This is a genomic window from Thermaerobacillus caldiproteolyticus (genome assembly GCF_015326725.1).
Taxonomy (GTDB): domain Bacteria; phylum Bacillota; class Bacilli; order Bacillales; family Anoxybacillaceae; genus Thermaerobacillus; species Thermaerobacillus caldiproteolyticus.
The window spans coordinates 3,350,172-3,405,000 of sequence record NZ_CP064060.1 but is presented as its reverse complement, the minus strand read 5'-3'; the positions used below and the strand labels follow the sequence as shown (position 1 = coordinate 3,405,000).

The window sequence follows — 54,829 nt, the reverse complement described above, 5'->3', positions numbered from 1 at the left end:
TATCAGCGACGGCTTTTATAATTTAGCACATATACTCCATTGATGTCAACTGTTTTTTAAAAAAATTTATGTAGCTTAATCTTATAATGATAATTTGCGGGCAAAGCAATACATTAATTAAAGAGATTTCTCCTAGGGGGGATATGAATCCAAATGGGTTTATAAGAGCCCTACCTGTTTTAAATGACATTTCCTGTCTCAATTTGATCATCAATCATACTGCATTCATTTACTGCTAATAGGTGGTCAATCAATGTCTAACTCTAGCTCTTTTTTCATTTTCCGAATAGTAACTTCTCCCGCTAATTCTCCTCGCCCCTATTCCATTATCTCCTAAAAGTATACTTCCCTATTTTTACTCTTTTGATAAGAGTCTTCTTAGTTGCGTTCATCCATAATTATCTTCTTCCCTATATTATTATTAAAATAAAGCTTCTAATCGTCCCGTACATTTCCCACAAACATATTTACTTGTGTTCACTCGCCTTTTCCGTCTATACTCAAGGCCGCAATTTGAACAAATATACACGTAAAACTTGTTAGCTGTTTTTTTCATTTGATGAGGAAGCGGTCGGCAATATCGCGGTGCTTGCACTTGCTGTAATAAGATGCGGAAATCCTGATCGCGATGCCGATAACCTTTTCCCTCTAAGTGAAGATGATAATGGCACAATTCATGTTTAATAATTGAAACGAGTTCCTCTTCTCCAAATGCCTCGTAATATTTTGGATTGATTTCAATGTTGTGCGAACGTAATAAGTACCGTCCTCCTGTTGTTCGTAACCTAGAATTGAACAACGCTTGGTGTTGAAATGGTTTTCCGAAAAATTGTAAAGATATTTTTTCCACGAGCTGCTGCAAATCGTTTTGCTCCATTTTCTTCCCACCTTTTTTGACACAGGACGACCTGCCTATACATACATTATATACTAACCTTTTCATAACGGAGGTTATTGTCTATGCCTACATGGTTAAAAAATCAAATGAGACGGGCCTACTATGAGAAAAATCGTTATCAAATTAAATTATTAAATCAATGCTGGTTTTTTTATCAGAAAAAACACTGCTCATAAAGGCAGTGTTTTTTCTCATATCTCCGGCGGAAGCATGGATAAGGCGATTCTCCCCTTTGCCACATCGACATCCTCGACCCAAACTTTAACGACATCACCTACCGATACAACGTCAAGTGGATGCCGTACATATTGTTTACTTAGCTTCGAAATATGAACGAGACCGTCCTGCTTGACTCCGATATCGACAAACGCTCCAAAATCGACGACGTTACGCACTGTTCCTTCCAATTCCATTCCTTTTTTCAAGTCTTCCATTTTTAAAATATCTTTTCGCAATAGCGGCTTTGGTAATTCGTCACGCGGGTCGCGTTCCGGACGAATAAGTGCGTCAATAATGTCCCGTAACGTTAATTCTCCAATACCGAGCGCTTCAGCCGTTTCTTTAACCGCGAGCGTTTGCAGTGCTTGCCGAAGCGTTTCGCTTCCGATATCTGCAGTGGTGAAGCCGATTTGCTGTAACAGCTTTTTCACTTCATCATATCGTTCAGGATGAATGGGGGTTCGGTCTAATGGCTCGTCCCCATCCATAATACGCAAAAAGCCAATACATTGTTCGTATGTTTTCGCTCCAAGCCTTGGAATCGTTTTTAATTCGCTACGATTTCTAAATTTTCCTTGCTCTTCTCTTCGCTTAACAATATTTTCAGAAACGGTTTTGGATAAACCCGATACATATTGCAAAAGAGACACAGACGCAGTATTGACATTGACACCGACTTGGTTTACGACGGTTTCAACAACAAAGTGTAATGATTCAGCTAACTTTTTTTGTGAGACATCATGCTGATACTGTCCAACGCCTACCGATTTTGGGTCAATTTTCACTAGTTCCGCAAGCGGGTCTTGCACGCGCCGCGCGATGGAAACAGCGCTCCGTTCTTCTACTTGTAAATCCGGGAACTCTTGACGGGCAAGATCAGAAGCAGAATATACGCTCGCTCCTGCTTCGCTGACAATCAGATAAAAGATTTCTTGTTGTACCTGTTTTAACGTATCGGCAACAAACTGTTCCGTCTCACGTGACGCCGTGCCATTCCCAATTGCAATCATTTGCACAGAATGATCTTGAATGATGCGAATAAGTTTTTCTCTCGCCTCCTCCAACCGCTCATGAGGTGGATGGGGATATATCACATCGACTTTCAACAGCTTGCCCGTTTCGTCTACAACAGCCAGTTTACAGCCTGTCCGATACGCAGGGTCAATACCGAGAACAATTTTCCCTTTTAAAGGCGGTTGGAGTAACAGCTTGCGTAAATTCTCAGCAAAAATATGAATGGCCCGCTCTTCAGCTCTTTCCGTTAATTCATTGCGAATGTCCCGTTCAATTGACGGTTCAATTAAACGCTTGTACCCGTCCTCGATCGCCTCTAAAAGGAGAGGAGCAGCAGGCGATTGATCATTTGTAATCGTCTCGATTCGTAAATATGTAAGAATCTCCTCGACAGGTGCTTGAATCGAAAGGCGCAACACATTTTCTTTTTCTCCGCGGTTCAATGCTAAAATGCGGTGCGGAACGATTTTATGTATCGGTTCTTCGTATTCGTAGTACATTTCATATACTTTTTTCTCATCTTTCTCTATGTCTTTTCCTGTGGAAACGATAATCCCTTTTTTCCATGTCTGCTCGCGAATCCATTGTCGGAACTGTGCATTATCGGAAACTTTTTCTGCGATAATATCTTTGGCGCCTTGGAGCGCTTCTTCTACCGTCAACACTTCCTTTTCCGGATTGATAAACTCAGCTGCTTTTTCCTCTGGCGACGGACTTATCGGGCACGTGAACAACCATTCCGCTAGCGGTTCAAGCCCTTTTTCTTTGGCGATCGTTGCTTTTGTGCGCCGCTTCTGCTTGTATGGACGATATAAATCTTCGACTTGTTGCAGCTTGGTTGCCCCACAAATAGCATCCCTTAGCTCGTCCGTCAATTTTCCTTGCTCATCGATGAGACGTAATACTTCTTCTTTCCTTTGTTCAAGGTTTTGCAAGTAGTTCCATTTCTCGAGTATATTGCGAATTTGTACTTCATCTAGGGCACCTGTTAACTCTTTCCGATAACGAGCGATAAATGGAACAGTATTTCCTTCTTCAGAAAGCGAAATAACATTGTTTACTTGTTGGGCTGAAAGCTGCAATTCATTCGCAATCACATGAATGAGCGATTCTGCTTTTGACAAATTCATTAACCTCCAATTGTTTGATAATTTTTATTTTACCAAAAGTAAAAAAATAAAAATAGCTACAAACGATGCAGCTATTTCCATCCAATAGTATATTTGCATAGCCGGACAGATCGATTGCGTGCGACCTGCCCTGTTCTGAAACAAATTCGATGTATTAAAAGTCAATCAGACCTAGACTAATTTGTAATGCTTCGTCCACTTTATCCATCATTTCGTCATCTAGATGAGTAATTTTATCCGTTAGTCGCTGCTTATCAATTGTACGAATTTGTTCTAAAAGAATGACGGAATCTCGTTCAAATCCGTAGCGCTTTGCATCGATTTCAACATGTGTTGGTAGCTTCGCTTTTTGGATTTGCGCCGTAATCGCCGCCACGATGACCGTCGGACTAAAGCGATTTCCGATGTCATTTTGAATGACTAATACCGGACGAACGCCTCCTTGCTCTGAGCCAACTACCGGGGAAAGGTCCGCAAAATAAACGTCGCCACGTTTAACAATCAAAGCATTACCCCCCGCTAACTAAACGTTCAACGGTGTGGTCGGCCTCATATTCTGCAAGAAACGCTTCCGATGCAATGGATAAGTTAATTTTTGCCATTTCCATGTAACCGCGTCTCATCGCTTCGCGAATTTGCCGTTTTTTCCGCTCGCGAATATACATTTTAGTCGCTTGATAAATAAGTTCATTGCGATTGCCGTTCTCTTGTTTCACAAGCACATCCAATTCCGTTAATAATGCTTGAGGTAAACGAACGACGATCTCCGTTGTTGCGCTAGATTCAGACACGAACATACACCTCCACGAACTGCAGCCAATTAGTTGCTCCCACTTCATAATACCATTAAATAACGGCGATGCAAAGCCATTCCCGTTCTTCTACCTATTATCGTCTGAAAAAATTTTCAGTTTATACATACCCCTTGCCATCTAAAACAAGATTTCTCACTTCCATTATACTCTTCTTTTTTAAAAAAATACGGGGAACTCGATAACTTATTGTACAAGGAATTTCATAATTAATCGTGCCAAGGTATTGAGCAACCTCATCGATAGAAATATAGGCATCACCTTGTCGTCCGATGAGTGTCACTTGTGTTCCTACAGGAACTTTTTCGGGCAATCGAACCATCAATTGGTCCATACAAATTCTCCCGATAATCGGTACCCTTGTTCCATTAACGAGAACATGGAAATGTTGAAGGCGCCGAAGCCATCCGTCAGCGTACCCAATTGGAACCGTGCCTACCCACTCTTCCGTTTCCGCTGTATAAGTCGCTCCGTAACTTACTTTTTCCCCGGGCATCAACTGCTTCACATGGACAATGCGGCTATGCAATGAGAACGCTTCCTTTAGCTTGTATGGCAAATATGGTTTGATTTCAGGGGAAGGTGCTAAGCCGTACATCGAAATTCCAAAGCGGACCATGTTAAACACTTTTTCCGGAAACCGTAAGCTTGTTGCACTATTTCCGCAATGAATAAAACGCGGCCTGTAAGGAAGCCAATCCAACATTCGCAAAAAGTTTTGATATTGAAAAGAAAAATAATCTGTATTTACTTCATCGGCCGTTGCAAAATGAGTATAAACCCCTTCCAAAGAAAAATAAGGATGTTGGTCGATCATCTCAACAATTCGTTTTGTTTCTGCTTCGTCTTTTACCCCTATTCTCCCCATTCCCGTATCCATTTTTAAATGAAAAGAAATAGGAATGGTTTCTTGATAAAGGAGCGCTGCTTGCTCAAGCCACTCTGTTTGAAACACCGTAAGCGTAATTCGTTCGCGTGCGGCGATATTGATATATTCAGGCCGAACAGCACCTAATACGAGAATGGGAGCTTCCATTCCTTTTTTTCTTAATGCGAGCGCCTCGTCCAAAAACGCTACAGCTAAATATGAAGCGCCGGCCTCAAGAGCTGTCTTAGCCACTTGTACATCGCCGTGCCCGTACGCATTTGCTTTCACAACCGCCATAATATTTACATCATTCCCTAAAAATTCCCTCAATGAAGAAACATTATGACTAATCGCATCTAAGTCAATTTCTGCCCATGTATCACGGTAAAATGAGTCATTCATCTTGTTATGCACTTCCTTATTCGCAATCATTATATAAAAATTATTGTCTCTTATGGTGGTAATGTCAACAAAAGATAATTGTTTCTTTCACGATTTACATAAAAGAGCGGGCATTAGCCTTTGTCATGCACCGATCTTTCGCTGATTAGAAAACTGTATCTGTAAGAGGAGCAACGAAAAAACCGAATTTTTCGAGGTAAACTTATATTCAACAAAAAACAGGCTCTATTCATTTGAGCCTGTACGGAAATCCTTTATTTAGTAGCCTTTCCTTGTACGGAACGAGCAATCATGACCATTTCTTCCGGCGTTAAATCGTCAGAGGCAATCATAAAGTCAACACCTTTATATGACCAAGTGAGTGAATGATCCGTGAGTGCACCGATAGCAAATCCTAAATCTACCGGATCGCCGTTTACGAGAGTTGGTGTACTTGTTGCCGGCAATACACGCGCTTTTTCTTGAACTAATGTAAACGATTTTTTTCCTCCAAACGTCATAATGACTCGTTTGGCGTTTTCTGTGGCGATCTCTTTTTCATCCACTTGCTCAACGCCAGATGGCAGATCAGCCGGATACATCACTTCTAATGCATCGGTCTCTCCTTTTGCCATCGTCGGCACTTCTAAACGCGCTCCTGTCATGTTTTTGGCTGTATCGAATGCATTCTCATCAAATTTTTTATTAAATTCGACTTTAGAAAACTCCACCGTTAAAAGGGCATTCATATCCGTATCCATGACTTTCACAGATACTGGAGCTAAGTCTTTTTTGTTTAAAGTAATTTCTTGTTTTGGAATAATGTTGCTGTTTGGATAATTGGTTTTTGTTTCAAATACATAATGGTCTTTCGTCGCTTTAAAGCTTGCTTTTGAATCACTTAAAATGTCTTTCACTAGCGATTCATACAAATACGCCTGGCTGCTGTTTTTTGGCCAATCGCTTTGGAAGCGGAAACTTTTGTTTAATGCCGGAGTAAGAACAAATACCCCCTCATCATTGCGTAAAATGATTTGGCTTTGATCTTTCTTAGCATTTTTTAAACTAACGCGGTAATACGACGGCTGCTTATACCAAATTTCTATGTTATATACTTGTGAATCTGAGCCTGTCTTGAGCGTCATTTTTGCTTCTGCCCGATAGCTTGATACTTCATCCATCTTTTCATCAAGCGCTTTCACTACATCTTCTTGCGATTTCGTCCCACATCCAGCTAGCGCCAACAGCAACACGATGCCCAGCAATACGCCAAACAAGTTTCTCCTCATGTTTTCAACCCCTTTGCCTCATATCAACGTTAGGAGACGTGCTCTCCTATATGCATTACCAAATATATGAGACAGGTTGGTTGAATATGCAGACTAGCATGACAAGCGTTCAATAATTACTTGGGCAACAGCGTAATCGCGGCTATGCGAAATTGAAACATGAACACGATGTTCATCTGTTTTAGAAATAACGATTGGTTTTCCGTGCTCATCATTTAAAATCTTAATATCCTGAAATGATAAGCTTCCCCCAATTCCTGTCCCGAATGCTTTTGCATACGCTTCTTTTGCAGCAAATCGTCCAGCAAGAAATTCGGCTTTTCGTCCATTCGACAGTTGAGAAAAGATCAATTTCTCTTCCTCTGTTAAAATTCGATCGATGAACTTTTGGTTTTGTTCCATTAACTGCTGTATTCGTCCTATCTCTACAATATCAATGCCAATTCCAACAATCATCATCTTCTATCCTTTCTGTGTCCAACATACATTTTAGTAAACAAGCTATAAAAAAGAGGAGCGAGTTACATGTTTACCCGTACAGAAAATGTTCACACATTCCTTCGTCTCTATCCAGTGGTGTCGATCCTTGTTTCCTCCCACTTTTTATTTTGGTTTATGTTCTTTTTGAATACCCCGGCAACTGATTCAATTTTGAAAACCTTAATCGGCTTTAACGCTGCTGTGTGGAAAGGGGAATATTGGCGGTTAGTGAGCCCGCTGTTTTTACATCTCCACTTTGGGCATATGATTGTCAACTCGATTTCGCTTCTTTTGTTTGGTCCGGCTTTAGAAAAAATGTTAGGAAAATGGAAGTTCATCATCGCTTATATAGGAAGCGGGCTATTTGCCAATATTGCAACACTCTTTCTTTTACCCGCAATGTATAGTCATTTAGGCGCTTCTGGAGCCATTTTCGGCCTGTTTGGTATCTATAGTTATTTAATCATATTCCGAAACGATGTTATCGATCAGCAGCATGCACACATCATTATCGCTGTATTATGCATCGGTTTTTTTATGACCATCACAACGCCGAATATGAATACCGTCGCCCATCTTTTCGGTTTTTTAGGAGGAGCGATCATCGCGCCGTTTGTCGCTTTCAATCTTCATCTATATCGCCGCTAGGTCGATACCAGTCCCCTATCCTACACAAATCGTTCTCGCTCATGTCAATGACAGAAAATCGTTTTGAATGCAAGCCGGAACGAATCGATACACCGACGGTTGCTAGCTTCTTTTGTTGCTGAAAGATCGATTGTTTCCTCTCTAGCGATTGAATTCGCTGCTTTTCTAAAAGAACGATTGTTTTGGTTACCAAGCGATAGCGAAGGGCTAACTGGCATCCAGCTATATTCCAGCCGCCATCCTTATAACGTGCATATCCTAACCATACTAGCGGCAATAACGCTAATAATAACGCGTATCCCCACGGGCGAAAAAAATAGCATATGATGAATATACATATAGCAGGAAACAACATCACCCGCCGCAAATAGCGCGGTAACGCCCGACGAGGGAGAGATATAAACGAAGACGGAATCGTATAACCGGGTACAAACGTTTCTAAACGCTCGTTAATGTCCTTCATATTCACAAGAGGAAATAACATAGTCGAATAGTTTGCATCTTTTTCAAATGTACTTCCGGCACTTTCAATATACACCGCCGCATAACCGAACAGCTCGCGAACAGGGTTTTGTGAAATGCGAATCGCTTGAATATGAGCGAGTGGAATGGTAAACTGTCGCTTCTCAAGCCATCCATGTGAAATGATAATATCCTTTCCTTTTCTTTGCACCGTAAAATGGCGATATTTTACCACGATTATCAAAATGGAAATGAACCACGCTAACGTAACAACAACTACAGCAGCTACAATAAGAAGCACCGCATCCAAATGCACAAACTGCCTGAGCTTCCGAAAGATCGCTTCATACGGAATCCATTCGTCAAATTGGCTGAAAAGCGCGCCAATGGCGGAGAGCACAATTCCGAGGCGCCCAGATGTAGAAGCGGCAATCAATAAGTCTTTATAAGCCGCCTTATAGCATAAAAGCGCTTCAGTGCTTTCTTTCTCTACTGAAAATTCGTCTTGAAGTAAAAGTACTCTTAATCGTTCCGCTTCCTCTCGTGTAATTGCTGTTAATACTGCTTCCGCCTCTTGGTTCCCACCCGCTGTTTCAATTTGTAATTTCACTAGACCAAATAACCGTTGCACAATGCCAGAAGAAATATGAATTGCCTGGATATTCTCTTGGGGAATATAGCGCCTTTTTCTTACAAATACCCCATATTCAATTCGCAATTCCCCTTGCTCAATTCGGTATGTAAACCGATACCAAGAGGCGATTCCTACGATCAATGACATCAATAAAACGATACTCACTCCTACCCATTTTAGCCCCAAAAATGATGGGTGATTATTTTTTCCAAACACAAGTACAACCACAAACGGAATAATCCACTCGCGAACCATTTTGATAAAATAAATGAGTGAAGCAATCGGATGCAAACGACGAGGTTTATTCATCTGAATCAGCCATCCTTGCTAGCACAGAAATGCGATCGCGTAACGCCTCTGCTTCTTCCACATCTAAAGCAGGGATTTCATGAACTGTTGCCGCTGTCCAAATCGAGATGGTCGCGAGACGATATTTGCGCAGGAGCGGCCCTTGTTTCATATCAACATGCTGAACTCTCACCATCGGAATGATAGTACGTTTTATCACATATATTCCGTGCTGAACCTCAATTTCGTGCTCATGTACATCATAACGCCAACGTTTCCAACGCAAAGCCGGAAACAGCCATACAAGAAGATAAGTGGCAAAAACAGAGAGCACGAAGGTGACCATACTAATCCAATACGGCCAATGAAAAGCGAACGTTAGCCCTAACACTACAAAAAAGCCAAGCCAATATACGCATGAGGAAATCATCCCGTCTATTCTCCATACACGCAACGCTCTCTCGCTAATTCGGTGTTTCGGTTCCCCTCTCATCGGTTTCTCCTTTCTGTTTTCAACAATCATTCCTAACGGTTAAGCCTACTGTGGTGAAAACAGGTGCTTTCGATATAGAAAAAACTCCACTATTATATACAGTATACAGAAAAAAACCGCTAATATTTAGCGGTTAACGAATAAAAAACTTGTCCTATCGATCCATCCGATGTCGTCAAACTTCTTTAAATCATGAACAAGGCGAAAAAGCGCTTCATCCTTTTATTTGGCTTCGGTCATTTCACATTTACACTTTCTTATCTTTATATATAAAAACAAAAACGGCGCCTATGGCACCGTTTTTTCGTTTAGCGAGCGACGCGACGTTTTCTTGTTCGTTCTTTTGCTTGACCACCTTTGCGATTCATGCGTTTTTTCTCTTTTTTTACCGGCAGCGGTGGCTCTTCCGTCAATGTCACTGGAGTCGTATCCGGCTCTTTTGTCAACATTTTAATACACGCAGCCACAAGAGAGACGGAATCATGTTCTTCCAATAACTCTTCAGCAGCACGTTTATAAAAAGATAAGTTTTCGCTTTCAACAACCGACACCAGCTTCTCAATCGCTATGCGCTGTTGGCCTTCTAGCGCCTCATCGAGCGTTGGCGGCTTCATACGCTCCATTTTTCGCTTCGTCGTTCGTTCAATATTATGAAGCTGACCGATTTCACGCGGCGTCACAAACGTCATCGCCACCCCTGTTTTTCCAGCGCGACCTGTACGACCAATGCGGTGCACATAGCTTTCTGGGTCTTGTGGAATGTCAAAGTTATAAACATGTGTCACTCCAGAAATATCTAATCCGCGCGCAGCCACATCGGTTGCCACTAAAATTTCGATGGCACCTTCTTTAAATTTACGAAGCACGGATAAACGCTTCGCTTGGCTCAAATCACCGTGAATCCCTTCAGCAGCATAACCGCGTAAATTTAACGCCTCCGCTAGCTCATCAACGCGCCGTTTTGTGCGTCCAAATACAATTGCAAGCTCCGGCGCTTGAATGTCTAGTAAGCGCGTTAAAATATCGAATTTTTTCTTTTCTTGAACTTCTAAGTAATATTGCACGATATTCGGAACAGTCATTTCCTTTGCTTTAACTTTAACAAGATGAGGTTCTTTCATAAACCTCTCTGCAATACGGCGAATCGGTTCTGGCATTGTTGCTGAAAAAAGCAACGTTTGTCTTTCCGTTGGTACATGGCTTAAAATTGCTTCGATATCGTCGACAAAGCCCATGTTCAGCATTTCATCCGCTTCATCTAACACAACAGTATGAACGCGCTCTAAACGAAGCGTTTTTCGATTAATATGATCGATGATTCGCCCCGGTGTTCCTACAATGACATGAGGACGCTTTTTTAAAGCGCGAATTTGCCGTTCAATATCTTGCCCGCCATAAATCGGCAGCACACGAACGCGCTTGACAGCACCAATTTTATATAACTCTTCGGATACCTGAATCGCTAATTCACGAGTTGGAGCCACAACCAGCCCTTGAATCGCGTCATTTTTCGTATCAATCTTTTCGACAAGCGGGATGCCGAACGCAGCTGTTTTTCCCGTACCTGTTTGCGCTTGACCAATGACATCTTTATTTTGCATGCTTAACGGAATCGTTTCCGCTTGAATCGGTGTCGTCTCTTCAAAGCCCATTCGACTAATAGCTTTCATTAATTCATTGCTTAATCCTAATTCATGAAATGTTGTCAATGTAATTCATACTCCTTTTACTTCCTTACTGTACCAAAACGAACGATGTCATCTTGGACATTGTAACAGTTATCATACCATTTCCATACCACATTTGCAATAAATACCATCTTCAAATATTTCCCTTTAGAAAAGCTTCTATCTCTTTAAATAGTTGTTCACGGTCAGGACCATGACAAACATGGTGGTGAGAAGAAGGCAAAAAACACAATTTTTTTAAGGGTGAACCAACGTTTTCATATAAATAATGCGCGCTTTTTATCGGAACAATCCCGTCTTCCTTTCCATGAACGATGAGTACAGGAATATGTACGTCAGGTAAGCGCGGACGGACTTGGCTCACTAGCTTTCGGAACTCTAATACCGCGGTAATGGGAGTGAACAAGATTTTATGCTTATATCGTACAAACAATGGGTTTTCTTTTAATTTTCGCCGCAAACCATCACGAATCATATCGCGCATATCTTTTAACAGCTGCCGCGGATTCACGTAATAAAACGCAGCGCTCAACAAAACAAGTTTGTCGATGCGATATTTCGTCGCTAAGTAAGCGGCAATGACTCCTCCCATCGAAAAGCCAATGACATAGACAGTTTCGCATTCTTCCATGAGCTTTTGCAATTCTTCTTCTGCGGCTCGAAACCACCGGTCATATGTAATTCCTTTGAGCTGTAATGTCTCACCATGACCGGGCAAGGTTGGTGTCTCAATAAGCCAATCCGTTTTTTCACGCAAATAGTTAGCAAGCGGTTCTACTTCATAAGGCCCACCAGTGAACCCGTGTATACATAAACAGCCAATCATCGAAAATCACCATTTCTTTGAAAAATCGAAAGCGACAGTAAGAAGCAACATCCCTACTTTTCCACAAAATCGACGCTCTTACACCCTCTACTGCCGCTTGGCGATATCGAATTGAATAACAGCTATTGCAAATAGTTCAGCAATTCCTCAAGCTTCATGCCTCTGGATGCTTTTAAAAGAATAACATCGTTAGGAGAAAGCATAGAGACGAGATCTTTGGCTAATGCATCTTTGTCATCATATGCTTTTACACGCCCGGATGGGAACGAATCTTGCGCCTCCAAAGCAATGTGTCGAGCCAACTCTCCGTACGTCAACACGTAATCGGCTATATTCGGTTGCAACATCGCACCGATTTGTTGATGAAAGTCAACTTCCTTATCGCCAAGTTCCAACATATCTCCTAAAACAGCGATTTTTTTGGCATATCCCGTTAATTCTCCAAGCAACTCAAGCGCCGCTTTCATCGATGTCGGACTGGCGTTGTAGGCATCATTAATAATCGTCCATCCACCTTTTGTTTTTGTCACTTCCATCCGCATACGAGTAACTTGTAAGCCAGAAAGACCTGTCTTGATCTCTTCCCAGCTTACTTCGAAAAAGCGCGCCACAGCAATCGCCGCTAATGCATTATACACATGGTGTTTCCCTAAAATCGGGAGAAAGAATGAAGCATCAGGTGCTTGATTGACCGTAAACACTGTTCCGCTCGCTTCTAAAAAAACGGTGAGCGGATAATAGTCATTGCTTTGTTCGCTCCCGAACGTGATGATATGATACGGCAATTCCATCTGCTGTACTCGTTTCGCCAAAAGCGGCTCATCGCCATGATATACAAAAACACTGTTTTCGTTTAATCCCGAGATAATTTCCAACTTCGCCCGAGCAATTCCATCACGTGAACCTAACTCTTGCATATGTGATTCGCCAATGTTCGTAATGACGGCTGCATCAGGTTTGGCCAATCGGGATAGGAGCTCAATCTCCCCGAAATTGCTCATTCCCATTTCTACAACGGCCATTTCCGTATCTTCCTCAAGGCGGAGCAACGTTAATGGCAGACCAATATGGTTATTAAGATTTCCTTCCGTTTTTTGCACTTTATACTTCGCTGACAATAGAGCGGATACGATATCTTTGGTCGTCGTCTTTCCATTGCTTCCTGTAATCCCGATTACTTTTACCGATAGTTGTTCACGATAACGATGGGCAAGACGCTGAAGCGCTTGTAATGTGTCGTCAACAAAAATAAGCGGAACATTTTCCGGCGGATGCGGCTCACTTTCTGCCCATAGCACTGCACACGCCCCTTTCGCAAACGCTTCACTCACAAATGCATGGCCGTTAAACGTTGTTCCTTTGAGCGGAATATATAAATTTCCAGGCTGAATCGTTCTTGTGTCAGTAGAAACTCCTTGAGCGATTAGAGACTCAAACGATGTTGACAAACCGTGCCCCTCTACCATTTCTTGAATATCGCGTAACGTACGAGTAATCATGTTGTATCCCCTTCATTTCTAAACTTCAAACGTATAGGTAATCGTCTGTTTTTCCTCATGACGCTCAATCGCTAATTGCACGAGACGTTCAATAAGTTCAGGATAAGATACGCCGCTATGTTTCCAAAGAAGCGGGAACATGCTAAACGGTGTAAACCCTGGCATCGTATTAATTTCGTTAATATATGCGACTCCGTCTTCTGTTAAGAAGAAGTCCGCGCGAACAAGTCCGGAAAGATCCAATGCTTTAAACGCCTTAATCGCCATCTGTTTGATCGTTTCATATTGTTCTTCCGTAACGTTAGCTGGAATAATCAATTCCGTATCCCCGTCTTCATATTTCGCTTGATAATCGTAAAATTCCTTTTTCGGCACAATTTCTCCAACAACCGAACAGATCGGCTTGTCATTGCCAAGGACACCGATTTCGATTTCACGACCGACGATTGCTTCTTCAATAATCACTTTTCGGTCGTATTTAAACGCTTCTGCAAACGCTTCTTTGACATCTTCTCGTTTTTTACATTTCGTAATTCCAACGCTCGACCCCGCATTTGCTGGCTTGACAAAACAAGGATAACCGAGCTCCTGTTCCACTTTGTCGTACGCTGCCTCTTCGTTTTCTCTCCATTCGCTTTTTGTAAACGACACATATTTCGCTTGACGTAATCCCGCTTGCGCAAATAAGTTTTTCATCACCACTTTATCCATTCCAACGGCGGAGGCAAGCACACCGTTTCCGACATAAGGAATATTCAATAACTCAAGCAGACCTTGAACGGTGCCATCTTCGCCATTTGGTCCATGTAATAACGGGAAGATCACATCAATGACGGTTTCTTTTTGCTGCTTCGTTCCTTCAACTACAGCAGCCGCTTCCTTTACAACCGGTGTTTGATTTAAAGCAACGGGTAAAATCGCCTTCTCCTCTGCCTTCAATTGAAGCTGCTTGACATCCTTGACTTCTCCCGTCAACTTTTCTCCTTTCACCCATTGTCCTTCCGTTGTAATATAAATAGGAATCACATCAAATTTGTTTTTATCAATGGCATTCATCACCGCCATGGCCGTTTGCAATGATACTTTATGTTCGGGCGATTTGCCGCCATATAAAATTCCAAGTCTCGTTTTCATTCGAGCTCCTCCTCATCTTTTTTCAACAATCTTTATTTTAACACGTTTTCCATCGTCCCGTATGATACTTTTATATGACCAACACAGGTTGTTTCGCTACTTGATAAAAAAAGCTCAAGCGCCCCAATTTTGCCTAAAAACTGCTCGCATCCTGCGGGCAAACGGCGAAATGTCGCCATCCAAGCTCCCGCGTAGACAAACGCTCTTTACCAGCTAGACAGCTTGTCGCTCCAAGGAAGCTGGTTTGAGCACAAAGTTCTCAAGCATCACGTTGTCATGCCATGCTTTGCGCAAGTTTTTCACGAATGTTTATCCAAGCAGCAAAATGGTTTGGCGCTGAAACTAGACACCGATGAACGATTAAAATTTATAATTTCTAATCATTTAGAAAAAACAACACCATCTAACCTTCTATTGTCACTGTTAGATGGTGCTGTTTTCTGTTATTTCAAGAGAACGTGATTTTCCCTCTCATACACCATAACAATTTCTTTTAAGGCGTCCTGAGCGGTTTTTTCGATTTGTGAAAAATACTCAGCAATTCGTTTATAAAAACGATTTTGTTCCACTTCATCATTTAATACGTGCAGGATTCTTTGCTCATAATCGTCAAGGCCGCTTAAATTGTAAATCAGCCCTTTTTCTTCTAGATAACGCAAATTAATTTGTTCTTGTCCTGGTAAATACCCAATCGTAAATAGCGGTAACCGTTTATGCAATACCTCGCTCACCGTTACTCCGCCCGGTTTCGTAATCACTGCATCCACTTCATGATACAAGCAATTCATTTCCTCAATATCTGATATATACGGAAGCGGGCGAATATGTGGTTGCCTCCAACTTGAAATTTCCTCGTAAAGCTTCTTATTAGTTCCACATAAAACAGAATATTGAAAGGCACGAGAACCTTCCATTTTTTCAAAAAAATCTATCATATTTCCTAGTCCTTGATTGCCGCCTGCCAGTAAAAGATGGAAGGGACGTCGTTTTCCCCTATTTTCAACCTTTTTTGACATCAGCTTTTCATGAACAGGAATGCCCGTTACAATGATCTGCTCTTCCTTAATATGATATTTCGTTATTAACTCTCGTTTTGCGTCGGCGTGGGGCACAAAGTGATAATCAATTCCTCTCTTTCCCCAAATCCCATTCATAAAAAAGTCTGTATATACATTGATAACAGGCGCTTTAACAACCTTTCGCTTTTTTAAGCGCTGCAAAATCCGCGACGGAAACGAATGTGTACAAATAATCAGCTGAGGTTGTTCCTTCTCTACCATTTTTTTCATTTTATGCTCAAAATAAGGTAGCCATGGCTCGAGATGAACGAATTCTAACCGTCCAAAATCCGGATACATTAACGTTTTATACACATGATGATACAACTTAGGATGTGAACGAATCCAGCGTAAATACATTTCGGAAATAACTTTTTCGATATACTCATTACAATAACTTAAAAAATCTACTTTTTTACATAGGACGGTTGGAAATTGTTTTTGTAAAAAATCAATGAGTGTATCGGCGACTTTATGATGGCCCGAACTCATTTGAAACAGCGGTAATACAAGAATTCTCATCATCGCTAGCTCCCTTTAATTTTCGAATGATTTTTTGCTAAACAATTGCTTGAGCCACAAAGCAAGCAAAAACAAAAGGAAGAACACAATCCCGATTAAAGGAAGGTAAAAGAGTGGAACATGAACATGTTGCCCCAACAACATTCCGACTAACATAATCGGAACAACCCATAACAATGCACCTATCGAAGCAAGCAACACAAACGAACCAAACGGAAATTGGATAACCCCTGACATATATGGGGAAATTTGCCTAACACCTGGAACGTAATATCCAAATAAAATAACCCATTTTCCATACTTTTGAAACAACTGATTCGCTCGCTCCCACTTTTCCTCTTTAATCCCTACATACTTTCCATATCTTTTAATAAAAGGCTGGCCTAAAAATCGGCCAACACCATAAGCTGTTATCATTCCTATTGTAGCACCACACCAGCTAACAACAAAACAATATTCCCACAGTAACTGTTGTCGAGCAATTAATATGCCAAGAAAAAATAACAAGCTTTCCTCTGGAGCAGGAATACCGACAATTCCAAAAAAGAGGAAGAGGAAAATAATCAAGTACCCATACGACTGGATATACGAAAAAATGATATTTGTATCCATACATCCCTCTCTCTAAACAGATGAAATCTGTTTTTTAGTTTGCGCATTCATCATATCGCTAATCGTTACCCATCTCATTTTTCTTGCTCCCTCTTCCTTTAACAATAATTCTAATGCCGCAAGCATATTTTCCGGAGCGTTTTTATCAGCTCCAAACGTATCTCCGCTATCATGGAGAACAATAATCGCTCCATCTTTCAAGCTGTTTTTTAATCGCTGAAACAGTTCGATCACACCGACATGTAGCTTCCAGTCTCCAAGGATATTGGTCCACATAATCGTTTGATACTTCTTTTGCAAAAAAAGTGTACATACATTAAAATGCCCCCAAGGCGGCCGATAATAAATTGGACGTTGCCCTGTAATTTGTTCAATCGCCTCTGCCGACTTCCGTAATCCTCTCTGTAAAAAAGGTGGAAATACAAACCAATTGCTAATATGTCGATAGTTATGCATCCCAATTTCGTGACCTTCTTCATGAATTCGCTTGACGATATCGGGATATTTTTTCGCCTTTGTGCCAACAATAAAAAACGTCGCTTTCACTTGGTGTTTTTTTAATATATCTAACAGACGAGGCGTATAATATGGATCGGGACCATCATCGAACGTTAACGCAATCATTCCCGACTGCGTTCCTTTTCTATAAATGCGAAAACCAGTTTTACGAATAAGAATCGTCGGAATGATTCCATAAAATAAAAAGCAACACAAAAAAGCAATCAGCCAAATCATAGATTCCACCTCTTTATTCGACCTCTACTCTTCCACTTTAACAGCAGCAACATCCATTGAAAATAGTAAGTTATAGGATTTTCGCAGATTTCCATCTTGTTCTTTGCTATAATACAATACGGAGTGATAAAAAGAAAAGATTCAAAGATTCATCGGCATATATTTCAAATTAGAAAAGCACAAATGCCGCATTTCTCTCGAAACCGCATGCTCTACGCCGATTTCTGCGATTTCAATGATTTGGCCCGAGAGAGCCTAGACGGAAAAAATGAAAGCGGCACTATCTTTGTATCATGATAAAAGACAGGTGATCAGATTGAACAAAAAAATTCTCCTTACCGGCGGCGGATCAGCCGGTCATGTAACCGTCAATTTAGCACTCATCCCCAAACTGAAAGAACAAGGTTGGGATATTTCCTATATCGGTTCACATAACGGTATCGAACGAGAACTTGTTTCTCAAGTGAAAGATGTTCCGTATTTTCCTATTTCAACTGGAAAATTACGCCGCTACTTCGATTGGAACAATTTTAAGGACCCGTTCAAGGTCATCAAAGGAACGCTTCAAGCGTACCAAATTATGAAAAAAGAAAAGCCAAGCATCGTGTTTTCCAAAGGCGGATTTGTCTCCGTCCCCGTAATCATCGGAGCTTGGTTAAATGGCATTCCTACCATCATTCACGAATCCGATATTACACCGGGACTTGCCAACAAAATCGCGATGCCGTTTGCGACAAAAATATGTGTTACATTTCCAGAAACGCTCCGTCATGTCAAGGAACATAAAGGTGTATACGTAGGAGCGGTCGTGCGCGAAGAATTAAAAAAAGGAGATGCTAATCAAGGATTTGAGTATTGTCAGTTTCAAAAAGGAAAGCCCGTTCTTCTTGTCATGGGTGGAAGTTTAGGGTCAAAACGCATTAATGACGCATTGCGTGCCAATCTACAAACACTTCTTTCGGATTTCCAAATTGTTCATATTTGCGGAAAAGGAAATGTCGACGCTCAATTTGCGAATGAAAAAGGATATAAACAGTTCGAGTATGTCCACGAAGAACTGCCTCATCTGATGGCGATGGCGGACATCGTGTTATCACGCGCCGGATCAAACTCGATTTTTGAATTTCTTACATTGAGAAAGCCGATGCTTCTCATTCCCCTTCCGAAAGGGGCAAGCCGCGGTGACCAAATTTTAAATGCCCGTTCCTTTCAAAAATCGGGATACGCCGAAGTACTGTTGGAAGAAGAACTGACAAACGAATCGTTATTAAAAGCCATTTATCATTTATACCGAGGCAGACAGAAATACATTGATAATATGAATAAGTCCGAGGCAAACGATGCGTTAAACAAACTCCTTGCATTGATTAACGAATCAAGCAAAAAGTAACTTGAAAAATCCGGAAAAATGATTATAATACTAAAAAAGTCAATACCCAATTCGATGACGAAGAGAGTAGTTATATAGAAAGCTCCAGCGAGTCAGGGATGGTGGAAGCCTGATGCGGACTATATAATGAAGCGCCCTTCGGAGATGCTTGTCTGAACGCCGATTGGTCAGTAGGACTGGCCGGGGAACTCCCTCGTTAACAACAAAAGCTGGTTCATATCGAACAATCAGAGTGGTACCGCGGGTGACGAGCTCGTCTCTATCAAGAGACGGGCTTTTTTGTTTAATTCAAAGGAGGAGGAAACATGAACTATAAGGTCTATTTTGCCAAACGCATCGCTGATTCACTTGACGAACAGCTTACTGAACAACAAGCATATGAACTGATTGAAACTCCAAAATATGCATCTCATGGAGATTTAGCATTTCCTTGCTTTACGCTGGCAAAAGCGTTTCGAAAGTCTCCTGCTCTCATCGCCGAAGAGCTTGCCGTAAAAATGAATGATCCATTATTTGAGAAGGTCGAAGCAAAAGGTGCTTATGTAAATGTCTTTTTAGACAAAGCTGCTGTCAGCAAGCAAGTCGTTGAAGCCATTTTACAACAAGGCAGCCATTATGGCGATTTATCATTTGGGAAAGAACAAACAATTGTCCTTGATTTTTCTTCACCGAACATCGCCAAACCGTTTTCCATGGGACATCTCCGCTCCACCGTTATCGGAAGCGCCATCGCCAACATCGCCGAAAAATGCGGCTACAAGGCAGTAAGAATTAATCATCTAGGCGACTGGGGCACACAATTCGGCAAATTAATTGCTGCTTATAAACGATGGGGCGATGAAAGCAAAATTAAAGAAAATCCCATTAAGGAGCTGTTCAGCCTCTACGTAAAATTTCATGAAGAGGCAGAAACAGACAAACAGCTTGAAAGTGAAGGACGGGCATGGTTTAAAAAGCTGGAAGACGGTAACGAGGAAGCACACCGGATCTGGAAATGGTTTCGTGATGAGTCTTTAAAAGACTTCTCCCGCATCTACGAATTGCTGGGTGTTTCGTTTGACTCCTACAACGGAGAAGCATTTTACAATGACAAAATGGAGCACATTGTGCATTTGCTTGAGGAACAAAATTTATTAAGCGAATCGGATGGGGCGATGGTTGTTCGGCTTGACGAAAAAGAATTGCCGCCTTGCCTCATTAAAAAATCAGACGGAGCGACATTATACGCAACTCGTGATTTAGCGGCAGCAGTTTACCGTTATGAAACATACCAGTTTGCTAAAGCCCTTTATGTCGTCGGACGTGAACAAAGCCTTCATTTTCAACAAGTGTTCTCCGTGCTCGAAAAGCTTGGTTTCGATTGGGCAAAAACGATGGTTCACGTCCCTTTTGGTCTCATGTTAAAGGACGGCAAAAAGATGTCAACGAGAAAAGGCCGCGTGATTTTGCTTGAAGATGCCCTCAAGGAAGCGATCGCGCTGGCAAAACAAAATATCGCAGCAAAAAACCCAGGTTTAGAAAACAAAGAAGAAGTGGCACGCCAAGTCGGTGTTGGCGCGGTCATCTTTTATGATTTAAAACATGAACGAACGAGCAATATTGAATTTTCACTTGAAGACATGCTGAAATTCGAAGGCGAAACAGGGCCATATGTGCAATATACGTACGCAAGATCCTGTTCCATTCTTCGAAACGCTCAAACAGCAGTGACAAACACCATTCACGGACTAACTACAGAAGAAAGTTGGAAAATTGTCAAACTGCTTGCTTCCTTCCCGAGTGTGATTGAAAAAGCGTACGAACATCTCGATCCTTCTTTGATTGCTAAATATGTCATCGATTTGGCCCAAGCGTTTAACAGCTATTACGCCCACACAAAAATCCTTGTCAAAGATGAAGAACTGAACTCGCGCCTTGCCTTGGTTCAGGCGGCAGCCATTGTATTAAAAGAAGGATTACGGCTATTAGGAATTGAGACGCCGGAACAAATGTAGGCAAGAGCGGGAACATCCTAAAAAACAAACATGGCATCTGTAAAATATAGATGCCATGTTTGAGACTATAAGAAGCGCCAGAAGTTTATAAAGGATATAGCATTTAACATGAACTTATAGATAAGCGGACCATAATAGTGAAGTTATTCAAAAAATATTATTTTCTTTTCTGAAATAAAGGAGCCATTCGATCAACCCGATTTGTCCAAATACCACCTGTATAGTTAGATAGTAAGCATTTATATCTTCGGCTGTATCAGAACCTCTCGAAAAATCGCCACTCCCTCCAACGATCATTACACGAGTATCGACATTCTCCATTCAATTCAAGAAATGATTAGGCTATCCCCATAACCAAAGAGCAATTATTTCAGATATATAGAGTTGGAGATGTTCACACGTCGATGACACAATACCAGCTCATACGATGAAAATATAAGGAAATAAACAATCATTCATGGCAGCTATAGACATGCCTCGAAGGTTCGGGAGCAGTTTTTTAAAGCAGTGATGGGATCATCGCCACCATATGCCGTTAATGGAGCATCGTTTAGTTAGATTCTGTTAAAGGCAATTATTTTCTAAAATATGTTATAACCAATGAACACGAACGCTTCGAGGAGGTTAGCAGGGGCATAAGTAAGTTATTCAACAACTTGCTTAAATTCTTAGGCACATTGATCCTACGCAAAAAAAGGAAGCCGAGCAATGGCTTAAACGCTATGTTCTGTCGGTGACCGGCTGATTGATAAATTGCATGAAATTCGCTTCAAGGAGGAGTTGAATGTCCTCATTGTGCAAGTGAGTTCGTTGTCCGTTTCGGGAAATACAATGGTCGCCAACGCTATAAATGCAAGTGTTGTCGCAAAACGTTTAATTGATATGCCACATACTGCTCTCTATCGCACTCGTAAAAACAATGAGTGGATTGCTTATGATTAAGGGATATTCTCTACGAAAATCTGCCGAAATCGTAGGGGTTACTTGAGTTACGCTTTTTACAAGCTGCTCAATGCGTTAAAACAAATAGACTTCGAGCAATTTGAAGGTATCGTTGAAGTGGATGAAACCTACTTTCTTACTCCCAAAAAGGCAAACATGATGTTACAGCTTGCAAGTCTCGCCAACGCGTGGTAAATCAAAACATCGAGGTATTAGTAGTGTTCTTGCGGCTCGTGACCGAGCCACATCCACGGTATCCAAAGTGACTTGTATGGGTTAAAAACTCAAGAGGACAAAGCCATCATCTCTAAACTTCATAGCGATAATGTATTGGTTACAAATGCTTGGAGAACTTATTAAGATTTACGCAAAAGAGAAAGTCTTGAAGCATTATCTCATCAAGTCTAACGGTACGCACGCCATTAAGGGCATCTACCACATTCAGGCTGTGAACGGTGTTCACAGTCGTTTGAAACAATGGAGTGAACGCTTAAAGATGCTGCAAGTAAGTACCTTGAGAACTATTTGGCTCGATTTTGATTCGTGGATAAACGAGGAAATGAATCCACCAAGCAGAATATTAAAGATATGCCACTATCTTCTTTCTCCTTTGAGGTGAATGATACTTATGAAAACATTCATCTTGCTAAATTTTCAATATGATTATCATTGTTTCATTAAAGAGCAGTAATTCATATGGTGCTTGTAATAATATCTAACATTGTTGTTGTGAGAAAAAAATTCTTCGTATTAAATTAAAGAAGATAGCTTAACTAATTTGAGGTGATGATGTTGGTTAGTGATGTGAAAATCGAACAATTAAAATCAATTGAAGAACATATTGATGAGCTTTCGGAACTTCTGATACAGGTAGTAGAAGACGGTGCGTCGATTGGCTTTTTACCACCATTAAAACTTTCAGATGCTAAAAAATATTGGGAAAACGTATTAACCCCTGAAGTGATTCTATTTGTCGCTAAAATAAACAATCAGATCGTCGGAAGTGTACAGTTGCATTTATGTACTAAGCAGAACGGTGGGCATAGAGCCGAAATCGCAAAATTAATGACACATCCTAATTATCGACGGAATGGCATTGGTCGTTCACTAATGCAAAAGGCTGAAGAAAGAGCAAAACAGGAGGGGAGGTCATTATTAGTTCTCGATACAAGGGAAGGAGACCCTTCTAATCATCTTTATGCTTCAATAGGTTATATTCAGGCTGGACGGATTCCTAACTATGCGAAATCTGCAAGTGGCGAATTGCATGCAACTATTTTCTATTATAAAATCCTCAGCTAATCTAATGGAACTACAAATATTTTCAACTAACAGGATTCGATAGTTTAATAAATTCAATGGCAAAAGAGGTCGGTCTTTACTCTGTAAAATTAAAGATAGGTGAATAAGTATGATTAACCGATACCATTGGTTTAAAGGATATAAGATTCATCTCTGTACCGCTGTCAAGGGAATCATCTTATCTCTGTGTTGGCACAACGGCAAATCGGAATAATGCCGCAGTGGCTCCAGAACTACCTTCTTCTTTGCCGAAGCGGAGAATCAAATGAACACTAGGCGATGCTGCATATGGCAGCGAAAAGGCCCGTCAGACAGAAGAACAATCAGAAATCCTATTGATTTCCCCCATCAAGCGCCGCAACAACGAGGAATAGAAAAATACCTATGGACTGGTTCTTTCTATACTTTTTGAAGACGAGGTTTGGCCGATGGCTGTTTGGGCTTCGCTATGAGATAGAATGGATATTTAATGATCTAAAAAATGACGCTCTGGAACAGCCGCGATGGTATGAATTTCATCGATATTTACTGCATGTGTTATGCTGCACCCTTATGCCTAACTTCGGGTTTTTACTTTAGCCATCTTTATAGAATAGAATAAAAAACTATTTAGAATGATTTGAAAAGGGAATTCAGTAGAATAAATAAAACAACGATAGCAACAACAATAAACACTTCTTTTTTACTAGTATTTTCATCTTCTTTTCCTTGCTGTTTTATCTCCCTATACTTTTTTTGGATCTGTTTTTGTATCTGTTTCTTTTTATCATCCAATTTTGTATGAACCTCCTTAAATTAAAAATTAGTATGTACTCGATTTTTTAATGATTTTAACATAGAAAGGACAGGTTAATTTAGAGGTAGCATCAGGAAAACATGATTTATTAAGTCCAATAACAAATCTGAATATATTTTTTACACAAAAAAGACTGATTCCTCTCCTTAATTTAATAGAGAAATCAGTCTTTCTATACTGCTCCCGGCAAGGATTAGCGGGAAGAGCTGTATGCGAAGATCCGTGCGTATGAACTCTATAAGAAGAGTGGTCAGAGATAGCTTCCCCTACTCTATTGGATGAAAAAATTTCCCCTTTATTAATCATACCACTCTGTATAAGCACTATATGATGGATTTGTTAATTTTTCTATTTCCATCAACAAAACTTCGAACATTGAACGTTACTGCACATGTTCCTCCCTTACTAGATAGTTCAAAAGAAGCTACTGTATCGTTAAAAGTGATGTCTTCTTCTGATTTAGAAGGTCTTCTCCACCAGAATAAAATGTTTTGGATTGAGTATAAAACGTTGAAGAGCCTAAAAAGTCCCACTCGCCAACACCTAGTAATATCATTAGAGATTTTGGTAATCCTAATATTAACAGTGGAATGAATATTAATCCCACTTTCAGACTGTCCAAATATTTTTGCCTCTTGTCGTATTTATAATGCTTTTCTCCTTCCAAACGATTCGTAGCTATCTTGCCAACGGAGAATTCGGCGTCCTGCCAGCTCCAGAAGATAATCGGTCAATTTTCCAAGCAATGCAAACAATAGAATGCTGGCAATGATGATCGCCGGACGCCCCGTCGTTTGACCATCAGTCAGAAGAAACCCCAATCCTTTGCTTGCCCCCATAATCTCTGCAGCTACGACAAACATCCATCCTAATCCTAGACCGCTTCGTAGTCCGACAATGAAAGAAGGAAGGGCCGCCGGAAGAAAAAAATGGCGAATCAATCTCCAACCTTGATAACCGTGCACCCACCCCACTTCCAGTAGCCTGCGATCCACTCCTTGAATGCCGGACACTAAATTTAGATAAACCGGGAAAAAGACGCCCAAAGCAATTAATGATATTTTTGAAGTCTCACTAATGCCCATCCATAAAATAAACAGCGGCACCCAGGCCAAGGAAGGGATATTGCGCAACGCTTGAATAAGAGGATCTAACAAATATCGAATTGTACGAAAATATCCGTTCAACACTCCAAACAATAAAGCTAGAGCCGTACCGAGCAGAAATCCCATGCTTACCCGGTATAATGTAATTCCGACATGTTCTAGAAGTTCGCCCTCGCGAAACAAATCCACAATGGTGGAAACGATTTTCAAAGGGGAAGGCATGATATTTGCGGCGATCCAACCGTTAATCGAAGAAATCTGCCACAAGATTACAATAAATATTGGAACAATGAGACCCATTCCGGTGATCACAAAATTTTTGTTCCATTGACGCAACCACAATCCCCCCTTAATTCTTGTCGATGTGTTTTATATACTGCGGATCGATTAAATCGTCGATCGTTTTCTTTATATCCACGGATTTGTCAATGACGCCGCTTTTCAGCAAGATTTCACCAGCCGCTTCAATTGTCTGCTTGTGGACTTCGCCGATGACCGGGTTGGTCAAATCTGTACGGCTGAGCACTTTGTCTGTGACTTCTTCGCTCTGTTTGCTTTCCGCGGCCACGATTTTCACAAATTCGTCCGGATTCTCGATCGCCCATTTTCTAGCTTTTTCATAAGCTTTCAGCACTTTTTCCACAATCTCAGGATGATCTTTCGCGAAGGCTTCCCTGACATTCAGGAATCCATACGTATTCCAATCCGCGTTGCGGAAAAACAGCTTGGAGTGCTTCTCTATCTCCGTCTGTGCGATATATGGATCAAGTCCTGCCCATGCATCCACATCTCCTTTTTCTAGGGCAGTTTTACCGTCAGGGTGTTGCAGCTGAACGATTTCCACGTCTTTTTCGCTCAATCCCGCAGTATCCAACGCCCGAAGCAAAAAGATGTAAGGATCCGTTCCACGTGTGACAGCGATTTTTTTCCTCTTTAAATCTTTTACCTTTTCTATAGGGGAACCCGCACGTACAACCAATGCTGTCCATTCAGGTTTGGAATAAACATAAATCGATTTGATCGGGTTTCCATTCGCCTTTCCGAGCAGAGCAGCGGAGCCTGCTGTCGAACCGAAATCGATGCTCTTGCTGTTCAATAGCTCTAACGCTTTATTGCTTCCGGCACTGAAAACCCATTCGACTTCGATGCCGTCCTTCTGCAGTTCATCCTCCAACCATTTCTTTTCTTTCAATACTAGACTAACTGGATTGTAGTAAGCGTAATCGAGTTTTACGGTTTTCACTTCTGACGCTGTGGAAGCCGAGCGGTTGCAGCTGCTGAGAATCCCAATTGCGGCAACGATCAGAAAAATGAAGGCGACTTTATATACCTTTGAAATCATCGTGAAGATCCCTCTTTCATTCGGTAATGATTATGAAACGTTTGAAAATGATTATTTAGGGAGAGACTGCCAATACGGATGCGGGAGCCCCCCGCTCCATGAGATGATCGAGAATCAGTTTTTCGTAGTAGGCGAAATCACTGTTTCTTTCCCTCGGTCGAGGTAGATGTACCGGTAAATCGATTGCAATCGCGCCGTTTTTGATGAGGACGATGCGATCTGCTAGTGCAACTGCCTCACTGACGTCGTGTGTTACCAGAATGGCTGAAAACTGCTGTTCCTGCCAAATCCGTTCGATCAGCTCCTGCATTTCGATGCGTGTCAGCGCATCTAATGCGCTGAGCGGCTCATCCAACAGAAGAAGACGTGGAGAACCTGCTAGTGCTCTCGCCAGAGCGATGCGCTGACGCTGCCCTCCGGATAACACGCTAGGCCATTCTTTGGCTTTATGTTCCAGTCCCACCAATCGCAGAGCTTCCTCCGCTCTAGCTTTGTCTCCGTTTCTTGCACCAATTTGTACATTGGCAATGACGCTTTTCCACGGAAGCAATCTGGCATCTTGGAACAAGATCCTAGTATCCGGATGAATTCCCCTGACTCTCTCTCCGTCTAAAAGAATTTCCCCTTCTGCCGGAACATCAAGTCCAGCAAGCAGGCGCAACAGCGTGCTTTTGCCGCAGCCGCTGCGCCCGACGATGGCAACAAATTCACCCGGTTTGATTTCTAAATCCAACCGTTTCAGCACTTCGACATTACCAAACTGTTTTCTAACACCTTTTACCTGCAAATGGGAACCTATAGACTTTATACCCAATACCCATTCCTCCTAATTCTGATTGTGCCATTTTGCGGAATATGGCGGATGATCTGAACAGAAACAATTGACGAACGTTCTATAGACAGCGCTATACTTCTTTTAATCAACTGCTTGTTAGGAAAAATAAACAGAAAAACTCGGTTCATACTGAAACTTGTTTACCGCAGCGCCAAACGATTCAGTCATTTCATTTACGTGCTCGAAGATGGTTTCGATCTCCCGGATGGAATCGAACGGTTGCTCGTTCATTACAGCAACTGCCTGTGTCGCTGAAGTCACCCCTTTTGTCGTTTTGGATGTTTCTTGAATCGATTCCACGACCAACTGGTCTCCAGTGGACATTTGCTTAATGGTGGTTGCCACCTCAATAATTTGCGGACTCAATTTGTTTACTCGGTCCGCAATGGTCTGAAATCGCTAAAAGAAAATCATCTCGCTTAACACATAGAGGGCTGTAACACCAGAGAATAACACATGAACTGTTTACTTTCGTTTTTGCACAGCCCATGGAAACCTGTCTTTTTTACAGTTGGGGGCTTCACTTCTGTTCAATGTTTTGTAGAAAAAATTCCCATGAGAATGAAGTGCCACAGGGCGCTTTGTTTAAAGCGGCCTAAGGGAATCCCTCAGGCCTGAACTCAACCATATGTGTCAGGTTTTAATCTCCGCCTTCATACCAAAGCTCGAGAGGCAAACCAACAAGAGCTTTTCCTATCCATTCACGAGCAATATTGTTGGAAGGCCCCATAGCAATACCGGCGCGGGCATCTCTAAACAACCGCTCAAATACTCCCCGCTTATATCCGTAACCGCCTGTGACATCCAGTGCGGCCTTCGTCGCTTTATTGGCGACTTCCGATGCATGAATTTTGAATTCGACAAGCGGCAAAAGCAGCTCAACTTGCGGTTTGCCCTGTGCCTGCAGCTCGTCCAACTGTTTGGCCAATGAATATTGCCACGGCTTCAGGCTATCAATCAAAACCTTCACCTCGGCTAATTGTTGGCGGATCACTTGGTAATCCGCAAGACGTTTGTTGAAATCGCGATGAATCGTCCCTTTTACGTATGAGGTTGCCGCTTCCAAGGCTGCTTCCGCAACGCCAAGCCAAGTAGAGCCAAGTCCGATCAAATAGATGGGAGAAACGCCGCTCTCTAATATTTCTCTTCCCTGGCCCTCTTTCCCAAGTTTGTCCCTTTGATGAACACGGACGCCTTCATAGGTAATCGGACCGCTGTGATTTCCCCGAACCCCCAGAGCTTCCCATACTCCCGGCTTAATTCCCGGCAACTTCCCGTCCACAATGAAAAAACTGACATCCGTTGGTGTCTGTGCTCCTGGCGAACGGGTCTGAAAGACATAAAAATCTGCTTGACCAGAGCTGGTGGTAAACGATTTTTCCGCATTGAGAATGTAGTATTCTCCATCGCGGGAAGCTTCGCTTAAATTGAACCACCAGTGACCTCCCGTCGCTTTTTCGCTCGTGGAATAGGTACCGATAAGCCCTTGGCGGATCGGCTTCAGCCAGCGCTCCTTTTGATCGTCGTTTCCGTACAGTGAGATGGTTTGAGCAGCACCTACATGCATGACGTAAACGAGTGATGTGGAAGGGCAGCCTCTGGCGATCTCTTCCGCAGCTATGGCAAAAGCGACATGATCCAGACCGCGTCCGTCCCATCGTTCAGGAATCAATACACCATTCCATCCTGTTTCAGCAAGCACTTGAAGATTTTGTTTAGGGAAAATGCCATCCCGGTCGATGATGTCGGCATTCGGTTTAATGACTTTCTCCACAATAGCGCGGATTTCTTCTCGCAGCGCTTCATAATTCGGTTGTACGCTCGAGCTATTCACTGTTACGCTCATATTCACAATCTCCTTTGTAAGTAATTTTTTATACGACATCCACGTTTAACGCTGCTTCCTTTTCACGAACCAACGGAATCACTTTTTCGCCGAATAATTGGATGTCTTCGTCATAATGGAGGAATCCGGTCAAAATGAGATCGACACCGATTTTTTTGAGTTCGATAATGCGGTCCGCCACCTGTTCCGCCGTACCGATCAATCCGGTTTTGAAACCGTCGTTGTATTGGACCAAATCGTTAAAATCCGAATGAGCCCACATGCCTTCTCTTTCTGGAGAGGCTTTGCCGGCAAAGCGCACTTGGCTGCGGAATCCTTCCACAGCTTCGTCATCCGCGTATGCAATGATGTCGCGAAGCACCTGCTTAGCTTCCTCTTCCGTGTCCCGCACGATAACAAACGCGTTGACGCCAAATTTCAGCTTACGGTTGTTTGCAGCCGCCAGCGATTTCACCTCATCGATTTGCGCTTTAAGGCCATCAATGGTATTTCCGTTCATGAAATACCAGTCAGATACTCTGGATGCCATCTTTCTGGCGGCGGAGGAATTGCCTCCTTGGAAAATCTCCGGAACGTTATATGGTTTTGGCTTTAGAGGGGCACCGTTAATTCGGTAAAAATCACCGCGAAAATGGGTTTCCTCCTCAGTCCACAATTTTCGAAGCACACTGATAAATTCTTCGGATCTACGATATCTTTCGTCGTGATCCAGCCAAGGCTCACCGTACGCGTGAAATTCTCCTTTAAACCACCCGCTCACTACATTAATCGCAGCACGTCCATGGCTGATTTGGTCAATGGTAGAGATCATTTTGGCTACCGTCCCCGGATGCCACAAGCCGGGAAGAACAGCCGAAATCAATTTTATTCTCTTGGTTACCGTCGCTAAAGCTGATGCCAACGTGATGGCCTCCAGTTGATTTTCCGCACCGTAGCTTGCAATAAACCTGGTCTGCAGCAATGCATATTCAAATCCGACTTCCTCAGCAATTTGGGCATACCTAGCATTGTCTTCAAAGGACCATCCTGTCTTTTGAGGGATCTTGGAAATGACCAATCCTCCGCTGACATTAGGTACCCAATAAGCGAACTTCAAAGACATATTTTTCACCCCTGTTTAGATTTATTTATAGACAAAGGGGAAGTCCCTCTGCTATTTAAGGAATAATTGGAACGGATAAAAGCATCATCTGAGTGGAATCGGAATAGGTGCATTGAGTTGACTAGTAGGTGTGCTTCTTTTATCTTGTTGCAATGAAGATGCTGCCTGTTTTACTCGACTCTTTCTAGCGATAATCCCGTTCTTCGTTTGATTTCTTCAGCAAATTCCGTGGACGCTTTATCTAATCTGTGGATCAAATCTTCTGATAGATTGTAGCCTTTTTGTTCATTTCGGGTTATCCAAGTATCGACCGCATACACCCCGCCAAGAATGTGCCTGCTGCCCAATGCGGATAACACCGGTTTCAATGCATAGTCGATGGACAAAAGATGGGCGATCGTTCCTCCGATAAACAGCGGAAGAATGACTTTTCCTGATAACCCTTTTTGCGGAAGCAAATCGAGATAGGTCTTCAATACTCCCGTATACGCCGCTTTATACACCGGACTCGCGATGATGATCGCCTCCGCTTCCTCCACCTTTTTGTTAGTATGCAGAATAGCTTCGCTGTCGAATTTGGCTTTGATTAAATCCTCCGCGGGCAATTCCGCAACTCGGATGTGCTCAATTTCAATGCCCTCTTGCGACAACCGTTGTTCTACGTATTGAATAATTCCGTTGAGTCTTGATGCTAGAGAAGGACTCCCGTTGATAATGACTGCTTTCCCCATATAAAATTCCCCTTCCTACAGCCAGGTCTAATAACATATAAATCCTATTGGATTAGTATGTTTTATGCTTGTAATCATATCATCGTGCCCATTTATTGTCAATATCCAAAAGAAAAAAGACACTTAGCATTCGCTAACGTGTCGGGAGAAAAACGGGAATCTCTTCAGACTAACGAAATTCTCCTCATATTCAAATAATGGATCATTTATTTTTACAGCAAGCTCTTCGATGCGGCGGTGAAAGCAAGGGACTTTTAAAGTTCTTTTCGCAGTGTAAAGCAAGGAAATGCTAAATCTCCGCAAGAAGCATGTTTAGGAATTTCAACCAATTCGTATACTTGTGCTGTAGAAAGATGTACTGGAAGTAGAATAGCAGCTCGATTTTGTTGGCTGGCCTCTATACAACCATATTGTTAGAAAATGAGGATGCTTTAGAGGTTGTAAATACGATTTGTCATCCCGACCGCTTAGAGGAGGAAATAATCAAGCACAAGCCTGATGTCATTGTCATGGATATAAGAATGAAAAGCGATAACGGAATTGAATGGACAAAGAAAATAGTCGAAAAATATCCAACATGTAAAGTCGTTATTTTATCAGGATATGCCTATGACGAATACATTCGCGCTGCTTACGAAGCCGGTGCCTATGCGTTTGTTACAAAAGAAAATTCCGTCTTTGAATTAGCCAATGCGATTCGGCAGAGCCATTTAGGAATCAAATCTTTTCCAATGAACCGATTATCCGATTATAACACCCCTCTCACAAAAATAGAATTAAAAATTCTCCAATTCATTTCCGAGGATAGGACAAACGCAGAAATCAGCGAGCTGTTAAACATCAGCAAAAGAACAGTCGAACATCATGTATCTTCGATTTTACGAAAATTGGATGTTGACTCACGGGTCGGAGCGGTCGTCAAAGCCATCAAGCTCGGGTTATTGGATTTTTGAGTCATTCGATGAATCCCCTTGTCTCCTAGGGATTCATCGAACTATCTTCTTATCGTTCGTATGTCATAGAAATCGCCTTATTGGCATTGCGCACATCGTTATGAAGCAGTTGATTCAAGTCGTGGGCTGGGTAGTAGCCTCGTTCATGCATATAGTGAAACACTTTTTCATGTGTATCAATTGCCTTCAGCAAATGCTTTAAAAATGTCTTTCTCAACATCGGCGTAGCCGTCTGCGTAATCGCTGTAGCATAATTCCGTACCGCTGTTTTTGCAAATCCTAATACCTAATAAGTCATCAGCATATAATGTGCTTTCATCCCGTGATTCCCGCGCTTCCCCGTACATTGGTGCCACAGGAATAAACGGTAACAACTCCCGCAAATTAGTCTCCAATCCTTCAATCGTATTGACATAAATGGATTTTAATGCTGGACACTCTACTTTTCCAACAGACTTTTTCATTTTGGTGAATGCATTAGCTTTTGTGCAACTCGAATGTTTCATGCCATGCTAAATGGCGGTGAACATGCGTTGTTCCATAAGTATACGCATGCATTTTTTCTCTTCCTTGCATAATGGGGGAATCACCGTTGACTTTATATGCGCGAGTGGAGAAAAAGCTCACCAAAAAGACCTCCTCCACATGAGAGAAGGTCTTTCCAAATTATAGTATATCATCATCCCCGTCAAACCAATCATCCATAATGTCTTCCACATGATCTTCTACGTCAAACGCATCTTCTACTACATCCTCTATCAGTTCTTCTGCAACCATGCCAGCAAGCATTCCCGCTGCAAATCCGCCGATCGCTCCCATCATTCCATGTCCATGATGCCGAGATGGGTGAAGATGATAATCCGGATGATGCGGAGAATAATAACCTGGATGATGTGGAACATGCACCGAACCGACGTATAACTGAGGTTGTTGCACCATTTCGTGCAACAGCATATGCAGCTTTTGTGTTAATCCTTCTACATCATTGATTTCATCATAGCTAAAGAAAACTTCTCTTTTTAATTCTCTTTCGCTGAAACCGAATAAGCCGCTTAACACATCCACTTCCAGATGCAAACGAATGCCGCTTTCCTCTAAGAAAGCTAAAAATTCTACTCCCTGAACCATTTCTCTAAATGCACCTGTTGGGAAAAATTCGAACTCTTGCCCATATGCCGTTACTTTACCTGAAGTAGGTTTTTCGCGAAATCCAAGCTTATCAAACGCATAAAACAGCTTTTCCAGCGGCAACGGAGGTAGTATACGAATCGCATCTCGGTCTAACGCATCGACTCCTTCAGCAATATCAAGACGTGTTACTAATATGTAATCCACGCCATAACGTGTTATCGGCAAATGAGTAGGTAACACATAAGAAAATGGTAATACTTTTCTTTCTCCCGGTTTGATCGTAAATGATGGAGAAACAGGAATAACAGCAACCGTTTGACGACGTTCTTGCCCATTGGCATGAACAATGACATGCAATTCCACATCTAATTTACGAATATGCTGTTCCACTGCTCCCCCTTCAATAAAAAACTCTCCCTCGATTTTCTCACCAAGTCGCACATGAGGATGATGTAAAACAAGATTGACTTTCGCAGAACCCACACCCAATTTAGACAATAGCTTTTTTAGCATGTATCATCTCTCCTCATTCTTTTTCCTACAATCGATTTTTACGAATCAACCATGGAAAAGGATTCAAAAAATCCTAAAGGTTATTGTAACCCTTAGGATTTTTTGAACTTACTTAAAAAAGATTTTCGCAATGCCGAGACAAATTAAAATCGTTCCTGGAATCATTGTTGCTTTTTTCATCACTTTTATTTTCGAAAATTTATATCCCGTTCGCAGACCAAAGCGAATAAAAACGATATTCATGATAGATACCAATACAGCAAGAACAATCGGAGAATATCCTAAAAAGGAAGCACTCAAGCCCGCTCCAAATGCATCCATAGATAAGGCGATACCAATTAACATCGCCTCTTTCATGCTGATAGTACCTGATCCGTCAAGATCCGCCATGGATGGCCTTTTTAATATTTGAATTACAATCCCAAATCGATTCAGACGAAGTCTCCATATTCGCGTACGCGCTGGCGGTATCGGACGTTGTTCCACACTCTCATCTTCATCTTCTTGCTTCCTAACAACATTGTAAATCGCCCATACGCCTAACGCAATCAAAATGAACGCTGCCGCCCATCGTTCCACTTGAACTGGCAACACCAAAACCAAAAATGTGCCAACATACATTGAAAACAATAGCATTATCCCTGACAATAGGGCAATGACCATGATCGAGCGAAATGGAAACTTCATTTTTCGTAATCCATATGTTACACCAACACTCAAACTGTCTAAACTCACGGCTAACGCTAACATCAACATCGATACATATTTCATCATAGTTCCGTTCCCCCTGCGTTACTATATGCAACATCGCAAGCAGGCGGAACTCGTATACATTTATTGCATATTTTCGACGCTTATCGATTTCCGGGGAAATATTTCTTCTCCTTTCGACATTTCCCTTTTTATTTTTTCAAGTGATACGGCAACGTAGCAATGACAATATCTTTTTTAAGAATCAAAAAGAATCGCAAAATAATCGCTGTCTGATTATGCAATAACGTATGCCACCATTTTTTCACAATGAACTGTGGCATTAAGATAGTGATTGGTGATCCTTTTGTTTCTTTTTCAACATCGTTAATATAATCCAACATCGGAGAAAGAATCGTTCGATATGGTGAATAAATCACTTTTAACTCAATGTCTGGATAAAACTTCTCCCATTTGTCTCGCAGCTTTTTCTCTTCCTCTTCGTGAAAAATAACCGAGATAGCCGTAATATCATTGGAAATACTTCTTGCGTACTGTACCGACTGAGCCACAACTTTACTAACTCCGGAAATTGGTATAATCACTTTCGGTTTTACGACTTTTTCACGCTGTCTCCATTCCTGCTCATCCAGTTTTAATTGCTCACCGAGTTTTTCATAATGGTCACGAATTTTATAAAACATTATAACTAGCAACGGAATCGCAATAATGACTAACCAAGCACCTTGAGTAAATTTTGCTATAACCGTAATGACAGTAACTAATCCTGTAACAATCGTTCCAGTAATAATGATGGCCAGTGTTGCTACATTCCGTCTTTTCTTTTCTTTCCATATTTTTTTAATCATTCCACTTTGTCCAATCGTAAAAGAAAGAAACACGCCAACCGCATATAACGGAATGAGAGAATGTGTTTCACTATGAAACACAATAATTAAAATAATCGCCAACACACTGAGGAGAATAATTCCGTTTGAAAATACAAGCCGATCGCCTCGCGCCGCCAAACTTCTTGGCAAAAATCGATCGTTTGCAATAATCGAAGCAAGTTGCGGGAATCCAGCAAAGCTTGTATTGGCGGCTAACACTAAAATCAACATCGTAACCATTTGAAAAAGATAAAAGAATACACTGTTTCCAAAGACATGGTGGCCAATTTGTGAAATCACGGTCTTATGCTCCACCGGTGTCACACCGAATCCTGCGGCTAAAATCGTAATTCCTAAAAACATCGTCCCTAATAATACAGACATCCATCCCATCGTAATTGCAGCGTTTTTCGAACTATCCGGCTTAAACGCAGGAACACCATTACTAATCGCTTCTACCCCTGTCATCGCCGAACATCCAGAAGCAAAAGCTCTTAATAGAATGAACATACTGTATCCCGATGTGAAGAAATGTTCAGCGGAAGCGTGTTCTCTATAGTTAAAACCATGCCATCCCTCATGCCATAGTTGCCATCCGCCAACAGCAATCATCACTAATACGGATAGAATAAATAAATACGTTGGATACGCAAACACTGTCGCTGACTCTGTAATCCCACGCAAATTTAAAATCATCAACAACAACACAAGCGCAACGGCAATTTCCACTTTCCAAGGAAGCAAGCCGGGAAAAGCCGATGTCAGCGCCGCTACTCCTGAACTAATGCTTACAGCAACTGTAAGAATATAATCAATCATTAAGGCTGCACCAGCGACTAGACTTGTCGTCGTGCTTAAATGGTCTCTCGCTACAACGTACGCTCCACCGCCTGAAGGAAAAGCGTAAATAATTTGGCGATAAGATAGCGTCACAATCAATAACAACACTAAAATCGCTAGGGCAATTGGCAATGAATAAAAGAACACGCTCGTTCCTAACAGCATGAGCACTAATAAAATCTCTTCCGTTGCATAAGCAACAGATGACAGCGCATCGGAAGAAAATACAGCTAATGCCTTCCATTTCGGCAATTTCTCATGCTTCAATCGCTTCGTTTCCATTGGTGAACCAATCAATAATCGCTTTAAAGAAGCCATAGTTCCTACTCCTCTTTTTAGATGCTTGGAATTTTTTAAACATACACCAGTCTCTCATTATCTTTTTGCATTTTCTGAAACAATCATTCGAAAAACATAAAAAACCGTTGAGGGTGTACTCAACGGTCAAACATTCCTTCACATCCCTCCCAAAACGCTTACGAGGTTAGCTGTCGGGTTAGGACTATGAGAGTAGCCCTTCCATTACGGATTCACCCCAAGTAACGCGCGTTACAACATGGTTCCCCCGCTCCATTATGGATTCAGCGAATTAATACTATAAATGGTAAATCATAGCTGATATCTTACTCTCCTCAATCATCGTTGTAAAGGAGCAAAAAGAAGGGATTAAGCAGGAATTGGCTTATTTTATCGCTCTTTTATTTTTATTTTCGTTTCTTTCTCATGCTTGCGTGAATTTTACGCTTTAAGCTCAACCAATCATCATTTTCCCTTTTTGATAACAGAACAGATCCGGTTCGCGATATAATGTCACCGCATAAGCAATTGTCAACGGCCCAACTCTCCCCGCAAACATCGTTAACATAATAAGAATCTTGCCAAACGGCATGGCGATTTTACCAAAAAAGAGGCTATCAATTTGTAAAATTGTTCCCTAATGCCGTTGGAAAAGCAAGACGCATAAAACCAAGCGTCCCGCTTATCGGCTTTGACAGCATTCCGATTCGTGATGAACTGATTATAAGTTCCAACCCGATATGACAGTGATAAAAAAGCGCCTAAAAGGCTTTGCTTTTAGGCGGGTTACTGGTTATTATCCTGTTTTTTCCAAACATCGAATACGTTCGCCAAATTCATCGCGAACGCGCTGGAAAACAGCCCGTTATTCTTCTTCTAAACGAGGCAAAAAACATCATCTTATTCCATAGTCACTTCATCACTGATCCGGAAAAGATATGAATACCCGTCCCAATTACGAGAGCAGAAATTATAAGTAAACACACCGAACACATTCCGCTCTCTTCAATTGCATCAATCGATACAATGATACTGAACAGACTAACATTAGATATACTCTTAGCCCGCATGTCAAACAACAAACAGAAGGACGAGATAAAACAATACATCTCCCGTTCACAAAAATAACAAACGGCAGTAAAATGATTCTTTTTACTGCCGTTCTAGTTGCTCAGCACGAATTTTCTGCCCCTAATGGATAACTATTAGAAATACACGATATAAATGATGATCGCTAAAATAATACGATAAACCGCAAACGGAACAAGTCGAACTTTGTTAATAAGCTTTAAGAAAAAGCGAATAGAGATGAGCGCGAACACAAACGCACTCACGAATCCGACAATGAAAAATGGCAATGCATCAACAGTAAAGTATTGCCAGTTTTTCAGCAAGGAAAGGACACTTGCTCCTAACATAATCGGAACAGCCATAATAAAGGTAAAATCAGCGGCTGCACGGTGGCTCATTCCTGCCAATACGCCACCCGAAATCGTCGAACCTGAGCGGGAAAATCCCGGCCATAGAGAAAGACATTGAGCAAGCCCAACGATGAACGCTTGCTTATATGTAATCTGGTCAACGGTTTGTGCTTTTGGATTTTTGGAACCGAACAGGTCCGCTACGATCATAAAGATCGCGCCAACTACCAAACCAATTAACACTGTAGCGGTTGAAAATAAATGTTCATCAATATAATCTTCAAACAGCACCCCTAACACGCCGGCAGGAATTAATCCGACAATGACTTGTGTTAGCTTAAGGCGAGATGCCGAGTCGTTACGGTGTCTTCGCAACCCTAGCAGATCGATAAAACGATCTTTAAACACAATCACCACCGCTAAAATCGAACCGAGCTGAATTACAACTTTAAACGTATTAGCTACATGCTTCGTTAAAAAATGCTCCGATTGAAGCCACATATCATCAACGATAATCATATGCCCCGTTGATGAAACAGGGGCAAATTCTGTTAATCCCTCTACCATTCCTAAAATAATTGCTTTTATGATTGTTATTATATCCATCATCTACCACTACTTTCTCTTAATTTTTTAAGATGTTGTTTTTCGGCGGATAAAATAAATAAAACGAGGAAAATCACAGCTCCTAAGCCAATGATCGCATATACAATATTCGAGTAACCTCCATAAAGCGTGTAATTTTCTCCCACGATTCTCCTAATGCAGCTCCCGCTGAAAAACGATGAATGGCATTCCATAGCAGTGTTCCGATGTTCGTAATAAAGCAAAAACAGCCATCCACCATCTTGCGCAGGGATAAAAATTAAAACTAATGAAATCATTCGGCAAAAAAGAACCGTCCAATATCCAATTGATGAAGCCAAGAATTCGCTTTTTGAATATCCTCTTTTTTCACCCGAACAATATACCCTCTGCGATCAATGATTTTCTTCCATTTTTGAGAAGAAAACCAATACCATAAAGGTCGCTCTCCCCTTTCACGGCTCCCGCTGTCGCCGATGCCACATCTCCCGAAACAGTTAAAGCAAGATACGTCGTCATAAACCCTCCGAACATAAGACTCACTTCAGACGGAAGCAATGGAACACATTCTCCAAAACCATTATGAAAAAATATCGATATATCCAAATTTATTCATAAATTCTGTGATCCACTCTTGCATGTTTGCCTCCTAACTTGTCACGGAAGTAATTCATCTCGTACCTATTTTAGTTTAGCCATCTTATCGTCCTTCGTAAATAGGGATTTCGTTCCCCTCCCTAAACTCCAACAACAAGTCCACTTTTTATAAAATAATAGGAATAAAACGAAGCATGTTATTCGTAAAATAATCAATATGTAACGCGATGTTTATAATATAACAAAATAGAACATAAATGTTCATACAAATCCCAGTTCCAACATTAAATAATTAGTAATAAATAGAAAATGAGACGATTCATTTGACGAATCACTGAATAATGTATTATGCTACTTTACATGGAGAACGGTTATTGACTGTAAGAAGACAGTGATGTACTCCTTGCTGATTACGCTTTACGTATCGATACTTCTTCAATGGAATAGTCGAGTAACAGTCGTTTTGTAGATATATAGCATGAACGCTTCTTTTATAAAAAACACTAAAAAACAGGGGTCGAATTGGAAATGAAGGGGATAAAAAAAATAATAGAAAAGAGTCAGCATGCGTTTAACGGGCATTTTGGTTTTTTTATCTTAGCCGTGTTTTTATTTTGGATGAAGACGTATGCCGCTTATCGGGTTGAGTTTAACTTAGGAATTAGTAATTCCATGCAAAAATTTTTGTTATTCATTAACCCGGTTAGCTCTGCTATTCTCTTTTTCGGTCTAGCTCTGTTAGCGAAAGGGAGAAAGCCTTATATTTGGCTCATTGTTTTAGATTTTATTCTATCCTTTATCTTGTATGCTAATATTGTGTATTACCGATTCTTTAGTGACTTTATTACGTTCCCAACTCTTACGCAAACAAACAATTTCGGTGATTTGGGCGGAAGTATTTTGGAGTTGTTAAAAGGATATGATTTCCTCTATTTCTTAGATACTATCATTTTAATTGCATTCGTCGTCACGAAGCGAGTACAACTAAAGTCTACTCCTTTAGGACGTCATAAAGTTAATCTTGTGTTTGCCATTGCTATTTTTCTTTTTAGTACAAACTTAGCTTTGGCAGAGGTAGACCGCCCGCAATTATTAACAAGAACATTTGACCGTAACTATATTGTGAAATATTTAGGAGTTTATAACTATTTGATTTACGATGCCGTTCAAAGTATGAAATCGTCGACACAACGCGCCTTTGCCAATAAGAACGATATTACGACGGTTCTCAACCATGTACAAGCAACGTATGCAAAACCAAACCCTGCTTACTTTGGCAAAGGGAAAGGAATGAACGTCATCTATATCCATTTGGAATCGTTCCAAAACTTTTTGATTAACTATAAGCTGCACGGTCAAGAAGTAACACCGTTTTTAAATTCATTGACTCGTGATAAAAACACGTTTTACTTTGATAACTTCTTCCATCAAACCGGACAAGGAAAAACGTCCGATGCAGAATTTATGTTAGAAAACTCCTTGTTTGGATTACCACAAGGATCTGTATTTACAACGAAAGGACAAAACACATACCAAGCAGCTCCAGCAATTTTAGGACAGCAGGGGTATACATCAGCCGTCTTCCACGGCAACTATAAAACATTCTGGAATCGCGATGAAATTTATAAATCTTTTGGATTTGACCATTTCTTTGACGCAAGTTATTATGATATGAATTCAAAAGATGTATTAAACTATGGATTAAAAGACAAACCGTTCTTTAAAGAATCGATTCCATTGTTAGAAACGTTAAAAGAACCGTTTTATGTGAAGTTTATTACCTTATCGAACCATTTCCCTTATCCAATTGATCAGGAAGATGCAACGATCGAACCAGCTGATACGGGCGATGGATCTGTAGACCGTTATTTCCAAACAGCACGGTACTTAGATGAGGCTGTGAAACAGTTCTTCGATTATTTGAAACAATCTGGTTTATATGATCGTTCGATTATCATTTTATATGGCGATCACTACGGTATTTCTGATAATCACAATCAAGCAATGTCGCAAATTATTGGAAAAGAAATCACACCGTTCGAACATGCTCAATTGCAGCGTGTACCATTATTCATTCGTGTTCCTGGTGTCAAAGGCGGAATTATGCATCAATATGGTGGAGAAATCGATGTGCTACCAACACTACTCCATCTACTAGGAATTGATACGAAAAACTATATTCAGTTTGGTACAGACCTCTTGTCACCAGAACATCAACAAATCGTCGCGTTTCGTAATGGGGATTTTGTCACACCGACGGTTACTGCGATCAACGGAAAATATTATGATTCGAAAACAGGCAATCCGATTAAGAAAAATGATGAAATTAAACGCGATGAACAAATCGTACGAACAAAACTAAACCTTTCTGACAAAGTCGTATACGGAGATTTATTGCGTTTTTACACGCCAAAAGGATTTAAACCGGTCGACCGTACAAAATACGACTACAATCATCGCGAAGAGACAACAGAAGAAAAATAATGCGCTTAGTTTTTAACTACTAGGGAAGCTTGGTTATAGCTTCCCTTTTTTATTTTCACAAAAGAGGCCCACGAAACATTGTCCTATTTCATCACGCTTCCAAAGAACCTTTATTTTCGCCGAGCTCCCAGCGAAACCAGCGAGCATGTCCGTCCGTTTCCGCTACGATTTCATTGTATTCTCTTCCATCGATGAAATAATCAAGATGGAGCTTGAAATCCCACATATTATTATACAAATGGAACACATCTCTCGTTTTCCCCAGTTCTTTAATATGTTCCACTAACATGTATTTCCCATCGTTCGGTATTTGGTTGGCGACATGGGTATGGAAGATGCATATGGATGTATTTTCAGGAATTTGCCTTTCAATTTCAGGAAGCAACTCTATCCCATCTCCTTCGATGAGGTGAACATGTTGCTTTTTTAAACAGTGTGCAGCTTGTTCAAACAGTTCCATTCGTTCCCTATGCTCCGGCCAAATAAGCGCTTGGAGCCATAAATAATCTTCTCGATTGGATAGATGATTGATATGCAAATCAATTCCAACCCTAGAAACAACCGGAGGGCTTTGCGGTAACAGGAATGGTCTACATTCTCCTTTGATTTCTGATGTAATGTGAACCGTTGAGTTTATATTTCCATACTTTTCATGAGAACCGTATGAATAACAATATTGATCCCATATCAGTTGCAAACCGGCACTTGTTCCAATTTCAATCAACGATAAAGGCTGCTTTACCTGATGATAAATGAAACAAAAACTTGGATACAGATACGCGCAACGTCTTACTTCATTTGTCTGAACGAACTTGTTTTTTAATATGGAAATTATTTCTTTCCTATACAGCAGGCAAAAATCACGAAAATAAGGAAATGATTGCTTAAAATCTTTTGGGTTTTTAACAATACTTCCGTAGTACTCCCGCAACTCGTGTTCTTTCCCTTTTAGCAACAAATATTGTACAGCACCAAACAGCAAATTCGGAACAGGTTGGCCGGGGCGAGCGTATGACGCAATTTCAAGCAGTTCATCATCTTCAGCAACGTTCAGGGCCAAATGCTCATATAAATCACTCACTCCTTTACATTCTCTAACAGCAAAACTTTTAAATCGATTTGAGACTATCTTCTTTTCCATTTTATCCTCTCCTCAAGCAAATCAAATGAAACTGCTGTGCACCTTCGTATAAGTCCAAAGGCGTTTCTTGTATTGTCCATCCTGCACATTCAAAGTTGTAATAGCTGTTAGGTCTATTACTTCGACATTGACCATCATGGCTGGCAACTTATATCTTTGTTTCACCATCCTCCCCCCACACTTCGGCAGCTCGATTATATATTTCTCTGATCCTGATTTTCCTTCCTTTTTTATCAATAGCCATTCATCCTTCTGTTAATAATTTTTTTCAGCTAAAGAGTAAAGCCGAATAACTTGACTAATTCCCCGTCTTTTCGCTAATAAAAAAATATGGTATCATACGGATAGACTGCACATATTAATAAAAAAGAGACCGAAAGTGCGGCAACACTTCGGTCCATGCAATAGCAGACTCAAAGGAGTCAGCCTATCGGAAAAATAGACCTTATCCTAGAATTGGCGGTTCAAGGGAGGTCTATTTTTTATTTTTATAATTCAATGGCAGTAACGCGATCACTAGCATCCCAAACGAAATCATAAGGGAAATGGATTCGTATACTGTCACTCTCTCACCCCTTTTACAAGAAAGGTAGGGGTAAGCTGACCACCCTTGAACTTCTGCTATTGCTAATAGCATTATAACATGTTTCTTGCCAGCTTTTTGTCAAAAAATGAGTGAAAATTCTGTATAAATATTACTCTTTTTCAGTTTTTTCACCGAAACATAAATCAAGTCACGTGGATGTGTACCGGTAAGTCATATTCTAAGTATAATAAGTCCATATTCCACTAAACGTAGCAGCTCATTCCTATCAAAATGTATAATTCTCTCCAGTATTACAAAAGTGAAAAGAAAAAGACTTGGCTACCTCCAAGTCTGTCTTTTTCCTCTTTCCGCTCCTATTTAGAATGAACGGTCGCGATGAAACAAGGTAACGGTATCAATATAAACAAGTACGAATTTCTTTATAAAAGTGCAATTGCTTTTTTGGCATTAATATAACCGGCACCATAAATATTCGGATCTCGATCTGTCCATAAGTCAGTACCGTTTTTTAATGCTTGTTTGATTTGATCTGGCGTAGCATCTGGTTTATATTGAAGCATTAACGCAACGACACCTGCACAGATCGGTGTTGCCATGGACGTTCCTGACATACTAGTATAATACTGTCCAATACGGCTTTCTTTTTGGGATTTATCAAACAAAGATCTAGGAGCGCGTAAGGAAATAATATTAACCCCCGGAACGACTATATCTGGCTTTGTGACTCCATAATTAGTAGGTCCACGGCTAGAGAAATCAGCCACATCGTCATCCGCTCTTGTGTTTGCGGTATCCCGATCATCTAATGCGCCAACAGTGATGATTTTATCACTAATCCCCGGACTGGAAATCGTTCTATACTCCGGCCCAGAGTTACCCGCTGCTGCACATACAACGATTCCACGGTCCCAAGCTTTTTCCACAACTCTCACCATTGGATCATCGTTTTCCGTTGGAAATGGTTGTGACTCGCTTCCTAAAGACAGAGAAATAATATGAATTTTATGATCGGAGTTTTGCTCATTATACTGAATACACCATTCTATACCTTTAATGATCGTATCAAGAGATCCTGTCCCCATTTTGTCCAATACTTTTACACCGATTAAGTTGGCTTCATAGGCCGGACCTGCATACAATCCTGAAGAAGCTGATCCATTACCGGCTGCATCTCCCGCGCAATGTGTTCCATGCCCATTATCATCATACGGTTCAGTCCGGTTATTCACAAAGTCAACAAAATCAATAATTCTTCCTTCCAAGTCCTGATGAGGATAAATGCCTGTATCAACAATAGCAATCGTCACACCCTTACCGCTTAATGAAGTGCCGTTGACGTTGATATTTTTCGCATTCGCTGATGGAACCGCATTGTTTAATAATGCACTCACTTTACGATTTAAGTATACTTTTTTCACATGCTGGCATTGCACAATTTGCTCCAATGCTTGTGGAGTGACTTCAGCGCTACAAGAATGAATATATTGGAATCGATGATGAACCTTCGTTCTAAAATGCTGTTTTTCAATTTGTTGAAGAGTATTGAGTCCATCGTGAAAAGCATTATGTTCTTCATGAAAACTTATGATAACCGGAATTTTTTTTGTTTTTTTAATGAACACTTCTAATTTTTTATGAAAAATGCAAGGTGTATATACGAAAGACTTATACGTATTCAATATGAGATGACGTAAAGGACGATCTAGTTTATGGGCATGACTGCGGACCATTTGAACCATGGAGTAGCCAAACATACTTTTCACTTCCCCCTGAAAGAGTTTCAATATAAAATATGAAGATGTAGTTACGTAGAAACGGCATGAATCCTAGTATCAAACCATCAATTCTCAAAAAATATGTATGATCATTAAAAAGCCTATTAAACTATAGCTAGTTTAATAGGCCGTAAAAATCGATCCGCTCTAAAGCTAATCATTATTATGATGTTCATTTCAGAGGAAGCAAAGAAAAAAGCAGAAACAATAAGCGGCAGGTCAAATCTCAAGAACATTGGAGAATGCCTGATAGAAGGACTTCAAACTATCATAGAAGAAGATAGATTATACATTGACTTTCTGAAGTTCTATGGTATTAGCCTTTCCTAAATAATAGTCAACTTGCTTCAACACATTTTCTCTTTCCCTGTAGGCTCCAACTTGAATCCCATCAACAATCACTCTAATCAGATAATCTGCAGAAGACTTTTTCTTTAAACCAAAAGCTTTCGCTAAACCGTTCACATGTCCTCTTGCAATTTTTTGAATAAAAGCTGGGTCTTTCAACCTTGCAGCATCTTCCGGACGATCAATGAATCCATTTTCCGTAAGTAAGGCAGGCATGACAGTTCCCCGCAATACATAAAAATCGGCTTTCTTTTGACCTCTATCATAAAAGCCGGTTGCTTGTACTACTTCAGGATGAATGATATCTTGAATCTTTGCCGTTGTAGAACTATCAGGAAGTCCTGCATAAATGTAGTCTTCATATCCTGTTCCTCTACCAGCATTAATATGAATCGATAAGTAAAAATCGGCGCCCCATCTATTCGCCATATTTGTCCGTTCACTTAAGGACACCGTTGTATCATTAGTACGGCTTAATCGAAGTGATACATTTTCGTATTCATTTTGCAAAATGTTTCTGATTTCCAAAGCGATGGATAATGTTAAATCTTTCTCTATCAAGCCATTCCCAACAGTACCAGGATCGCTTCCACCATGACCCGGATCTATAAAAATTTTTAGCATATTTCCCTCCCCCTATCGATTTCTTGTCAGGATCATATTCATCAATACTAATATAAGTATTTTTGGTAAAAGAAGAACTTATATTTTCCAATCATGAAAAATTAGACGTTTCCCGGTACCGTTAAGAATTGTGTGTAATGTAAGAGGAACAGTATCTTTGAAATGGATTGATAATAGAAGGGATAATGATTCCTCCTAGAATAAGATTGGATATTCAGTCTTATCCTAAAGAGAGTTGGAAACGCATTATGGAGACTGATAGTTTACATTTTCTTTAAATATTCATCGAAGTATTTCAGTGAATTCCTTTAGCTCTCTCTGCCCACCTCCCATTGTCTTTTCAGCAACTTCCAATCGACTTAAACAATTTATCCACTCAGACATTGTTTAGTTTCTTGAGAGGATATGCGCCTCCATTTGAAAAAATTCGCTGTTTCTAACGCGTACAAATGTCCTTTTTTACATCCAAGTTTGGTCTCATTATTTCAAGATTTGATCACTTGGCTAAGAAACGAGCAACTTTCAATCCGAATTGACTGGACATATAAACATGGAATTGGCCGTACAGTGTGTTTGAACAACGACAAACGAGCAGCGGAGTACTGCTTCGTCCGTAGCTTAGAAGCCAACAGCTCTTTACAAAAGAACTGACGGCTTATTCAAATAAATTCAAATCGCTCTTTAGCCGCAGCGCACAAGACACAGGGAGTTTTTAGGCGAATCTGGGCACCTTGCGATTTTCTTATTGTCTTAACGTACATTTTACATTTATCGTTGCATGTACAGCCGCTATTACTAACGCTTTTGTTCCGTCAGTTGCACGATACCTGTTTTTATTATTTTGATACTGAAAGTGATAAAAGGTTGGTCTGAGCCCTGCAGCCAGCGGATAAAACGCCCACACCGACACGGTTGTATTAGTCCGACAGATACATGGTGTGTATAACAAAATGTTTTAACCTTTTTTAATGAGTCGCCCCCTCTTATAGAAAATTTCTCACACTATTATTTCGCCCAAATTTATAGGCAGCAATTAAGAAAAAGGCTAGGGCAAAAGAGAAGAGAATCATCATATTTAAGTATAAACTTCCGAAATGATGTCCTTGCTGCAATTTCAATAACGTATCTAGCGCCCATCGCTGTGGAAGAAAATCAGCAATTTTTTGCACAAAAGCAGGCATAATATCAACTGGCCAAAAGCATCCCGCAAGCATGCATGTAGGGGTAATCAATAAATTTTGCATCGCTCCTGAAGAGGCTGCGCTGCTTGCAAAAGCCACAGTTATTAAAGCAACTCCAATAGCTACCAGGGCAAAAAGCATAAGGATCGTTGTTATTTGCCAAAAAGGAATATTCGTCTTTATGTGAAATACTGTATCCATCATGATTAACGTAATGATAATTTGTCCCGTCATTACAATCATGTTGACGATGACATTCGATAATACGTACTTTTTCGCACTGATAGGGGCAGATAATAATCGGAAATACGTTCGATTTTCTTTTTCTTTGATAATGATTTCGGCTAAGTTTCCCGCCGATAAAAGCATGATCATGAGCAAATATCCGATTGTTTGATACGTCATATCTTTGTTTTTCGATGTATCTTGTAACGGATGGACCGACATTTTGAATGGAGCTTGCTGATAACGTTTGTACATCTCCACAAATGTATGTTCATCCCCTTTTGCTATATTGCTGAGGGCAGTAATATTATCGATGTACTGATACAGATACGATTTGATAAAACCTGTAATTTCTGCTCCTCGAATCGAAACGATTTGAATATGGCTCGGATGTCCTTCTTGAACGCTTTGTGAAAACCCTGAATGAAAAATAAGCACGCAGTCTAGTTTTCCAGATGTGATTTTGTCATCTATTTCCGATTCTTTTACATTCGTAACCGATATATGTTCAATTCCTTTAATAAAATGTATCGTATCATTTGTAATATAATGAGGATCACGGTTTACAATACCGACATGTAAATCCTTCGCTGTAGATCCTCCGTAGGCAAGTAGAGATATAATAATCCCTATTAATGGAGTACCAAAATATAATAGTATATTTTTTTTGTTGCTAAACGTATTTTTTAATGTATGCCTTATTAGCCAAACTAGGTCTCGCATCTTATAATCCCTCCCGTCTCGTGAGCGACATCCCCGCGATCAACAAAAACAATGCTGATAGTCCGACATTTAGGAATATAGCAGGAAAAATAGCGGACAAATCGTTGGCATAAATCATTTTTGTAATAGCCGTGTTTACCCATGTGAGCGGAGAAAGGTGAGTAATAAACTTTGTTATTGTACTTGTAGCGTCTATTTTAAAATACGCCCCGCCAAAGAAAGACGCTAACTGTATCACAACCAGAACAATCACTCTCGCAGCTCCTTCTGTCCTTGCGATATAGCTGATTCCTAGCCCGAAACTAACGGCGAATAGTACTTCGGTGAACACTACAAGGCACACTAGGGTAAGGTGATGTCCCCAATACGCTTTGAACACAAACTTACTGAACACAATGACAATGACAATGCAAAGTAAGTTGGTAGCCATGCTTCCGAGTATTTTTCCGATAAAAATTTCACTCTTATGAATTGGCGCTGCGAGTAACCGATCTGCTGTTTTTCGTATTCTTTCTCCCCTTATTAAATAACTGGCCGATACAGCTCCATAAAGAGCAATCATCGTTGTCATCGTAATGGCATAATAGTCCATGGCGCTTGGTTGCCGCTTAGAATGCAGGGAAGTTTCTTTTATATAATCATCATGATGACCGTTGTTCATCAACATATGGACTTGAGTTGGTTTCACTTGCGCTACAGCCGTGACCATATTATATTTATCAGCAAAAGCAGTCACCATTCCTTGAATAATACTGCCTTTGACTGAATTTTTATTATTCGTATATAGATGGATTCCTTTATTATCGATTTCCATGTAGCCGTCATAATCCCCCTGCTTGACCATTCTTCTCCCATCCACATGATGGGAAGCTTTTTTGAAATGAATGTCAGACTTCTTTGCTTCTTTTATAAATTCACGAACATATGTGGAAAACTCTCCAGTTGTTTTGTCTTTGTACAACACGTGAATATCCCCCACCGAAATGGTAGAATCAAACGCACTAGAAAGGGCTGCACCAAATACTAACATTAACACAATCGGAAATGCTAGCATAAAAACAAGTGTTCTCACATCGCGAAACTCTCTTTTTATTTCTTTTATGGCGATATTAATGATATTCAAGGACAATCCCCCTTTTGTATTACGCTAGTCTTCAATATAATAGCTAGTCTCTTAAATTTCTTCCTGTTAAGGTAAGGAACACTGTCTCTAAATTTGGTGACTTTTCTTCCAGTGAACGTATTTCTACACCATCGTTAATCAAGCATTGGATAATACTGTTAAGGTTATTGACTCCTGTATCTGAGCTGATTTTAATCATGTTCTCTTCGAATTGGACCGCCTTTACCCCACTGATTTCCTTTATTTTGTTTGTATCAATATTTTCTGTTGATCTGACTTCAATCCAAATATCCTTCGTATTAGTGATAATGGCTTTTAGTTGTTCCTTCGTCCCTTCAGCAATGATTTTTCCATGGTCTATGATGGCGATTCGAGTGCAGATTTCTTCGACTTCTTCCATATAGTGGCTTGTATAAATAATAGTACATCCCATTTCATTCAGTTTTTTTACAGATGCCAGAATATAATTTCTTGATTGCGGATCAATTCCCACTGTGGGTTCGTCCATAATGATGAGTTTAGGTCTGTGAGCGATCGCGCAGGCAATATTTAATCTCCTTTTCATTCCGCCAGAGAAATTCTTTGGATAGCTTTTATGCTTATCACTTAACCCGACAAACTGTAATGCTTCTTCCACTCGTTCTTTCAGTTGAGAACCACGTAACCCGTATAAACCTGCAAAAAATTTCACATTTTCATATGCAGTTAAATCTTCATAAATGGCGATATCTTGTGGAACGATACCGATGTTCATTTTGGCAAATTTGCTGTGTTTGACGATGTTTTTTCCGAGGATCTTAATCTCTCCCGCATTGGCTCGCAAAAGCCCTGAAATCATATTAATCGTGGTACTTTTCCCAGCTCCATTTGCTCCTAGAAATCCGAATATTTCTCCTTCAGCTACAGCTAAGGACATGTTATCTACTGCGATGAAGTCACCGAATTTTTTCGTTACATTTTTGATTTCTAATATGTTCATGCTTTCACCTCTTCACTTTCTTTATGCTGCTATTATAAAAAAGAAGATGAACTCATATAAGTGTATGAGTTCATCATTTTCACATGAGGATATTCATATTTTGAGGGTGAGATAGTTCATCCTTGTATGGGGAGTAATGTTGTCACGGAGAAACCATTTGTACCGTCCACAATAACAGTGCCGTTCACCGAAGCTGCTCGTTCTTCCATTCCTATGATTCCAAGGCCTTTTTTTATTTTTTCAACACCTTTTCCATTATCTTTGACTTCTACTTTAATGAGAGTATTGAGCACATGAATTTCAATGGAAACAACGGTTGCTTCTGCATATTTCATCGCATTGGTTAAAGCCTCGGTAATATTCTCATAAATAATTTTCCATTGGATTGGCGAAATCACATCCAAATTCCCTTTGCAGACAAAAGGAATTTGAATGTGATGTTTCGCTGAAAATTCCTCTATAAATAATCTCACTCGATTAATACCGATTTGTTCTGACGGGGGTTTTATTTGTTTTAACGTCATTCTTATATTTTCAATTCCTTCTTTAGAAATATTAATGGCGTTTTGCAGTAGTTCTTTTGCTTTCTCTTTGTCAATCTCCATTAATCGCTTAGAAGCTTCCATCTGAATAAGCGCTCCTGTCATGGAATGACCGATTTTATCATGAATTTCTTGTGACAGCCGATTTCGTTCTTCTAATTTAAACGTGTACTCTGACTGCTTAATGTATTCATGTTGTTCATTTAAACTTTTCGTTAATCTCTGAATATCTTTTCGCATTTTATCGAGATTGTTTTCAAATTGTGTAATTTTAAGTGTGTACTGTTTTGCTATTGTAAAATTTATAAAACTAAACGCCATAACGAGTCCATATATAAGATACACATCTTCTTCAATGAATAGAATAGGAATAAGAAGCAAGAGAAACAGCATCCACTTTTTATGTATATAATAAGAAGCTAATTCGTATAGATTAATGGGCAAAAGCAAGATGAACAAAGGATAGATATAGAAATTTGAAATAAGTATAAAAACGATAGATAGCAGGATAGTAAGTCTTCTTGCTGCATCTTTTTTTACGATATAAATGGTTATATTTATACAAAGATAGAGAAGAGAAGAAAGCACGAACCAAGAAATAGTTGTGTTATCGGAATACACATAACGGACAGCAATGTATCCCCACACTATGAATCTGCTCAGAATCAACCACAATTCCATATTCTTCCCTCAACTAATTCACTTTTCCTGTTAAATAATAAATCGCTATTTGCGTTCGATGCTCTAATCCTGTTTTCCCCAAAATAGAAGTAATGTAATTGGCAATCGTACCTTCCGATATAAAAAGTTGCTTTGAAATCTCTTTATTAGAAAGTCCTTTAGCAATAAGGGACATGATTTCCATCTCTCTTTCTGTAAAACGACTTTTATCTATTTTAGGTTCTGCTTCTTTGTTTTCTTTTAAGCTTGATTTTATTTTGTCCATTACCACATCCTGCATAATAATATTTCCGTTATATACTGCTTTAATTGCCTCACGTATTCTCTCTGGATCTGTATTTTTCAAAAAATATCCTTTTGCTCCATTTTTGATGGCATCTAAAATATATTCGTCATCATCAAATGTAGTAAGTATTAAAGGCTTTGTCTTTGTTTGTTCAGATATGAGTTTGGTTGCTTCCACCCCATTCATGTTCGGCATACGCACATCTAACAGCGCTATATCTACTTCATGGTTTTGGCAATAATTGAATGCCTCTTGCCCATCATTTACTGTCGCTAATACTTCAAATTCATCATACGTGCTTAATATAATTCTCATTCCTTCTCGGATAAAGGAATTATCATCGGCTATGATTACTTTTATTTTCATCCTTTTGCGTGAGGAGGTGTCCCTCACTAATGTTCACATCCTTTCTATTCACTTCATTAAATATTATTATCTCTACAGCAGATCATTCATAAGTCCTAAGAGCAATCAAGATGGACTGATGTAACTCTATATTCAATAACATCTCTGCCGGTTAAGCCGACTCTTAGATTGAAGTAACGGGCACTTTTATCCCTCGTATGATTGATGATTTTCAAAAGTAAATTGACAATTGAGTTTTGCCGGGACATTTTCGCTCTCCCTTGAAATCGAGCAGCGGCTTTCCTCAGGATAATACTCTACCGCAGCGATACCGCTTTGCCAAGAATAATAAACTTGCTTCATGACACTATTGATAGCCGGAGCAAGAAAAAAGATCGTAATAAAAAATAGAACAATCATTTGCCGTGCAATTTTAGGTTGGAATTCTTTCAGCAAACATACTGCTCTCCACCATCCGACAATAACAAAAACTAGAGAATAAAGAGCCGTATAATAAAATCCCATGTTTGATTCAGGATCGGACCAAGCTTTGAAACCGATTCCCCGTAAAATTTGATCACCAAAACTAAAGCCGTTCTTATCTTGCGATGCGAAAGCAGCCCCAAATATCATAAAAAAACAAATCCGTAACCAAAAATCCGCCTTTTCAACTAATACTTCCCCCTGTTTCGCTGCTTATGTGCTCAGTTTTACACTGTAATATCGCATCGCCTCAAGCGACCCTTCTGCTTTAAACACACCTTGTTCAATCAATGCTCTAAGTCGATATTCCAAATATTGATCTCCTACATACTGATTTAAGTGCCCATATACTTCGCCGATTAATCTTGCTGCTTTGATAAAGTCATTTTCTTGGAATTTTTCATGCAATTTCTTTGCCGCCTTAATGATTCTCTTATCATAATAATCTTCTTGAACGCTTTCTATCTTTTCGTTTTTCCATATCCGCAGTACAGCATCGCTATTCGCCAAACTCTCCCATTCCTGTACAAGCCGGTTTCTCTCGTCTGGGGGCAAGAAATGATAACATTTTCTTTGCTCGATGATTACTCTTAATTTTTCTGGCCCGATTTCTCCCGTATACCAAGTGTGATATTGAATCTCTTTTGTGTTAAAAATTTCTCTGTGTGCTTGCGCGCTATTTATCACTACAATTCGGTTTGCTTTTTCTCTCAATAAATAAAGAACATATCTCAATCCTGTTTGCTCATGTGCATTTTCTCCGCTCCAAATCATAATCGTTGCTTGTTCAGGAATGGAATCAATGCAAGTAAGTGTACGTTGAAAACATGATTCATATTCTTCCTCGAAAAATAAGTCATAAGGGTCTTGGGATAAATAGTGTTTCAACCAATCTACTCTATACTTTCTTCCGGCTTCAGTGTGTAATTGCCACACAGGTCCTATAGAAAAAATATCCGAAAAATGAATAACACTTTCCCCATCCAAGCCCATATCCCGAAGCGCAACTTTAAGTCCGCCCGCCGCCGAATCGCCAAAAACAATATATGTATCCATAAAAAATCCCCCAAATTATATTGTAAATATAAGCAAATAGCCGAAAAACGAGACAAAAGTGGCGATAATAAATGATGTCTTCATTGGAACTTTTTCTTTATCAGACAAACGCTCCATATATTTTCGTACTGCCATTCCCAATGCCCAGCAACATAAAATCATGAAAAACAGCATAAAATAAAATTTCATATTTGGAAAAACGGCTGACTCAGTTACAGCCAGTATTACTGAACTCATGGAAAAATACATAAGCAAAGATAAAGCGAACATATAAGCAATGACAGCAAAAAATCGATGGCGAAGCATACTCAATACCTTCTTTCCTTATTTAACAAATTACTCACTAAGCAGCCTCTTCGCCTCACTTATACTTTCTCGAATAGAAAAATTCCGTGACAGGCCAAACAATAAATATTAAACAAACAACAAGAAGCAGCGGAATATTTTTAATATCTTTTAATTCATAGACTCCTTCAGATACAAAAAGAATCGCCGCGGATAAAATCATCAAAACGACATAAGCAATTTTGGCGCTTTGAGCCATAATGTGCAAATCTAATTCATCTTTCTTCTCTTTGCCTCTCGGGTCACCCCATGTTAGCGAATTAAATAAATAAGCAATTGCGATACTTCCAGCGAATATGATATTCCCATCTATTTCTCCAGCAATAAGCCATTTATACCCTCCAAAACAAATTACAAAAAACAGCAATATAGATGAGGCAATAATACTTACCTTTTTCAATCCTATCTCCCCCTACTTTTCATCCGGAAAAAACAACTCATCAACTTTCACTCTTAATACTTTCGCTAAGCGAAACGCCAACTCTAACGTTGGATCATATTTGTTATTTTCAATCGCATTAATCGTCTGCCGGCTGACGCGGCACATTTCTGCCAACTTTCCTTGTGATAATCCTTGTTGTTCCCGCAATTCCTTTATCCGATTTTTCATTACAACTCTACCGCCTGCCTTTATGAATATATGTAAAAAAGTTTTTACAGTTAAAATTTAACAATCAACCATTTTGATGTCAAATACTTTTTACACATCATATGCAATTAATAAAAATGCCTATCAGCTCAATGAACGACAGGCAACAGTTCTTTATCTGGCTCTACTTAGCAAGACCTATTCATTTACATCTTTCAATCGAACCGTCCAAATATCCATTGGTGCAAAATTTACGAGAAAATGTGGTAAAAAATGATTTCTTTACATGTATTTCAAACCAATTTTTTGCAAAAAGAAATTTTTCATCTTAACATGGAAGTGATATTGATTTCTCTCAG

Annotated in this window: 53 protein-coding genes, 4 pseudogenes, 1 riboswitch and 1 other annotated feature; of the genes and pseudogenes, 10 read left to right on the top strand and 47 right to left on the bottom strand. The window is 40.3% G+C overall.

Annotated elements, in window-relative coordinates; translation table 11 throughout:
* Window positions 1–421 precede the first annotated feature (421 nt).
* Window positions 422–877, bottom strand: a complete 456-nt coding sequence (locus tag ISX45_RS17115; protein ID WP_181557070.1) for a SprT family protein — start codon at window positions 875–877, stop codon at window positions 422–424.
* Window positions 878–960: 83 nt separating this feature from the next.
* Here ISX45_RS17115 and cmpA point away from each other — a divergent pair, with 83 nt between their 5' ends.
* The gene (gene cmpA, locus ISX45_RS17110) at window positions 961–1,074 is read left to right on the top strand and encodes a cortex morphogenetic protein CmpA (protein WP_012748966.1); all 114 of its coding nucleotides are present in this window, start codon (window positions 961–963) and stop codon (window positions 1,072–1,074) included.
* A gap of 15 nt (window positions 1,075–1,089) precedes the next feature.
* On the opposite strand, the gene ISX45_RS17105 is transcribed toward cmpA, so the two are convergent.
* From ISX45_RS17105 to acpS, 6 genes are all read right to left on the bottom strand, one after another.
* Complete coding sequence (locus ISX45_RS17105; RefSeq protein ID WP_228485572.1) at window positions 1,090–3,255, bottom strand: Tex family protein; 2,166 nt, start codon at window positions 3,253–3,255, stop codon at window positions 1,090–1,092.
* Window positions 3,256–3,415: 160 nt separating this feature from the next.
* The gene (gene ndoA, locus ISX45_RS17100; RefSeq protein WP_003253417.1) at window positions 3,416–3,766 is read right to left on the bottom strand and encodes a type II toxin-antitoxin system endoribonuclease NdoA; all 351 of its coding nucleotides are present in this window, start codon (window positions 3,764–3,766) and stop codon (window positions 3,416–3,418) included.
* A 4-nt stretch (window positions 3,767–3,770) separates the two neighbouring features.
* The gene (locus ISX45_RS17095; RefSeq protein ID WP_181557067.1) at window positions 3,771–4,052 is read right to left on the bottom strand and encodes a CopG family ribbon-helix-helix protein; all 282 of its coding nucleotides are present in this window, start codon (window positions 4,050–4,052) and stop codon (window positions 3,771–3,773) included.
* A 121-nt stretch (window positions 4,053–4,173) separates the two neighbouring features.
* Window positions 4,174–5,343 carry an alanine racemase gene (gene alr / locus ISX45_RS17090; RefSeq protein ID WP_194519486.1) on the bottom strand — a complete coding sequence of 390 codons (1,170 nt, stop codon included), beginning with the start codon at window positions 5,341–5,343 and terminating at the stop codon, window positions 4,174–4,176.
* A gap of 254 nt (window positions 5,344–5,597) precedes the next feature.
* Window positions 5,598–6,611 (bottom strand): LolA family protein, encoded by a 1,014-nt coding sequence (locus ISX45_RS17085; protein WP_181557065.1) that lies wholly within the window; start codon window positions 6,609–6,611, stop codon window positions 5,598–5,600.
* Window positions 6,612–6,704: 93 nt separating this feature from the next.
* Window positions 6,705–7,067 (bottom strand): holo-ACP synthase, encoded by a 363-nt coding sequence (gene acpS / locus ISX45_RS17080; protein WP_194520738.1) that lies wholly within the window; start codon window positions 7,065–7,067, stop codon window positions 6,705–6,707.
* A 69-nt stretch (window positions 7,068–7,136) separates the two neighbouring features.
* Here acpS and ISX45_RS17075 point away from each other — a divergent pair, with 69 nt between their 5' ends.
* On the top strand, window positions 7,137–7,739 hold the full coding sequence (locus ISX45_RS17075) for a rhomboid family intramembrane serine protease (protein ID WP_181557064.1): 603 nt from the start codon (window positions 7,137–7,139) through the stop codon (window positions 7,737–7,739).
* Here the strand turns inward: ISX45_RS17075 and ISX45_RS17070 are convergent.
* From ISX45_RS17070 to ISX45_RS17025, 10 genes are all read right to left on the bottom strand, one after another.
* The gene (locus ISX45_RS17070) at window positions 7,714–9,144 is read right to left on the bottom strand and encodes a PH domain-containing protein (RefSeq protein WP_194519485.1); all 1,431 of its coding nucleotides are present in this window, start codon (window positions 9,142–9,144) and stop codon (window positions 7,714–7,716) included. The genes ISX45_RS17075 and ISX45_RS17070 overlap by 26 nt on opposite strands.
* Window positions 9,137–9,616 carry a PH domain-containing protein gene (locus tag ISX45_RS17065; protein ID WP_181557062.1) on the bottom strand — a complete coding sequence of 160 codons (480 nt, stop codon included), beginning with the start codon at window positions 9,614–9,616 and terminating at the stop codon, window positions 9,137–9,139. The genes ISX45_RS17070 and ISX45_RS17065 overlap by 8 nt, the downstream gene beginning before the upstream one ends.
* Window positions 9,617–9,924: 308 nt before the next feature.
* The gene (locus tag ISX45_RS17060; RefSeq protein WP_407649763.1) at window positions 9,925–11,286 is read right to left on the bottom strand and encodes a degradosome RNA helicase CshA; all 1,362 of its coding nucleotides are present in this window, start codon (window positions 11,284–11,286) and stop codon (window positions 9,925–9,927) included.
* Window positions 11,287–11,437: 151 nt separating this feature from the next.
* A complete protein-coding gene (locus tag ISX45_RS17055; protein WP_194519483.1) occupies window positions 11,438–12,130 on the bottom strand; it encodes an alpha/beta hydrolase in 693 nt (230 codons plus the stop codon).
* A gap of 122 nt (window positions 12,131–12,252) precedes the next feature.
* Window positions 12,253–13,629: a UDP-N-acetylmuramoyl-tripeptide--D-alanyl-D-alanine ligase gene (locus ISX45_RS17050; protein ID WP_194519482.1), complete on the bottom strand. Its 1,377-nt coding sequence runs from the start codon at window positions 13,627–13,629 to the stop codon at window positions 12,253–12,255.
* Window positions 13,630–13,647: 18 nt separating this feature from the next.
* The gene (locus tag ISX45_RS17045) at window positions 13,648–14,763 is read right to left on the bottom strand and encodes a D-alanine--D-alanine ligase (RefSeq protein WP_194519481.1); all 1,116 of its coding nucleotides are present in this window, start codon (window positions 14,761–14,763) and stop codon (window positions 13,648–13,650) included.
* A gap of 32 nt (window positions 14,764–14,795) precedes the next feature.
* Window positions 14,796–14,942 carry a hypothetical protein gene (locus ISX45_RS17040; RefSeq protein ID WP_181557057.1) on the bottom strand — a complete coding sequence of 49 codons (147 nt, stop codon included), beginning with the start codon at window positions 14,940–14,942 and terminating at the stop codon, window positions 14,796–14,798.
* Between the two features lie 264 nt (window positions 14,943–15,206).
* Window positions 15,207–16,346: an MGDG synthase family glycosyltransferase gene (locus ISX45_RS17035; RefSeq protein WP_194519480.1), complete on the bottom strand. Its 1,140-nt coding sequence runs from the start codon at window positions 16,344–16,346 to the stop codon at window positions 15,207–15,209.
* A gap of 12 nt (window positions 16,347–16,358) precedes the next feature.
* On the bottom strand, window positions 16,359–16,955 hold the full coding sequence (locus ISX45_RS17030; protein WP_194519479.1) for a DedA family protein: 597 nt from the start codon (window positions 16,953–16,955) through the stop codon (window positions 16,359–16,361).
* Between the two features lie 12 nt (window positions 16,956–16,967).
* Complete coding sequence (locus tag ISX45_RS17025; RefSeq protein WP_194519478.1) at window positions 16,968–17,690, bottom strand: polysaccharide deacetylase family protein; 723 nt, start codon at window positions 17,688–17,690, stop codon at window positions 16,968–16,970.
* Between the two features lie 316 nt (window positions 17,691–18,006).
* Here ISX45_RS17025 and ISX45_RS17020 point away from each other — a divergent pair, with 316 nt between their 5' ends.
* The 5 genes and pseudogenes from ISX45_RS17020 to ISX45_RS20435 all read left to right on the top strand — a co-directional run.
* Window positions 18,007–19,080 carry an undecaprenyldiphospho-muramoylpentapeptide beta-N-acetylglucosaminyltransferase gene (locus tag ISX45_RS17020; protein ID WP_194519477.1) on the top strand — a complete coding sequence of 358 codons (1,074 nt, stop codon included), beginning with the start codon at window positions 18,007–18,009 and terminating at the stop codon, window positions 19,078–19,080.
* A gap of 45 nt (window positions 19,081–19,125) precedes the next feature.
* Window positions 19,126–19,344: a binding site (T-box leader), on the top strand.
* Window positions 19,345–19,385: 41 nt separating this feature from the next.
* Window positions 19,386–21,074: an arginine--tRNA ligase gene (argS, locus tag ISX45_RS17015; protein WP_194519476.1), complete on the top strand. Its 1,689-nt coding sequence runs from the start codon at window positions 19,386–19,388 to the stop codon at window positions 21,072–21,074.
* Window positions 21,075–21,709: 635 nt separating this feature from the next.
* A pseudogene (locus tag ISX45_RS17010) lies at window positions 21,710–22,679 on the top strand (IS1595 family transposase).
* Between the two features lie 123 nt (window positions 22,680–22,802).
* Window positions 22,803–23,318, top strand: coding sequence for a GNAT family N-acetyltransferase (locus tag ISX45_RS17005; RefSeq protein ID WP_228485571.1), 516 nt, complete (start codon window positions 22,803–22,805; stop codon window positions 23,316–23,318).
* A 118-nt stretch (window positions 23,319–23,436) separates the two neighbouring features.
* Window positions 23,437–23,897: pseudogene (locus ISX45_RS20435) on the top strand (transposase); the annotation flags it as partial.
* A 30-nt stretch (window positions 23,898–23,927) separates the two neighbouring features.
* Here ISX45_RS20435 and ISX45_RS17000 read toward each other — a convergent pair.
* The 8 genes from ISX45_RS17000 to ssuE form a co-directional block, all read right to left on the bottom strand.
* On the bottom strand, window positions 23,928–24,092 hold the full coding sequence (locus ISX45_RS17000; protein WP_181557050.1) for a hypothetical protein: 165 nt from the start codon (window positions 24,090–24,092) through the stop codon (window positions 23,928–23,930).
* A gap of 666 nt (window positions 24,093–24,758) precedes the next feature.
* Window positions 24,759–25,556: an ABC transporter permease gene (locus ISX45_RS16995; protein ID WP_181557049.1), complete on the bottom strand. Its 798-nt coding sequence runs from the start codon at window positions 25,554–25,556 to the stop codon at window positions 24,759–24,761.
* A 13-nt stretch (window positions 25,557–25,569) separates the two neighbouring features.
* A complete protein-coding gene (locus ISX45_RS16990) occupies window positions 25,570–26,562 on the bottom strand; it encodes an aliphatic sulfonate ABC transporter substrate-binding protein (protein WP_194519475.1) in 993 nt (330 codons plus the stop codon).
* Window positions 26,563–26,617: 55 nt separating this feature from the next.
* On the bottom strand, window positions 26,618–27,376 hold the full coding sequence (locus ISX45_RS16985; protein ID WP_194519474.1) for an ABC transporter ATP-binding protein: 759 nt from the start codon (window positions 27,374–27,376) through the stop codon (window positions 26,618–26,620).
* Between the two features lie 117 nt (window positions 27,377–27,493).
* Window positions 27,494–27,763: a methyl-accepting chemotaxis domain-containing protein gene (locus ISX45_RS16980; RefSeq protein ID WP_181557046.1), complete on the bottom strand. Its 270-nt coding sequence runs from the start codon at window positions 27,761–27,763 to the stop codon at window positions 27,494–27,496.
* 274 nt (window positions 27,764–28,037) lie between these two features.
* Window positions 28,038–29,243, bottom strand: a complete 1,206-nt coding sequence (locus ISX45_RS16975; protein ID WP_181557045.1) for an acyl-CoA dehydrogenase family protein — start codon at window positions 29,241–29,243, stop codon at window positions 28,038–28,040.
* A 28-nt stretch (window positions 29,244–29,271) separates the two neighbouring features.
* A complete protein-coding gene (gene sfnG, locus ISX45_RS16970; protein WP_194519473.1) occupies window positions 29,272–30,345 on the bottom strand; it encodes a dimethylsulfone monooxygenase SfnG in 1,074 nt (357 codons plus the stop codon).
* Between the two features lie 170 nt (window positions 30,346–30,515).
* On the bottom strand, window positions 30,516–31,076 hold the full coding sequence (ssuE, locus tag ISX45_RS16965; RefSeq protein ID WP_194519472.1) for an NADPH-dependent FMN reductase: 561 nt from the start codon (window positions 31,074–31,076) through the stop codon (window positions 30,516–30,518).
* A gap of 383 nt (window positions 31,077–31,459) precedes the next feature.
* Here ssuE and ISX45_RS16960 point away from each other — a divergent pair, with 383 nt between their 5' ends.
* Entirely contained in the window at window positions 31,460–32,029 is a 570-nt protein-coding gene (locus ISX45_RS16960; RefSeq protein WP_374058323.1) for a response regulator, read from the top strand.
* 49 nt (window positions 32,030–32,078) lie between these two features.
* Here ISX45_RS16960 and ISX45_RS16955 read toward each other — a convergent pair.
* From ISX45_RS16955 to ISX45_RS16935, 5 genes and pseudogenes are all read right to left on the bottom strand, one after another.
* Window positions 32,079–32,587 (bottom strand): annotated as a pseudogene (locus tag ISX45_RS16955) (spore coat protein).
* Window positions 32,588–32,695: 108 nt separating this feature from the next.
* The gene (locus ISX45_RS16950) at window positions 32,696–33,673 is read right to left on the bottom strand and encodes a sporulation protein (protein WP_194519471.1); all 978 of its coding nucleotides are present in this window, start codon (window positions 33,671–33,673) and stop codon (window positions 32,696–32,698) included.
* A 108-nt stretch (window positions 33,674–33,781) separates the two neighbouring features.
* The gene (gene ytaF, locus ISX45_RS16945) at window positions 33,782–34,447 is read right to left on the bottom strand and encodes a sporulation membrane protein YtaF (RefSeq protein ID WP_194519470.1); all 666 of its coding nucleotides are present in this window, start codon (window positions 34,445–34,447) and stop codon (window positions 33,782–33,784) included.
* Between the two features lie 128 nt (window positions 34,448–34,575).
* The gene (locus ISX45_RS16940) at window positions 34,576–36,411 is read right to left on the bottom strand and encodes an APC family permease (RefSeq protein WP_194519469.1); all 1,836 of its coding nucleotides are present in this window, start codon (window positions 36,409–36,411) and stop codon (window positions 34,576–34,578) included.
* A 140-nt stretch (window positions 36,412–36,551) separates the two neighbouring features.
* Window positions 36,552–36,690: riboswitch (cyclic di-AMP (ydaO/yuaA leader) on the bottom strand.
* A 154-nt stretch (window positions 36,691–36,844) separates the two neighbouring features.
* On the bottom strand, window positions 36,845–36,982 hold the full coding sequence (locus ISX45_RS16935) for a hypothetical protein (protein WP_458296336.1): 138 nt from the start codon (window positions 36,980–36,982) through the stop codon (window positions 36,845–36,847).
* On the opposite strand from ISX45_RS16935, the pseudogene ISX45_RS19750 reads away from it, so the two are divergent.
* Window positions 36,979–37,134, top strand: a pseudogene (locus ISX45_RS19750) (GNAT family N-acetyltransferase); the annotation flags it as partial. The gene ISX45_RS16935 and the pseudogene ISX45_RS19750 sit on opposite strands and share 4 nt — an antisense overlap.
* A 461-nt stretch (window positions 37,135–37,595) precedes the next feature.
* On the opposite strand, the gene ISX45_RS16930 reads toward ISX45_RS19750, so the two are convergent.
* The 3 genes from ISX45_RS16930 to ISX45_RS19740 all read right to left on the bottom strand — a co-directional run bounded on the left by ISX45_RS16930 (window position 37,596) and on the right by ISX45_RS19740 (window position 38,915).
* Window positions 37,596–38,417: an undecaprenyl-diphosphate phosphatase gene (locus tag ISX45_RS16930; protein WP_181557038.1), complete on the bottom strand. Its 822-nt coding sequence runs from the start codon at window positions 38,415–38,417 to the stop codon at window positions 37,596–37,598.
* The gene (locus tag ISX45_RS19745; protein ID WP_228485570.1) at window positions 38,417–38,695 is read right to left on the bottom strand and encodes a hypothetical protein; all 279 of its coding nucleotides are present in this window, start codon (window positions 38,693–38,695) and stop codon (window positions 38,417–38,419) included. The genes ISX45_RS16930 and ISX45_RS19745 overlap by 1 nt, the downstream gene beginning before the upstream one ends.
* Before the next feature lie 70 nt (window positions 38,696–38,765).
* On the bottom strand, window positions 38,766–38,915 hold the full coding sequence (locus ISX45_RS19740) for a hypothetical protein (protein ID WP_228485569.1): 150 nt from the start codon (window positions 38,913–38,915) through the stop codon (window positions 38,766–38,768).
* A gap of 606 nt (window positions 38,916–39,521) precedes the next feature.
* On the opposite strand from ISX45_RS19740, the gene ISX45_RS16920 reads away from it, so the two are divergent.
* Window positions 39,522–41,477: a lipoteichoic acid synthase gene (locus tag ISX45_RS16920; protein WP_181557037.1), complete on the top strand. Its 1,956-nt coding sequence runs from the start codon at window positions 39,522–39,524 to the stop codon at window positions 41,475–41,477.
* Window positions 41,478–41,568: 91 nt separating this feature from the next.
* Here the strand turns inward: ISX45_RS16920 and ISX45_RS16915 are convergent, their stop codons facing one another.
* The 14 genes from ISX45_RS16915 to ISX45_RS16855 all read right to left on the bottom strand — a co-directional run bounded on the left by ISX45_RS16915 (window position 41,569) and on the right by ISX45_RS16855 (window position 54,491).
* Window positions 41,569–42,618 carry a DUF2332 domain-containing protein gene (locus tag ISX45_RS16915; protein ID WP_194519468.1) on the bottom strand — a complete coding sequence of 350 codons (1,050 nt, stop codon included), beginning with the start codon at window positions 42,616–42,618 and terminating at the stop codon, window positions 41,569–41,571.
* Window positions 42,619–43,093: 475 nt separating this feature from the next.
* Window positions 43,094–43,255, bottom strand: coding sequence for a putative holin-like toxin (locus tag ISX45_RS20360; RefSeq protein ID WP_407649666.1), 162 nt, complete (start codon window positions 43,253–43,255; stop codon window positions 43,094–43,096).
* A 329-nt stretch (window positions 43,256–43,584) separates the two neighbouring features.
* The gene (locus ISX45_RS16910) at window positions 43,585–44,919 is read right to left on the bottom strand and encodes a S8 family peptidase (RefSeq protein WP_194519467.1); all 1,335 of its coding nucleotides are present in this window, start codon (window positions 44,917–44,919) and stop codon (window positions 43,585–43,587) included.
* 306 nt (window positions 44,920–45,225) lie between these two features.
* On the bottom strand, window positions 45,226–45,912 hold the full coding sequence (locus ISX45_RS16905; protein WP_194519466.1) for an N-acetylmuramoyl-L-alanine amidase family protein: 687 nt from the start codon (window positions 45,910–45,912) through the stop codon (window positions 45,226–45,228).
* Window positions 45,913–46,895: 983 nt separating this feature from the next.
* A complete protein-coding gene (locus ISX45_RS16900) occupies window positions 46,896–48,041 on the bottom strand; it encodes an ABC transporter permease (protein WP_194519465.1) in 1,146 nt (381 codons plus the stop codon).
* Window position 48,042: 1 nt separating this feature from the next.
* Window positions 48,043–49,164 carry an ABC transporter permease gene (locus ISX45_RS16895; protein ID WP_194519464.1) on the bottom strand — a complete coding sequence of 374 codons (1,122 nt, stop codon included), beginning with the start codon at window positions 49,162–49,164 and terminating at the stop codon, window positions 48,043–48,045.
* Between the two features lie 43 nt (window positions 49,165–49,207).
* Complete coding sequence (locus tag ISX45_RS16890; protein ID WP_194519463.1) at window positions 49,208–50,143, bottom strand: ABC transporter ATP-binding protein; 936 nt, start codon at window positions 50,141–50,143, stop codon at window positions 49,208–49,210.
* A gap of 116 nt (window positions 50,144–50,259) precedes the next feature.
* Complete coding sequence (locus ISX45_RS16885; protein ID WP_194519462.1) at window positions 50,260–51,366, bottom strand: sensor histidine kinase; 1,107 nt, start codon at window positions 51,364–51,366, stop codon at window positions 50,260–50,262.
* Window positions 51,367–51,379: 13 nt separating this feature from the next.
* On the bottom strand, window positions 51,380–52,018 hold the full coding sequence (locus ISX45_RS16880) for a response regulator transcription factor (RefSeq protein ID WP_194519461.1): 639 nt from the start codon (window positions 52,016–52,018) through the stop codon (window positions 51,380–51,382).
* Between the two features lie 186 nt (window positions 52,019–52,204).
* On the bottom strand, window positions 52,205–52,630 hold the full coding sequence (locus tag ISX45_RS16875; protein WP_194519460.1) for a hypothetical protein: 426 nt from the start codon (window positions 52,628–52,630) through the stop codon (window positions 52,205–52,207).
* A 63-nt stretch (window positions 52,631–52,693) separates the two neighbouring features.
* Entirely contained in the window at window positions 52,694–53,536 is an 843-nt protein-coding gene (locus ISX45_RS16870; protein ID WP_194519459.1) for a DUF1835 domain-containing protein, read from the bottom strand.
* A gap of 15 nt (window positions 53,537–53,551) precedes the next feature.
* Entirely contained in the window at window positions 53,552–53,842 is a 291-nt protein-coding gene (locus tag ISX45_RS16865; protein ID WP_194519458.1) for a hypothetical protein, read from the bottom strand.
* 55 nt (window positions 53,843–53,897) lie between these two features.
* Window positions 53,898–54,281, bottom strand: a complete 384-nt coding sequence (locus ISX45_RS16860) for a DUF2178 domain-containing protein (protein ID WP_194519457.1) — start codon at window positions 54,279–54,281, stop codon at window positions 53,898–53,900.
* 12 nt (window positions 54,282–54,293) lie between these two features.
* Window positions 54,294–54,491: a helix-turn-helix transcriptional regulator gene (locus ISX45_RS16855; protein WP_111646277.1), complete on the bottom strand. Its 198-nt coding sequence runs from the start codon at window positions 54,489–54,491 to the stop codon at window positions 54,294–54,296.
* Between the last annotated feature and the right edge of the window lie 338 nt (window positions 54,492–54,829).

Excerpts from the sequence above, each read along its gene's own strand:
- ISX45_RS17115 (WP_181557070.1), bottom strand. The coding sequence starts at position 877 with ATGGAGCAAAACGATTTGCAGCAGCTCGTGGAAAAAATATCTTTACAA.
- cmpA (WP_012748966.1), top strand. The coding sequence starts at position 961 with ATGCCTACATGGTTAAAAAATCAAATGAGACGGGCCTACTATGAGAAA.
- alr (WP_194519486.1), bottom strand. The coding sequence starts at position 5,343 with ATGAATGACTCATTTTACCGTGATACATGGGCAGAAATTGACTTAGAT.
- ISX45_RS17085 (WP_181557065.1), bottom strand. The coding sequence starts at position 6,611 with ATGAGGAGAAACTTGTTTGGCGTATTGCTGGGCATCGTGTTGCTGTTG.
- acpS (WP_194520738.1), bottom strand. The coding sequence starts at position 7,067 with ATGATTGTTGGAATTGGCATTGATATTGTAGAGATAGGACGAATACAG.
- ISX45_RS17075 (WP_181557064.1), top strand. The coding sequence starts at position 7,137 with ATGTTTACCCGTACAGAAAATGTTCACACATTCCTTCGTCTCTATCCA.
- ISX45_RS17070 (WP_194519485.1), bottom strand. The coding sequence starts at position 9,144 with ATGAATAAACCTCGTCGTTTGCATCCGATTGCTTCACTCATTTATTTT.
- ISX45_RS17065 (WP_181557062.1), bottom strand. The coding sequence starts at position 9,616 with ATGAGAGGGGAACCGAAACACCGAATTAGCGAGAGAGCGTTGCGTGTA.
- ISX45_RS17060 (WP_407649763.1), bottom strand. The coding sequence starts at position 11,286 with ATGAAAGCTATTAGTCGAATGGGCTTTGAAGAGACGACACCGATTCAA.
- ISX45_RS17055 (WP_194519483.1), bottom strand. The coding sequence starts at position 12,130 with ATGATTGGCTGTTTATGTATACACGGGTTCACTGGTGGGCCTTATGAA.
- ISX45_RS17050 (WP_194519482.1), bottom strand. The coding sequence starts at position 13,629 with ATGATTACTCGTACGTTACGCGATATTCAAGAAATGGTAGAGGGGCAC.
- ISX45_RS17045 (WP_194519481.1), bottom strand. The coding sequence starts at position 14,763 with ATGAAAACGAGACTTGGAATTTTATATGGCGGCAAATCGCCCGAACAT.
- ISX45_RS17040 (WP_181557057.1), bottom strand. The coding sequence starts at position 14,942 with ATGGCGACATTTCGCCGTTTGCCCGCAGGATGCGAGCAGTTTTTAGGC.
- ISX45_RS17035 (WP_194519480.1), bottom strand. The coding sequence starts at position 16,346 with ATGATGAGAATTCTTGTATTACCGCTGTTTCAAATGAGTTCGGGCCAT.
- ISX45_RS17030 (WP_194519479.1), bottom strand. The coding sequence starts at position 16,955 with ATGGATACAAATATCATTTTTTCGTATATCCAGTCGTATGGGTACTTG.
- ISX45_RS17025 (WP_194519478.1), bottom strand. The coding sequence starts at position 17,690 with ATGATTTGGCTGATTGCTTTTTTGTGTTGCTTTTTATTTTATGGAATC.
- argS (WP_194519476.1), top strand. The coding sequence starts at position 19,386 with ATGAACTATAAGGTCTATTTTGCCAAACGCATCGCTGATTCACTTGAC.
- ISX45_RS17005 (WP_228485571.1), top strand. The coding sequence starts at position 22,803 with ATGATGTTGGTTAGTGATGTGAAAATCGAACAATTAAAATCAATTGAA.
- ISX45_RS16990 (WP_194519475.1), bottom strand. The coding sequence starts at position 26,562 with ATGATTTCAAAGGTATATAAAGTCGCCTTCATTTTTCTGATCGTTGCC.
- ISX45_RS16975 (WP_181557045.1), bottom strand. The coding sequence starts at position 29,243 with ATGAGCGTAACAGTGAATAGCTCGAGCGTACAACCGAATTATGAAGCG.
- sfnG (WP_194519473.1), bottom strand. The coding sequence starts at position 30,345 with ATGTCTTTGAAGTTCGCTTATTGGGTACCTAATGTCAGCGGAGGATTG.
- ssuE (WP_194519472.1), bottom strand. The coding sequence starts at position 31,076 with ATGGGGAAAGCAGTCATTATCAACGGGAGTCCTTCTCTAGCATCAAGA.
- ISX45_RS16950 (WP_194519471.1), bottom strand. The coding sequence starts at position 33,673 with ATGCTAAAAAAGCTATTGTCTAAATTGGGTGTGGGTTCTGCGAAAGTC.
- ytaF (WP_194519470.1), bottom strand. The coding sequence starts at position 34,447 with ATGATGAAATATGTATCGATGTTGATGTTAGCGTTAGCCGTGAGTTTA.
- ISX45_RS16940 (WP_194519469.1), bottom strand. The coding sequence starts at position 36,411 with ATGGCTTCTTTAAAGCGATTATTGATTGGTTCACCAATGGAAACGAAG.
- ISX45_RS16935 (WP_458296336.1), bottom strand. The coding sequence starts at position 36,982 with ATGCCGTTTGGCAAGATTCTTATTATGTTAACGATGTTTGCGGGGAGA.
- ISX45_RS16930 (WP_181557038.1), bottom strand. The coding sequence starts at position 38,417 with ATGGATATAATAACAATCATAAAAGCAATTATTTTAGGAATGGTAGAG.
- ISX45_RS19745 (WP_228485570.1), bottom strand. The coding sequence starts at position 38,695 with ATGATTTCATTAGTTTTAATTTTTATCCCTGCGCAAGATGGTGGATGG.
- ISX45_RS19740 (WP_228485569.1), bottom strand. The coding sequence starts at position 38,915 with ATGACGACGTATCTTGCTTTAACTGTTTCGGGAGATGTGGCATCGGCG.
- ISX45_RS16920 (WP_181557037.1), top strand. The coding sequence starts at position 39,522 with ATGAAGGGGATAAAAAAAATAATAGAAAAGAGTCAGCATGCGTTTAAC.
- ISX45_RS16915 (WP_194519468.1), bottom strand. The coding sequence starts at position 42,618 with ATGGAAAAGAAGATAGTCTCAAATCGATTTAAAAGTTTTGCTGTTAGA.
- ISX45_RS20360 (WP_407649666.1), bottom strand. The coding sequence starts at position 43,255 with ATGCTATTAGCAATAGCAGAAGTTCAAGGGTGGTCAGCTTACCCCTAC.
- ISX45_RS16910 (WP_194519467.1), bottom strand. The coding sequence starts at position 44,919 with ATGTTTGGCTACTCCATGGTTCAAATGGTCCGCAGTCATGCCCATAAA.
- ISX45_RS16905 (WP_194519466.1), bottom strand. The coding sequence starts at position 45,912 with ATGCTAAAAATTTTTATAGATCCGGGTCATGGTGGAAGCGATCCTGGT.
- ISX45_RS16900 (WP_194519465.1), bottom strand. The coding sequence starts at position 48,041 with ATGCGAGACCTAGTTTGGCTAATAAGGCATACATTAAAAAATACGTTT.
- ISX45_RS16890 (WP_194519463.1), bottom strand. The coding sequence starts at position 50,143 with ATGAACATATTAGAAATCAAAAATGTAACGAAAAAATTCGGTGACTTC.
- ISX45_RS16885 (WP_194519462.1), bottom strand. The coding sequence starts at position 51,366 with ATGGAATTGTGGTTGATTCTGAGCAGATTCATAGTGTGGGGATACATT.
- ISX45_RS16880 (WP_194519461.1), bottom strand. The coding sequence starts at position 52,018 with ATGAAAATAAAAGTAATCATAGCCGATGATAATTCCTTTATCCGAGAA.
- ISX45_RS16875 (WP_194519460.1), bottom strand. The coding sequence starts at position 52,630 with ATGATATTTGGGGCTGCTTTCGCATCGCAAGATAAGAACGGCTTTAGT.
- ISX45_RS16870 (WP_194519459.1), bottom strand. The coding sequence starts at position 53,536 with ATGGATACATATATTGTTTTTGGCGATTCGGCGGCGGGCGGACTTAAA.
- ISX45_RS16865 (WP_194519458.1), bottom strand. The coding sequence starts at position 53,842 with ATGCTTCGCCATCGATTTTTTGCTGTCATTGCTTATATGTTCGCTTTA.
- ISX45_RS16855 (WP_111646277.1), bottom strand. The coding sequence starts at position 54,491 with ATGAAAAATCGGATAAAGGAATTGCGGGAACAACAAGGATTATCACAA.